This window comes from Corynebacterium sp. HMSC072D12, from assembly GCF_001813925.1.
In the GTDB taxonomy this organism is placed as follows: domain Bacteria; phylum Actinomycetota; class Actinomycetes; order Mycobacteriales; family Mycobacteriaceae; genus Corynebacterium; species Corynebacterium aurimucosum.
The window spans coordinates 1-54,971 of record NZ_KV814400.1 but is presented as its reverse complement, the minus strand read 5'-3'; the positions used below and the strand labels follow the sequence as shown (position 1 = coordinate 54,971).

Below are 54,971 nucleotides of genomic sequence, written 5' to 3'. Positions count from 1 at the left end.
GGTTTATCCACACGAAATGTCCCTTAAGCCTGCGCGTGGAGCGAGTAAAGCAGTTCAAGACCTACGGTGAACAGGTCGAATTGCTTCGTCAGCGTGGGATGCGAGTGAATGATCCCCAGCATGCTGAGACGCTGTTGGCGCGATTGAACTACTACCGCTTGTCCGGATACTGGTACCCGATGCGCCGTTTCTCCCAAGACGACGGCACTGCCCGAGATGAATTCGTGGAGGGAGCATCGTTTGACCTGGTGGTAGCCCTCTATGAGTTTGACGAACAATTGCGCCACAGCGTATTCATCGAGCTTGATCGCGTGGAGTTGGCTATTCGAACCAAGCTCGGCCACGAACTGGGTCGCCTTGACCCGCTGATCTATTTGGATCCCCAGCGTTTGAGCGCTCGGGCACGGCAGCGAAACAAAGACGGGCGTAGCGTGCACGAGGTGTGGATGAGAAAGTACCTGTCGTCATTGAAAGCGTCGAAGGAGGACTTCGTCGCCCACCATAAATCCAAATATGGCGGGACTCTACCCATCTGGGCGGCTGTCGAAATCATGGATTGGGGGATGCTGTCGTACTTGTACGGCATGTCGCCCAATATCGTGCGCAAACAGGTTTCCGAGCCCTGCGGCCTAACTGGTCCTCAGCTTGAATCATGGCTGAAATCCTTGAATATTCTGCGTAATTACGCAGCTCATCATGCAAGGATGTTCAACCGTGTTTACGACATCAAACCGAAACTGAACAATGACGTCAGGCTGGCTCCGGTAGCTGAAGGAATGAATCGCTTGTTCGGCCAGCTCTCCCTTATCCAATACTTGCACCGCCAACTGGGCTTGTCTCCGGCCGACCGGCTACCGAAGCTGTTCCACACCTACCCGCACAATCCCATCGTGCCGTTTTCTCGCACAGGAGCACCTGACAACTGGCGCGAGGTGTCTCTCTGGCGCGTCTAATCCTTGTGGTAGTAGTCGCATTCGTACCCGTCGGCGTTGAGTGGCAGTCCTGCTGCCCAGTCGGGTGGGGTCGTCATGCGCTGGCAGTCATCGGCGATGGTGAAGTCGGAGTCCTCGGGTTCGTCGATGACGATTTCGTCGTGGACGTGCATGACAATCTTGTGCCCAGCCTGAGCGACGAATGTCATGCCGTGGACGAGGAGGTCACGAGCGACTGCTTGGACGATGTTCTCGACGAGTTTCCCGCCGTAGGTCTCTAGCCGCCCCCACTTGCGTCCGGTCGTGACATCACTGTAGGTGATGGAGGCGCCGCCCCACCGGTTATCACCCAGCTGGGGCTTCACGCAGGCTAGCCGCCTACCAGAGGGCGGGGTGATAAACAAGATGCCGGACTCGGCAGTGAAGCGAAGGTTGCACAGCCGAACAGCCTGGCGGGTGGTGATGGCGTCGGGGGTCAGGCCCCTCAACGACGATACGGACTTCGGCCCGACCAACCCCAAAAGCGTGGTGATGTACGCAGTGGAGAACTATTAGACAAATACCAAGTGACCTAAAGACGTCATCCTGAGCACTTCCCTCCCCCTCATTGTGGCGGGAGGCGGGAGGCGTCGCCAAGCGTCGGTGCCTCAGTCATCCCCTTGTGCTTGGCTGCGCTCCCTCTACCCCACCCCAAACGCCAACAACCCCCACCGCCTCACATGGTCTCCCATGTGTGTTTGGAGGTGGGGGTTGTTGTGGTACCAGTACAGAAACTCAGGCGTTCAACGGCCTAGGAGGTGCCTAGTTGATGCGGCCGGTTTCCTTGCGGTACTGGCGGTAGTAGCGGCGGCCATACTTGACGGCGGCGATAGCCATGATGGCTACGACGACGCTGGCGATGGCACCCACGATCAGGTTGATCTGGTAATCAGCACCCGCGGTGCCGTCCGGGTAGAGCCAGGTGCCGAGGCCCCAGATCAGGATGCCCAGCGGCGGCAGGATCGAGAGAGTCAGACCCATGCCCACCCAGGTGGAGGTGCGCAGCAAAGAAGAGTGCGGTGCGCCGTAAGAAACGGGGTCATATCCCTCGATGTAGGAGTCCTGAATCTTACCGGAGAACTCCGGGTAGGTCTCGCTGTGGTGATCAGCAACTGCCGGGTTGAGGTCGCTCATGGCTGAAACTTTCTCTCGTTCCTGTTAATCCTGTGAATGACTATAGCTTAGTCGTCCTTGCCGCGGAAAGCAGCACGTGCGCGTTCGCGGGTAACCGCGGAAACCGCGGTCAGCGGCACACCAGCCGGGCAGACGTCGGCACACTCGCCGTAGAGCGAGCAGTGGCCGAAGTTCTGCTCCAGATCGTCCACCATGTTGCGTGCGCGGCGGCCACGCTCTTCCTTGCCCAGCGGCATGAGGGAGAGGTGAACCAGCTTGGCACCGGTAAACAGGTGAGCAGCACCGTTGGGGCAGGATGCCACGCAGGCACCGCAGCCGATGCAGGCAGCGTGATCCAGAGCGTACTCGGAGGTCTCGTGGTTGACGTGCAGGGTGTCAGCATCCGGAGCGGTACCCGCATCCATGGAGACGTAGCCGCCCTGCTCCATGACGTGGTCCAGCTTGGCGCGGTCCACGATCATATCCTTGATAACCGGGTAGGCAGCGGAGCGGAAAGGCTCCAGCTTGATGGTGTCGCCATCCTTGAACTGGAAGAGGCGCTGCTGGCAGGCCGGGGTGTTCTGGCCCGGGCCGTGCGGGCGGCCGTTGACCAGGAGGCCGCAGGTACCACAGATGCCCTCACGGCAGTCAGAAGCGAATGCGAAAGGCTCGGTGCCTTCCTCAATGAGGCGGTCGTTGACGTGGTCGAGCAACTCCAGGATGGACATCTGCTCGGCGGCGTCGTCAACCTGCACGGTCTCGAACTTGCCTTCTTGCGTCGGTCCGGCTTGACGCCAGATCTCAAGTGTCAGTTTCATTACTTGTAGTTCCTTGTCATCAGCGGGATCGAATCAAAGTACAGCGGCTCAGCGTGGCGGATGAACTCGCCCTCAGCAGCGCCCGGCTCCCAAGCGGAAACAAAGCACCAGTTCTCGTCATCACGCTCGGCCTCGCCGTCCTCGGAGAGGTGGTCCTCGCGGAAGTGAGCACCACAGGACTCGTCGCGGTCAAGGGCGTCAATACACATGAGCTCACCCAGGTCGATGTAGTCAGCAACGCGCAGACCGTACTCGAGGACCTGGTTCATGTCGTTGGCCTCACCAGTGATGCGGACGTTAGCCCAGAAGTCCTTGCGCAGCTCGCGAACCTTCTCGATGGCAACCTTGAGGTCCTCGACGTTACGGGATACGCCGCAACCCCAGTAGAGGATGTCACCCAGCTGGCGGTGGTAGTACGCCGGACCGTGCGGGTCCGCACCCTGGATGGACATGAGGCGGTCGATGCGAGCCTGAGCGCGAGCGACAGTCTCGTTGGCCTCAGCAGAATCCTCAGCCAGCTTGGCCTCACCCAGGTGGTGAGCCAGGTAGTTCGGGATGGTGAACGGCAGGGTGAACCAGCCATCAACGGAAGCGGACAGCAGGGAGTTAGCACCCAGGCGGTTCGCACCGTGGTAGGTCCAAGAGCACTCACCGGCGGCGAAGAGACCGTCGATGGTGGTCATCTCGTTGAAGTCCGTCCACAGACCACCCATGGTGAAGTGGCAGGTCGGAGCGATACGCATTGGGGTCTCATAAGCGGATTCACCAATGGCCTCTTCGTACATTTCGATGAGGTTGGAGTAACGCTCGCGGATCTTGTCCTTGCCCAGACGCTCGATGGCGTCGCGGAAATCCAGGTACACAGAGTTGTGCAGCGGTCCAACACCCAGACCCTTGTTGATCTGCTGGGAGATGGCGCGGGACGCCACGTCACGCGGGACGAGGTTACCGAAGGCCGGGTAGCGGCGCTCCAGGAAGTAGTCGCGCTCCTCTTCCGGAATCTCGTTGGCAGGACGGTCATCCTTCTCCTTAATCGGAGACCAGATGCGGCCGTCATTACGCAGCGACTCGGACATGAGGATGGTCTTGGACTGCCACTCGGAGTTCACCGGCAGGCCAGTCGGGTGGAATTGGATGAATGCCGGGGAAGCCAGGTAAGCACCGTTCTCGTACGCACGCATCATGGCGCCGGCGTTAGAGTTCTTAGCCAGCGTGGACATGTGGTAGACGTTGCCGTAACCACCAGTACCGAGGATGACTGCGTGGCCGGTGAAGGCCTTCAGCTCGCCGGTGATGAGGTTACGGGTCACGATGCCGCCGGCGCGCTTCTTGCCACCGTCGGTGTAGGTGATGATGTCCTGCAGGTCGTGGTGAGCGAAGAGCTCCACGTTGCCCAGACCAATCTGGCGGTAGAGCGCAGACGTGGTGGACAGCTGCAGCTGCTGGCCTGTTTGGCCACGGGTGTAGTAGGTGCGGGAGACCTGCACGCCACCGAAGGAACGGGTAGCCAGGGTGCCGCCGTACTCGCGAGCGAACGGAGCGCCGATGGCGTTCATGTGGTCGATGACGCGGATGGACTCATAAGCCAAGCGCCAGCAGTCGGACTCGCGGCAGCGGTAGTCGCCACCCTTGACGGTGTCCTTGGTGTGGCGGTAAGCGGAGTCGTTATCCACCTTCTTGTGGCGGGAAGAGTTAACACCACCCTGCGCAGCAATGGAGTGCGCACGGCGCGGGGAGTCGTGGTAGGTGAAGACCTTTACCTTGTAGCCCAGCTCGCCGAGGGCAGCCGCAGCGGAACCAGCAGCCAGGCCGGTACCGACGACGATGATTTCAAACTTGCGGCGGTTCAGCGGGGAGACCAGCTCCATGTGGTCCTTCTGGTAGCTCCACATGTCCTTCATCGGGACGCCGTGCGGCTCGTGGGACTCCAGAATGCGGCCCGGCTTAACACCCGGGACGACGGACTGCGGGTGCGAGAAGTTCGGGTGCTCGCGCTTGAGTTCAGTGTTCGCGTTCGACACAGGATTCGCGTTAGTCATGGGTTCAAAACTCCTTTAGCTGACCCAGCCCAGGGCGACGGACAACGGCATGACGATGTTTGCCAGGCACACGACGGCCGGGACAACGTACGCCAAGATGACAAATACCTCGCGCCACTTAGCACCGGTAATACCCAGGTCGGAAGCCGCAAGGCGGATGCCGTGGGTCAGGTGCAGGAAGAGGCAGAGCATGGCGACGATGTAAATGATGGTCACCGGCCAGCGGGAGAAGGTAGCGATCATGTTGGCCTTCACGGCACCATGAGCAAAAGCCTCCGGAGCGATCGGCTGAACACCCATCGTCAGATCCAGAATGTGGAAGACGATGAACAGGAGCAGCACGACGCCGGTCACCAGCATGGTCTTCGTCGCGAAGGAATCCATGCCGCCCATCAGGTTGGTGCGCTTGAACTTACCGCGGGATGCCTTGGAGCGAGCGGTCAGCGCGAAGGCACCGTAAATGTGGGCGATCACGCACGCCAGCAAAACGATGCGGATGATCCACAGAAGGTGACCGCTCGGAATCAGCGGATCACCCATGCTGCGCAGGAATGCGCCGTAGGCATCGAGGGCTTCCTGGCCGTCATGAGCCGGCAGGTAAAGCTTCAAGTTTCCGGCCATGTGTCCCACAACGAAGAGTGCGAAGAACAGACCGGTAATTGCCATCGTCAGTTTCAAAGCCCAGGACGGAATTCCTGGCTTAGGACGAATCGTTTCATTAGTAATACGGCCGTGAGCGAGGGCTTCACGGTCAGGATTTTTTACAGACATGACACCTCCATAGTCGTCCTTACCTTACGCAGAACTTCACGCTGACCACTAGTTATCTCTTTGCTTTGCAGGCCCCTTGCCCCTCCTCCAGCCCACCGAAAGATTTGAGATAAGGCAAGGGTTGCCTTAAGTACCCCACCCCTTTTGCCGCTCTACCTTGATCACTTCCCTTTACGCAATATTGACCTTGCGAAAACATTTCACGGATGAGACTTTTGTCACAGGGTGTGGCGCGAGTGACGACCCTACCCCTTTAGGCGTCAAACTTTCGCTTGGTATCCACCCCCTCATTGCCCGCCCAGCGCCTTGCCAACACCCCCACTTCACAGCGGAGTTAAAATACTTCACACATTCCTTGCAAAAATATTGTTATGAGTGAAAGGCACTAGGTAACCTAGCTCACATGAGCAAGACATACGTGGGTTCGCGCCTGCGCCAGCTGCGCCGCGAACGTGATCTCAGCCAAGCCTCCCTCGCCGCTACGCTGGGGCTTTCAGCGAGCTACGTCAACCAGATTGAGCATGACGTGCGCCCACTTACCGTCCCGGTCTTGCTGAAAATCACTGAAGCATTTGGCGTTGATGCCACGTTCTTCTCCCGCGATGATGACTCACGCCTGCTGGCAGAAATCCAGGATGTCGTACAAGACCAGGAAATCTGCCCCTCCCCCGTGGAGCTTCAGGAATTGTCCGAGTTGGTTTATAACCACCCCACCGTTGCCCGCACGCTCGTGGATATCCACCGTCGCTACCGCAACATTCGCGACAAGCTTTCGCTTGCCACCGATACCCGCCGCTCGGATGGCAGCCAGGCGCTATCCATGCCTCACGACGAGGTGCGGGACTTCTTCTATGCCCGGCAGAATTACCTCGATGAATTGGATATTCATGCGGAGGGAATTGCCGCGGAGCTCGGCGTCACCCCCTTCCACATCCGCGATATCGAGCAGGCTCTAAATGACAGGCTCACATCCCAGCACGGCGTGGAGATTCTCACCACCGATCGCATGGATGGCACACTGCACCGCTTTGACAAGAACACCGGCACCCTTCGCCTAGCCAGCCGCCTGAGCGTGGGCCAGCGCGCCTTCCGCATGGCGGCGGAGCTGGGGTTCCTGGAAGCAGGTGAGCTTATTAGCCACCTCGTGGACGAAGAACCCTTCACCTCGGATGCCTCGATCAACTTGGCCAAGCGGGGAATCGCCAACTACTACGCTGCAGCCATCCTTTTGCCCTATAACCTCATCCATAGTGAGGCCGAGCAATCCGGGTATGACGTGGAGTACCTCTGCAATGTTTTCGGCGTGGGCTATGAAACCGTTGCCTCCCGCCTTTCCACGCTGCAGCGACCCAACAAGCGCGGCATCCCCTTTACCTTTGTACGGGTGGACCGCGCCGGCAACATGTCCAAGCGCCAATCAGCCACGGGCGTGCACTTTTCCAACTCCGGCGGCACCTGCCCGCTGTGGAATGTCTACGAGTCCTTCTCACGCCCCAACACCATTTCCCGGCAGCTGGCGCAGATGCCGGATGGGCGCAATTACCTCTGGGTTTCGCGCACGGTGAGCTACCCGCAAGGCCGTTTCGGGGATACCAACAAGCTCTTCTCCATCGGCTTGGGCTGCGAGGCCCGCCACGCCAACCGCACTGTCTACGCCCAGGGCCTGAACCTCGATGCCCTTTCTTCCGCGACCCCGATTGGCGCTGGCTGCCGCACCTGCCCGCGCCAGAACTGTGCGCAGCGAGCTTTCCCCGCCATCAACGAGCAGTTAGTCATTGATGCCCACCGCTCCGCGGTTGCGCCGTACTAACCAGATCTCGCGACACGTGCAGTAGGGACGAGCCAAACGGAACGCTTTTACATCACAAATAACCTTTTATTGCCTTTTATGGGGAGCGATCTCCAGTGTCGGGATGAATTTTTCCGGGGGCAGATCCCCTCCAGGAGTTCTTTTATACATCTTGAACTGGGCATTTAAGCTTCCGTCAGCCCATATACATTGCCCTTAAAAAGTTTTGGCATGATTTTGTCTATCACAATTCATAGATTTTCCAGGGTCGAATTTCTTATAATGGAACATGACCGATATCCCCTATCGAAAGGATCACTATCATGAGCAGCTTTGCTAACGGTTTCCTTGGCCAGATTCAGGGCCTTCTCGTAACCATCGTTAATGCACCGTTCGTTCTGTCCTCCAAGCTCTTCGGCTAAAGGCAGGCGCGCTACGGCGCTAAAACCAACTCTCCCCCTCAAACCCTTTCTGGGTTTGAGGGGGAGAGTTCTTGTTTTGGCTTCTTGCCGTGACCTTAGAGGTTGATCATGTGGCCGCCGATGCCCTCGGCTGCTTCCTTCATGGCCTCAGACAGGGTCGGGTGCGTGTGAACGTTACGTCCGATCTCCTCAGCGGTGAGATCAAAGCGCTGCGCCAGGGTCAGCTCCGGCAGCAGCTCGGAAACGTTGGAGCCCACCATGTGGCCACCAATGAGCTCACCGAACTCGCCGTCAGCGACGAGCTTGACGAAGCCCGCGGTCTCATTCAGACCAGCTGCCTTACCGTTAGCGGAGAACGGGAAGGTAGCAACCTTGATGTCGCGGTCAGCGAACTTCTCACGAGCCTGCTCCTCGGTGTAACCGAAGGAGGCAACCTGCGGGTTGCAGAAGGTAGCGCGCGGCATATTCATGTAGTCACCCAGCAGCTGGGTCTCAGCGCCGGCGATGACCTCAGCGGCCACGACACCCTGTGCCTCAGCCACGTGTGCGAGCTGCAGCTTCGCGGTGACGTCACCGATGGCGTAAATGCCCTCAACGTTGGTGCGCATGTAGTCATCGATAGCGATGGCGCCGCGCTCGGTGAGCTCGACACCGGTGTTCTCCAGGCCGTAGCCCTCGGTGCGCGGGGCGAAGCCGATGGAGACCATGCAACGATCGACGGTCAGCGTATCGGTCTTGGAGCCGTCCTTGGACTCGACCTCAACGGTGACATTGTCGCCGTTGTCCTTGATAGCGGTGGTCTTGTAACCGGTCAGGAGCTTCACGCCAAGCTTCTTGTATTCCTTGGCAATAGCCTTGGATACGTCCTTGTCCTCGTTTGGCAGGACGCGGTCCATAAACTCCACGATGGTCACGTCCACGCCGTAGTTGGCCAGAACGTAAGCAAACTCCATACCGATGGCGCCTGCGCCAACGATCACCATAGAATCCGGGGCATCATCGTTAAGGATCTGCTCCTCGTAGGACACGATATTGCCGCCGATTTCCACGCCCGGAAGGGAACGGACAACGGAGCCGGTGGCGATAATGCAGTTATCAAAGGTAATGGTCTTACCCTTGTCATCGCCCTCGGTAATCTCGATGGTCTTGGCGTCCTTGAAGGAGCCCAAGCCATTGATCTCCGTAATCTTGTTCTTCTTCATCAGGTAGTGCACGCCCTTGACGATTCCCTCCGAGACCTTACGGGAGCGCTTGTGCGCAACACCGAAGTCGAAAGAAACATCGCCGGAAATACCAAAGGCCTTTGCCTCATGGTTGAAGGTGTGTGCAACCTCAGCGTTCTTAAGAAGAGCCTTGGACGGGATGCAGCCCACGTTGAGGCAGACACCGCCCCAGTACTGCTTCTCAATAACGGCAACCTTCTTGCCCAGCTGGGCAGCGCGAATGGCGGACACGTAGCCGCCAGGGCCCGCGCCGAGTACTACAACGTCAAAATGTTCATTAGTCACGCTCTATAGGATACGTAACTTTAGGCTCGCTGTCCCACCACCCCCGAGCATGTACCCACCAGACGTTCATAGCCGTCCCGATGCAGGCCTAACGCGCGGATTGCAAACTGACACAAATAAACCCCCAACCCCCAATGAAGGGGATTAGGGGAAGGAAAGCGGGGCACTACCCCCTGCAGATTTCTTAGAACAGACCCCAGTCCAGGGCAGCCTTCGAGGACGTGGAGGAGCCGAAGTGAGCGATCTGGCCCAGCACCTGGTTGATGGAAACGAGGATGGTGTCAAAAAAGTTCATTCTTCTTCTTTCTGTTGGTATTTGAGCGGCGTGCGCGACTTTACGCGGCACCCCTCCCGCGAGGTCACAGCGATGCAGGCAGCCGCCGGAGGCGGTCTCGGTACCTAGCTCCACTAACGAACGAGACTGTCGTTGCGTTACATAACCCAGGAATAGGCGCGGAAAGATTATGACACGGTTTCAACTTCAATACCACCATTCACTCTAATAACTTGGTATGTTTAATCACGCTACCCTTATCTTCGGGGGTACTGAATTGCCCGTCTATCAGTACTTTTGCCCATTTCAAGGGTGGTTTGTCCGGAGCATCTTTTAAACTTGCCCCTACACTTCCGCTCATCATCAAGAAAGCGAGATTCCATGAAGATTGCGCGCTCTCTCACGACGCTGGCAGCGGCATCAGCCTTAGCCCTCGGCGCCGTTGTATCCCCTATCGCCAGCGCATCCGACATTGACCCGGATGAAATCCGCGGTAACGCTGAAAAATCCCAGATTTCCGATATCGACCTTTACGACGAGCTCGAGGAGTACCTGCCCAAGGATGAGGCCGGCAACCCGTTGCCATCTCGAGAGGAATATGAAGCTGCTCTTAACGACAGAAACACCAATTTCAGCGAGCCCAAGATCAACAAGCTTCCGGAAAAAAAGAAGTGGATGGGCTACGTCTTCAGGTACGGGGAATACCGTCAATTGGTGAAGCCCCTTAAGGCCACCGCACCCGCAATGGACCGCGACGTCCCCCTCGCAGTGCTCACCCCGGACGGCACCTTTGATGCCTCCCGCCCCACCATTTACTTGCTCAACGGTGCCGGCGGCGCCGAGCAAGGAATGGACTGGATTAGTTCCACCTTTGGCAAGGATCTCGATCCGAAGGCAAAGGGTGTGCAGCACCTGCCGTACTTCTACGCCAACCGCAACGTGAACGTCGTCATCCCGCAGGCGGGCGCTTTCTCCTACTACACCGACTGGCTGAGCACCCCGGACCGCGGCTACCTCAAGGGCCCACAGAAGTGGGAGACCTTCCTGACCAAGGAGCTGCCGGGACCGCTGGAGAAGCGCATTAACGGCAACGGCAAGCGCGGCATCGCCGGCATGTCCATGTCCGCAACCTCCTCGCTCGTGCTGGCCCAGCACAACCCGAACTTCTACGATGCCATCGGCTCCTACTCCGGTTGCGCTGCTACCTCGACCCCGCTGCCGAACTTCTACGCGCAGCTCACCGTGAACCGCGGTGGCGGAAGCACCGAGCAGATGTGGGGCGCGAAGGGCGGAGACTACAACCGCTACAACGATGGCCTCATCAACGCCACCAAGAACAACATGGGCAATTCCAAGGTCTATGTTTCCGCCAACTCCGGTTTGGCTGGGGCAACAGACTTGGGCTCGTCCAAGATTGATGCCTCGGGCTCATCCCAGGCCTTCAAGTCTTCCTCCACCCTCGTGGTTGAGGGCGGCGTCATCGAGGCAGCCATGAACGCCTGCACGCATGACCTGAAGGCAAAGATGGAGCGCGAGGGCGTTAAAGACGCAGTCTTCAACCTGCGCAACACCGGTACCCACTCTTGGCCGGGTTGGTATGACGACATCAACTCCTCGTGGCCGACATTCGCCAGCGCCTTCTTTCCCGAGGATCCTTCCGCGCCGGTAGCGGCAACTTATGCAGCAAATGAGGACGCGAGCGCTAACGAAATGGATGCCGAGGCCGATAGTCAGGATGCGAAACTGGATGAGGCAGAGGCAGACACCGAGGCCCCCGCTGATTCCCTGCCAGTAGATACTGAGGCGACCGAGCACTAAGCTCTATTCGCCGTACCAATTATTGAATAAGGAACGTTATGAAGCGTCTTAGCTCTCTCCTCACCGCCGGCGCGCTGTGTGCCGCCGCGCTGGTCAGCCCCGTTGCGGGTGCTGCCACCCTCACCGCGCAGCAGGTTGCGGGTGACACTGCCCTATCCACCATCTCGGACCTGCAGGTCACCCCGGAGGTGGAGAGCCAGAAGTGGTATGACCACTACAAGGATGACGCCCGCGTTCTCAAGCTGCAGGCTACCTCGCCGGCGATGAACGGCCGCGCCATTCCGCTTGCTGTCATCCCGGCCAAGAACCCGGACCGCCCGACGGTCTACCTGCTCAACGGCGCTGGTTCCGCCGAGCAGGATTCCGACTGGTTGTACATGTCGGATGTCGTGGACTTCTACGCTGAGAAGGACGTCAACGTGGTGGTTCCGCAGGCAGGTGCCTTCTCCTACTACACCGACTGGCTGGAGGAGCCCAACGGCAAGTACCTCAAGGGCCCGCAGAAGTGGGAGACCTTCCTGACCAAGGAGCTGCCTGGCCCGCTGGAGGAGCGTCTGAACGCAAGCAACAAGCGTGCTATCGCCGGCATGTCCATGTCCGCGACGTCCTCGCTGCTGCTTGCCCAACACAACCAGGGCTTCTATGACGCGGCTGGCTCCTTCGCTGGCTGTGCTGCGACCGCCTACCCCACCGAGTACGAGTTCCTGCGCCTCACCGTGAACCGCGGTGGCGGTCAGCCGGAGCAGATGTGGGGACCGATGGGATCTCCTTACAACCGCTACAACGATGCCCTGATGAACTCCGAGAAGCTGCGCGGCACCAAGCTGTACATCTCCTCCGCATCGGGCTTCGCGGGCGAGCAGGATACCCCGTCCTACTACATGAATAAGGGCTACAGCCCGCTGACTGCGTACCTGGGTTCGGCGCAGCTGCAGGTGGAAGGCGGCGTCATCGAGGCTGCCGTTAACCACTGCACCCACATGCTCAAGGCAAAGCTGGATAAGCAGAACATTCCAGCAACCTACAACTTCCGCAACGTGGGCACCCACTCCTGGCCGGGCTGGCGCGAGGACCTGGTGAAGTCCTGGCCTACTTTCGAGGAAGCCTTCAACTCCTAAAAGTGAGCGGAGCACGTCGCGGTGCGGCGTGCCTGCTCCCCTGGCTTCGGATAAGCCAACTAGGGCGGTAGGATAACGGCATTATGAAGCTGCTTTCTACCGCCCTTTCGCATATCTCGTCCGCCCGCGGTCACGCCGCGCTTACCCGGGATAGCTACACCGGGGTGGATTTCAACCTCGGCTTCGAAATCACCCACTATGACTTGGACCTGACCTACCGCGTGGAGCCCAACATGCTCCAAGGCGAAGCTGTGCTCCATATTCGCGCGTTGGAGGACTTGGACAAGCTCACCCTCGACCTCGGCGGCGCCATGGTCGCTCGTCGCATCACGGCGAAGCATGCACCGCGCGTGGCCAAGTTCCGCCTATCCGGTGGGAAGCTGCGCTTGAACTTCGCCGACACAATCGTGGAAGGCCAAGAGTTTGAACTGCTGATTCGCTATGGCGGATCACCCCGCCCGCTGCGCACGCCATGGGGTGAGATCGGCTGGGAGGAGACGGATTCCGGCTCTTTGGTAGCTAGCCAGCCCAACGGCGCGCCCAGCTGGTTCCCGTGTGATGACACCCCGTCCGCAAAGGCCACCTACGATATCCGCATTACCGCCGACGATCCTTTCGTGGTCATCTCCAACGGCAAGTTGGTCTCCCGCCGCAGCGCGGGTGGATCCATGACGCGCTGGCACTACCGCGTCAAGCACCCCATGGCCACCTACCTCGCCACGGTCCAAGTTGGCGAATACATCGAGATCCCGCTCGGGGCCAACGTCCGCGCGTGGGCGCCGGCCCACCTCAAGCAGGTGGTGCTCGAAGAGTTTTCCCAGCAACAGGAAATGGTGGATTTCTACTCCGAGCTCTTTGGCCACTACCCCTTCGCCGACTACCAGGTAGTCATCACCGATGATGAGCTGGAAATCCCGCTCGAAGCCCAGGGCCTGTCCATCTTCGGCTCCAACCACGTCAAAGGTGATCATGTCTTCGAGCGGCTCATCGCGCACGAGCTCTCCCACCAGTGGTTCGGCAACTCCGTGGGCCTTATGGAGTGGAAGGATATCTGGCTCAACGAAGGTTTTGCCTGCTACTGCGAGTGGCTGTGGTTCGAGCACGCGCATGGCCGCCCGGCACATGACTCGGCGCGCTCGCACTACCAGGTGCTGGCCCGCAAGAAGCAGGACATTCTGCTCAGTGATCCTGGTACACGCGATATGTTCGATGACCGCGTCTACAAGCGCGGTGCGCTGACCGTCCACGCGCTGCGCCGCCTCGTGGGTGATGAGGCTTTCTTTGCCACGGTGCGGGAGTACCTCACCGCAGCGCAGCACTCGGTGGTGAGCCCGGAGGATCTCATTAGCCGCATGCGGGCAGCAGCATCCAACCCGCAGGACGTCGACGAGCTCTTAGCCCAATGGCTGGATAAGCCGGAGCTGCCGCGCTTCCCGCTGTAGACAGTGGCCCCTTTAAACCCCGCAATCGCGTGAGCAATACATGCTCTAAACTGGGAAACCATGCGCAAACTGCTTGTTACCGGCGGCGCCGGCTTTATTGGTGCAAACTTCGTGCGGCTCGTGGCCGAGCAGCGCCCGGAGGTGGAAATCACCGTCCTGGACAAACTCACCTACGCGGGCAATCGCGCCAATCTCGACGGCGTAGACGCCGAGCTCGTGGTGGGGGACGTGGCGGATGAGGGGGTCGTCGACAAGCTCGTGGCCCAGGCCGATACCGTGGTGCACTTCGCGGCGGAATCCCACAATGACAACTCTTTGCGGGATCCTGCACCCTTCCTCCACACCAACATCATGGGCACCTTCGTGCTGTTGGAGGCCTGCCGCCGCCACGATGTGCGCCTCCACCATGTCTCCACCGATGAGGTCTTTGGGGACCTGGAGATTGGCGCGGATACCTACTTCACGGAGTCGACTCCTTATAACCCTTCTTCGCCTTATTCGGCCACGAAGGCCGGCTCCGATCATCTGGTACGCGCGTGGGTACGCAGCTTTGGGCTGCGGGCAACCATTTCGAATTGCTCAAATAGTTACGGCCCCTACCAGCACATTGAGAAGTTCATTCCGCGGCAAATCACCAACCTACTTTTAGGTCAGCCAGCCAAGCTCTATGGCACCGGCGAGCAGGTGCGGGATTGGATTCACGTGGATGATCACAATGAGGCCGTACTCGCCATTCTGGACCGTGGGCGCATCGGTGAGACTTATAACATCGGCGCCGACCAGGAGGATACGAACAACCGCCAGGTCATCGAAATAATTTGTGAGCTCATGGGCGCGACAGATGACGGCCAAGCGCGTTTCGAGCACGTGGCGGACCGCCCGGGCCATGACCAGCGCTATGCCATGGATGCCAGCAAGCTGCGCCGCGAGCTGGGCTGGGCCCCGCGCTACACGGATCTGCGCGAAGGCCTGGCCGCCACCATTGAGTGGTACCGCGCCCACGAGGAGTGGTGGCGCGCGGGCAAGGAAGAAGTCGAAGCCAACTACGCAAAGCAAGGACAATAAATAGCCATGAAGGTGCAGTCAACGGCCATTGAGGGCCTGCTCATTGTGGAGCTCGACGTCCACGGCGATAACCGCGGCTGGTTCAAGGAGAACTGGCAGCGCGAGAAGATGGTGGCGGCCGGGCTACCGGACTTCCAGCCGGTGCAGAACAACGTCTCCTTCAATGCGGAGAAGGGGGTTACGCGCGGGTTGCACGCGGAGCCCTGGAACAAGCTCGTCTCCGTAGCCTCCGGCCGGGCCTTCGGCGCGTGGTGCGATCTGCGTGAGGGCTCATCTACCTTTGGCCAACTGGTAACCCACGAGCTGCGCGAGGACGTGGCCGTCTTCGTGCCGCGGGGCGTGGCTAATGGTTTCCAGGCTCTGGAGGCCTGCGCCTACTCCTACCTGGTCAATGACCATTGGTCCCCGGACGCGGAGTACACCTGCGTCAACCTGGACATGGTGGACTGGCCGCTGGAACCAACGGAGATCTCCGACAAGGACAAGGGGCACCCCGCGCTTGCCGACGTCTCCCCCATGCCCCCTCGCCGCATCCTGGTCACCGGGGCCAACGGGCAACTGGGCCGCGCATTAAAGAAGTTCCTGCCCTCCGCTGGCTTGGGCGCGGTGGAGTTCTGTGGACACGAAGAATTCGATATCACTAACCCGCCTGCCCGCCCGTGGAAGCAATACTCAGCCATCATCAACTGCGCGGCTTATAACGATGTCAACGGTGCGGAGGACGATCGCGCCGCAGCTTGGGCGGTCAACGCTTCCGCCCCGGCGAAGCTCGCGCGCATTGCGGCGGAGAATAACCTGACCTTGGTACACGTATCCAGCGATTATATCTTTGATGGCTCTCACGAGGTCCACTCCGAGGAGGAAGTGCCTTCCCCGCTCTCGGCCTATGGGGCGTCGAAAGCCGCGGGCGATACCGCCGCGCAAACCGCACCGCGCCATTACGTCATCCGCACCTCGTGGGTCTTCGGCGATGGCGCCAACTTCATGGCCACCATGCGCTCGTTGGCGAATAAGGGCGTCAAGCCCTCCGTCATTCATGATCAGCGCGGGCGCCCCACCTTCGCCGAGGACCTGGCCAAGGGCATCATCCACCTGCTCAAGACTGAAGCCGAGTACGGCGTGTACAACATCTCCAACTCGGGCGATGTGGTGGGCCGCGATGAGATTGCCATGGCCGTTTTCACCGGCGTGGGCCAGGATCCCGCCAATGTCGCGCCGGTCAGCACCGAGCAGTACCGCGAGATCGCCGGGCCCGAAGCCCCCCGCCCGAAGGAGTCCACCTTCGACCTGTCCAAGATTGAAGCCACCGGCTTTAAACCCATGAACTGGCGGGCCGCTTTGGCGCTCTACCTGGGGCTTTACCCGGCATAACACTCAACATAACACTTAACTTCCCAGGTGTTATGTTATGTGGGAAGTTAAGTGTTATGTTCGCCAGCCCGCGCCGTCGCGCCCCGGCGCGGGACCCCTCCGTTAAGCTTGAAGCCCATGAAGGGCATCATTCTCGCAGGCGGCTCTGGGACCCGCCTCTACCCCATTACCAAGGGCATCTCGAAGCAGCTCATGCCCATCTATGACAAGCCGATGGTCTACTATCCCCTGACCACCCTGATCCAGACCGGCATACGCGAGATCCTCATCATCACCACCCCGGAAGATCAGGCAGCCTTCCAGCGCCTGCTCGGCGATGGCTCGCAGCTCGGCCTCATGCTGCACTATGCGGTCCAACCCCGGCCCGAAGGTTTGGCGCAGGCCTTCCTCATCGCGGAAGACTTCATCGCTGAGGATGATGTGGCCCTCGTCTTGGGCGACAATATTTTTGACGGACACGGCTTCTCCACGGCACTGAATGAGTGCAGCCGCCCAGGCGGCGGCATCATCTTTGCCTACGAGGTTTCCGATCCGCAGCGCTACGGCGTTGTCGACTTTGACTCCTCCGGCCAGGCCCTGTCCATCGAGGAAAAGCCCGATGCACCCAAGTCTAACCACGCCGTGGTGGGCTTGTATTTCTACGACAATTCGGTGGTGGAGATTGCCAAATCCATCCAGCCCAGCGCGCGCGGGGAGTTAGAGATCACCGCCGTCAACGAGGAATACCTGCGCCGCGGGCAGCTGCGCGTCAAGCGCATGCAGCGCGGTGACGTCTGGTTGGATACCGGCACGGTGGACTCCATGAGTGAGGCCTCGTCCTACGTCGAGGTGATGCAAAAACGCACCGGCACCGTCATTGGTTCGCCGGAGGTTGCTGCCTTCGAGGAAGGCTTCATCGATGCCGCCGCACTCACCGAGCTGGCCGAGCCCCTCCTGAAGTCCGGCTATGGCCGTTATCTCCTCGCCGCCGCCCAAGAGAGCTAAGCCCGAGGTACCGATCGATCAAATAAGGGCTCAGATACCGGAGGTTTTCGGACCTTATTTGATCGATCGGTACGCGCCTAAGCGTCCCTCGCCCTGTATCAGGAGCCACCATCACCCAAACGAGCCCAGACGCGTTAAGGTAATCGCATGCCTAGTTCATCCTCTCGTCCCACCAATGATTCGAAGAAATCAGCGCTATCCACCATCAGCCCCGTGGCGTGGGGATTGTTAGTAATCATTGTAATTCTGGCCATCATCATTGGTTTCCTGCTGGCGGAACGTGCTTCTTCCAACGACGAAGGTACTCACGCAGCGCAGGAGACCGCGACGAGCACGGCACCCACCGAAGACCTAACGAAGGACGCTGACAAGGCCACACCCGGCACGAAATTCGCCGACGGCAAGGGTGACCCGATGATTTTCGGCCCCGGCGGCGATATCAAGACCGGGGATATCACAGTCGTGCACCGCAAGAAAGAGGAAGATCCTTTCGCCGTGGGCGCGGTGGATGCGCCCGTGGTGATTTCGGAATTCTCCGATTTCGAGTGCCCGTTCTGCTCCCGCCACGCTAATGTCACCGAGCCGGATATCCTTAAAAAGTACGTGGAAAAGGGCCTGGTGCGCATCGAATGGAATGACTTCCCCGTGAACGGCCCCGCCGCCGTCGAAGCTGCCAAGGCCGGGCGCGCGGCCGCAGCACAGGGCAAGTTCCAGGAGTTCAAGCACGAGCTCTACACCGCCAGCAAGGACATCAGCGGCCACCCAGAATTCGGCATCGAGGACTTCATGAAGTTTGCCAAGAAGGCCGGCGTTGCGGACTTGGAGAAGTTCCGCCAGCAGGCCACGGATGACACCTACACCGAGGTCATCGAGACAGCCACCAGCTATGCGTCCCAGATTGGTATTACGGGTACCCCGGCCTTCGTGGTGGGAGATCAGTTCGTCAGTGGTGCGCAGCCCCTAGAGGTATTTGAGCAGGTCATCCAGGAACAGCTGGGAAAGGCGGCCAATGCCTAAACCACCGCTTATCGTGTGGGTCTTCATCGCACTGGTTATCTTGACCGCATTCTTGGGCGGTTATGCAGTAGGGGTGAGCGTATGAGCATCGGAATTTTTGGCGCCGTCATCGCCGGTGTGCTGACTTTGATCAGCCCCTGTTCAGCGCTGTTGGTGCCAGCCTTCTTTGCCTATGCCTTTGAGTCACAGCGCCAGCTGCTATTCAAGACCATGGTCTTCTTTTTGGGCCTGTGCACCACGCTCGTGCCCATCGGCATGGGCCTGGCCGCCCTGCTTGCGCAATACCGCAGCCAGGTCATCACGGTGGCGGGGTGGATCATCATCGCGCTGGGAATCTTTACCGCCCTAGGTGGCGGCTTCCGCATCCCCGGCATGGATGCCCTGTCCGGTAAGGCGCGGGGCAAGGTATTTCTGCTCGGCGCGGTTTATGGCTTCGCCGGCTTTTGCGCGGGCCCGCTCCTAGGTGCTGTTCTCACCACGGCCGCAGCGTCGGGCAGCGCGCTCTACGGCGGACTCATTATGGTGGCTTATGCTGCGGGCATGGCTGCACCGCTCTTTGTGCTGGCTGCGCTGTGGGAGCGCCTCGATGTGGGCTCGTGGTCCTGGCTGCGCGGGCGCGAGGTGGTCCTCGGCCCCGTGCGCACGAATACCTTGTCCATTGTCTCGGGCGCGTTCTTCGTGCTCATCGGCGTGCTGTTTATTTTGAGCTACGGCAGCGCAACACTACCCGCGGTCTTAAGCACGGATGCACAGTTCGCAGTGCAGGAAAAAGCCCGCGCCTTCAGCGCGGGCGTGGCGGATGCGTGGGTCTGGTTCGGGCTTTCACTCGCTGCCACGGTGGCCGTGGGAGTGAAAGCAGCCCGCACCCAGGCCTAAGGTTTGCTTAAGGTCTAGTAACCGCGCGCGATGTACTCATCGATGCGCGCCGCCTCAGCACCAATGGTGGTCTCATCGCCGTGGCCCGGGAGGACGCGGGTCTCCGGCGGGAGGTTCAGCACGCGGTTGCGCAGGGACTCGATGATGACGTCGAAGTCAGAGTACTTGCGGCCGGTAGCGCCCGGCCCGCCATTGAAGAGGGTATCTCCCGACAGCAGCGTGGCCTCATCCGCGATGTAGAGCACCACGCACCCCGGCGAGTGACCCGGCGTGTGAAAGACCACGAAGTCACTATCGCCCACGGTGAAGAGCTGGTTATCCTCCAGCGGCACGAAGGTGGCGTCCTCGTGCGTCTCCTCCCACAGGGGGCGATCATCCGGGTGCAGGTACACAGACACACCGAAGTGCTCAGCCACCTGGGGCGCGAGTTCGCAGTGGTCGTTATGTGCGTGGGTGAGGATAACGCCCTTGACGGTGCGCTGTCCTACCTCTTCGATGACGCGCTCGGCGTCGTGGGAAGGATCGATGATGTAGCACTCGGCGTCGCTTGACGCGCCACCAGCGGCCAGGATGTAGACGTTATTGTCCACGTCCCACTCACCGCCATCCAGGCGGAACTTTCCTGAGGTTACAAACTGTTCAATGATCATTTACAGCTCCACTACGGATCGAAGTACCTTGCCAGCCTTCATGGTAGCGAAGGCTTCCTCAACGTCGTCCAGACCAATGCGTTCGGTGACGAAGTCCTGCAGCGGGAAGCGGCCCTGCAGGGAGAGGTCGACGTACATGGGGAAGTCACGCTCCGGCAGGCAATCGCCGTACCAGGAGGACTTCAGCGATCCGCCGCGTCCAAAGAAATCGATCGCCGGGACGTCGAAGCGGCTGGTGAGGTTCGGCACGCCCACCATGACCATGCGGCCGGCCAGGTCGCGGGAGTAGAAGGCCTGGCGGGTGGTCACCGGGATGCCCACGGCGTCAATGGCCACGTCGGTGCCGAAACCATCGGTGAGCTCGCGGACTGCCTCGATGACCTCGTCCTCAGACTTATCCTTCGCCGCAACGGTGTGGGTAGCGCCGAACTTCTTGGCCAGTTCCAGCTTGTCCGGGTCCAGGTCCACGGCGATGACCTTGGAGGCACCCGCCAGCACCGCGCCGGCAATGGCCGCCATGCCCACGCCACCGCAGCCGAAGACCGCGACGGACTCGCCGCGCTTGACGTCCGCGGTATTCACCGCAGCGCCCAAGCCGGCCATCACGCCACAGCCCAGCAGGCCCGCGGCCGCCGGGTCTGCCTCCGGGTTGACCTTGGTGCACTGGCCTTCGTGGACCAGGGTCTTCTCCGCGAAGGAGCCGATGCCGAGCGCCGGGGTGAGCTCGGTGCCGGCGTCCTTATCCCCGTCCGCGAGCGTCATCTTCGCGGAGGCGTTGTGGGTGTTGAAGCAGTACTTCGGCTCACCCTTCTTGCAGGCGCGGCACTCGCCGCACACCGCGCGCCAGTTCAGGACCACGAAGTCACCGACCTCGACGTGGGTGACGGCATCGCCCACGCGCTCGACGACGCCCGCCGCCTCATGCCCAAGCAGGAAGGGGAAGGCATCCTCGATATCGCCATCGCGGTAAGCCAGGTCGGTGTGGCAGACGCCGCAGGCCTGGACCTTGACCACGACATCGTGCTCGCCCGGGGCGGGCACGACGATGTTGACGGTCTCGACGGGCTCGCCCTTCGCGCGCGCAATCACGCCGCGGACGACCTCCGCGCCTTGCTGGGAGTTATTTTCATTTACATTTTCATTAACAGCCATGTCCGCGAGGGTACGCGAAAGGCCCGGGCAACGTTGCCCGGGCCTGAAAAGTCAGAAGAGCGCGCTTCTAGAAGCTAGCGAGGTGGTTGGCCACAAACTCGTGACCGCGAGCATTGATGTGCAGCGGCAGGTTACCCGGACCCGCAGAGAAGTCCACCAGACCCGCCCACAGGCGCTTGTCGGCGTCGGCACACATGCCACGATCCCAGGTCATCGGCTTCATGTCCACGAACTCGGTTCCGGTAGCGCGCGCCAGGTCCACCTGCATCCACTGCGCGACGTTTTCATAGCGCTGCACCATCGGCAGAGCCGTGGCATCGGCCGGCTTCGGGCCGAAGTGGAGGAGGCAGTAGCGGTCACCCGAGCCAATGGTCGGGTAACCCACAATCTGGATGCGGGCATTGGGCGCTGCCGCACGGATCTTGTGGATCAGCGGCGCATTGGCGCCGACCCAGCGGGCGCGCAGGTCGCCGTCGGAAAGCCCGGCGTTGTTATACGTATCGTTGAACCCGCTGGAGAAGAGCACGCGCTGGGTGTCCGCACTGAGCGCGCCACGGCGAATGGCATCGTCGATCTGTGCATTCACCTGCGGCCCCTGGGACATGGACACAGCACCGGAGCAGGAGAAATCCGCCACCGGCATGCCCAGCTTGGCGGCAGTGCGCTTGGCGTAGTTATTGCCGGACGGGCAGTTCAAGCTCGGGTTGCGCTGAGAAGAGCCCAATCGCGAGGACAGATACACATCCAGTTGCGGATCCGCGAGCACGGAATCACCGAAGGCAACGAGGTTACGCTCGCCGGCAACTGCCTGGGGAGCTTGAGTCAATCCAACCGCCACGAGGAGGGCGGCGCAGAGGGTGGCAATGCGCTGAGTAGACTTCACGTGACTAATGTCCTTCCAAGAGAGTATGTTCTGGACCGAAACCATAATAGACTACGCTAGCGGTTGCAGCTTATGTAACAATAGCAACACCTGTAACAGGTTGTCGTTTTAATTGTGGCGAGTCTGCCGTCCCCGTAACCTCTTTTCCCCTCTTTTCGATGAGAACCTTATGAAGCTTTCTGATGTAACCTTTCACGCCGCTGCCCTCGGGCGTTTTATCCCCTCGCTGTTCCGCGCAGGCCTCATTAGTCCCGCCGGCGGCCCGCGGGCGGTGGCCTTGACCGCACCGGTTCTCGCGCGCTACCGCTTCACCACCGCCCGCGAAGTGGAGCAGGCATACATGACCTGCCCAGAACGCCTAGCGCTTATCGACGATGACGGGGCACTCACCTACCGCCAACTGCGCGATCATTCCCGTACCTTTGCGCGCTGGTTGCGCTCCCTAGGCCTCGACGAGATCCGCCTCGGTGTTATGGCACGCAACGGCCGCGGCATCATCACCCCGTTGGCCGCCAAGGGCTATGCGGGGGCACACATCTTTTTGCTCAACGTTGGATCTTCCCCCGAACAGCTTGCCGGATGCATCGAGGAAAACCGCATCAACGTGCTGGTCATTGACGATGAATTCGTTGACCGCCTCGCCCCCGCCGACGACTCTAATCCCACCAATAGCGCTAGCCCCATTGATGGCCTGCACGTGGTCATTGGCCACGAGTCCGGTGCGGAAATTCCCGCTGAGCTGGCGCAGGCGGCATCGCTGCGCAAGATCGTGGAGAACCCGCGGGACGTCGAGAAGCACAAGCTTCCCACCTGGCCCAAGCACGGGCATATCGTGCTGATGTCCTCCGGCACCACGGGTATTCCCAAGGGAATCATGCGCCCGGAGCCCACGCTGCCAGTGGTGGTTGCCTCCATCGTGGATGCGGTGCCGTGGCGCGGGGACCAAAAGGTGCAGATGACCGCCTCCATCTTCCACACGTGGGGCTGGGCCTGCCTTAACATCGCTCTGGGCCTGCGCAATACCATTGTCACCCGCCGTGTCTTTGACCCGGCGGCCGCACTCGATGATATCCAGCGCTACCAGCTCGATGGCCTGCTCTCCTCCCCCGTCTTCTTCCGCCAGATGGTTGAGGTTGACCCGGATTCGGCGTATGACACCTCAAGCCTGAAGTTCATTGCCTCCGCCGGGCACGCGCTGACCCCGGAGATTGTCAAGGAAACCCACGAGCGCTTCGGCCCGATTCTCTGCAATGTTTATGGCTCCACGGAGCTAGCACTGGCATCGACGGCCACCATGGAAGAGGTGGCTAAGGACCCGACCATCGGCGGCAAGATTGCCTCCGGCACCAAGCTGCGCATCCTCGATGAGGAAGGCAATGAGGTCCCGCGCGGCGAGGTCGGCGAGATTTACTTGACCAATTCCACCGCGCTCATTGGCTATACGAACCCGAAGATTCCGCTCAACAAGGTTGATGGCCTCATCTCCATCGGGGACTTGGGCTATATCGACCCCGACGGCTACCTGCACGTGGTGGGCCGCGCGGATGACATGATCATCGTCGGTGGTGAAAACGTGCACCCGCAGTCGGTGACGGAGGTTCTTGAGGCCATGCCGGGCATCGCGGAGGTGCACGCCGGCGGCGTGGAGGATGAGACCACCTTCCAGCGCATCGCCGTGTGGGCAGTAACCACGCGGGATGCCCTGGGCAACACCGTGACTGCCGATAGCATCCGCACCTGGGTCCGCGAGAACCTCGCCGACCACTCCGTGCCGCGCGACGTCCACTTCCTAGACAAGCTGCCGCGCAACGCCACGGGCAAAGTGGTGCCGCGCCTGCTAAGCCACACCGACTAGCCCACGCTCATTTTTCTCTGCTTGTTTTCTCAAGGCATAGAACCCACCAAGCCAAAACTGCCCTAGTTGCCAAAACCTTCGCTCCTCACCGCATGAAGCAGCATGGGTTTTGTCAACTAGGGCAGTTTTATGTCTGGGCTGAACCGAATCAGATTAGTTGCTGCGCTTGACGGTTGCGGCGACCTCGCCTGGCAGGGCATGGCCCTCGCGAGCGATATCGACTCCAGCGACCTGCTTGGCCGTCGGGCACACCACCGGTGTGATGAGGTTGACGCCGCGCTCGCGCAGCTTGCTTGCCTCCACCGCGATGATCGGCGTGCCGGCGCTAACGGTATCGCCCTTCTTGGCCAGGGCCGTGAACCCTTCGCCCTTGAGCTCCACGGTGTCGATGCCGATGTGGATGAGCAGGTCCAGCCCGTCTGCCGTCTTCATGCCAAAAGCATGGCGCGTCTTGAAGACCATGGTGATGGTGCCGTCTACTGGGGCGCAGACGTCGAAGGCATCGACGGCATCAGGCATAACGGCGAAGCCTTCGCCCACCATGCCCTGGGCAAAGGAGGCATCCGGAACCTGGGAGAGCTCAACGACGTCACCCGCGAACGGGGCGCGCACGTCGACATCCGCGTCATCGCTGCTGACGCGATTAGCGGAAGCGGCACCGGCGCTGGCTGGCACGCTGGCTGCAGCCCCCGCAGCTCCAGCCGCGCTCGCTGCACCAGTCGTGGCCAGGGCCGGGGAACCGTGGCGCAGCTGGTGGCTGACCTCGTCATACATGAACTGTACGGCCGGGCCCACGATGACCTGAACACTCTTCTCGGAGGGGTGGATGACACCGGAGACGGCGGCGCGTTTGATCACGGAGTCGCGAACAAGCGCGCGGTCCTTCACACCCACGCGCAGGCGCGTGGTGCAGTAGTCCAGTGAGTCGATGTTGTCTTTGCCGCCGAGGCCCTCGATGATGCGGGCGGCATCGGCTGCGGTCTTGTCATCGCCGGTAGCAGAATCCTCCACGTTGTCGGCTTCGTCCTCGCCGCGGCCCGGGGTCTTGAGGTTAAGCCAGCCGATGAGGAAGTAGAAGATGATGAAGTAGAGGAAGAAGAAGCCCACGCCCATCACCAGCAGCATGTACCACTTGTTGGCCAGCGGGTTCTGCGAGGAAAGCAGCATATCCACGAAGCCGGCAGAGAAGCCGAAGCCAGCGGTCCACTCCATGGTGGAAGCGATGAAGACGGACAGGCCCATCAGCAGCGCGTGCACCACATAGAGCAGCGGGGCAACGAACATGAAGGAGAACTCCAGCGGCTCGGTCACACCGGTGAAGAAGGAAGCCAGGGCACCAGCAGCCATCAAGGAGCCGACCACCTTGCGCTTCTTCTTATCCGCACGCAGGTACATCGCGAGTGCCGCGCCCGGCAGACCGAACATCATGACCGGGAAGAAGCCCGCCTGGTAGCGGCCCACAACGCCCTCGACCGTGCACTGTCCATTCGCCCAGATGCCCGGGCAGTCCGCGGCGGAGGTGGCGGCTGCGGCTGCTTCGATGGTCTTTTGGCCCGCCTGGAAGTTGCCAATGTCGTTGATACCGATGACGTCGAACCAGAAGACGGAATTCAACGCGTGGTGCAGGCCAGTCGGGATGAGCAGGCGGTTAGCCACACCATAGATACCGGCACCCGCCGCACCCAGGCCCTGGATGGAGGTACCGAAGTTGAAGAGCGCGTTGTAGATGAACGGCCACACGAAGTAGAGGACGCCGGAAATCACCATGGCGATGATGGCGGTAAGAATCGGCACGAGGCGCCGGCCTGAGAAGAAGGCCAAAAAGTCCGGCAGCTTGGTGCCGTGGAAGCGGTTATACACCCAGGCCGCCATGATGCCAGCGAGGATGCCGAAAAGGACGTTGCCACCGCCCACAGCGTTCCAGCCTTCCGAGGCCCATTGCAGGGCCTCATCGCCGGTCAGCGCGGTGGGGTCTTCGATGCCGCGATAACCGGCCACGGCGTCGGGGCCGAGCAGCTTCATGAAGGTGGCGAAGGCCAAGAAACCAGAGAGTGCCGCAGCACCGTTGGAATCCTTGGCCAGGCCGAAAGCAATGGCGATGGCGAAGATCCAGCCCAGGTTGGCCAGGACCGCGTCACCGGAGCTAATCAGCAGCTGGGCGGCGAGGTTATCCGGGCCGGCGGCGCTGGAAATCCAGTAGCCAAGGCCACTGAGGATCGCCGCGACGGGCAGCACCGCCACGGCGCCCATGAGGGCTTTTCCGAGCCGCTGCAGCGGCCCCATGACATCTATTTTCATGTCTGAAACGTCCTTTCGAGAAGGGAAGTTATCGAATTAGAAAAAGGAGCTTTAACGCAGGCGATTCTGGTCCGCAAAGAGGTAGTACTCGCGGTCCTCCAAGAGGGCGGCAGCGGCTTCATCAACGATCACGGTTGCGTGCGGGTGCAGCTGCAGCACCGAACCAGGGCAGCGCGCTGAGAGCGGGCCCTCGACCATCGCTTGCACCGCGTTGGCTTTGTTGCTGCCGGTGGCGATGAGGAGCAGGTGGCGGGCCTCGCTAATCGTGCCCAAGCCCTGCGTGAGTGCGTGGCGCGGAACGTCCTCGACATTGTCGAAGAAACGGGAGTTATCCTGCACAGTCTGCGGGTGCAGCGCCACCACGCGAGTGCGGGACGTCAGGGAGCTCGACGGCTCGTTGAAGCCAATGTGGCCATTCGCGCCAATGCCTAGCAACTGGACATCGACACCACCAGCATTTCGGATGGCCTGGTCATAGGCAGCGGTGGCTGCCACGGGGTCGGCAGCGCTGCCCTCTGGGCTCTTGACCAAGGCATCATCGAAATCGACGTGGCTGGTGAAGTCACGGCGGATGGTGGCGTAGTAGGACTGCTCGTGTTCGGGGTTAAGGCCAAGGTACTCGTCGAGAAGAAATGCGTGGCTGCCCGCGAAGCTGACCTCGCCGCGCTCGTGGCGGGCGATGAGCTCCTTGTACGTGGCCACCGGGGTGGAACCGGTGGCCAGCCCCAGGGTGGCGGAATTGTTGGCGTAGCGTGCGAGGATATCGGCGGCCGCGGCGGCGACCTCGGCGGGGGTGGAGCGAATGAGGATGTCCATAATCTGCCTTTCTGATGTGAGTGAGAGTCTTGTTTAAAAGTTTATAAATTCAGTGCCACCGACAATGACGCGCACCGGTTCCAGCTGGGCATTGAGGCCCACCAGGTTGGCGCGTGCACCAACCGCGATGCGGCCTAGATCTTTGCGTCCCAGCACATCGGCGGCCGTGGTGGAGGTAAAACGCACCGCTTCGCCCAGACCATGGCGTGCGGCGAAGCTGGCGAATTGCTGGGCCAAGGTGGACGTACCACCCGCGATGGCGCCGCTGGGCACGCGCGCGACTCCCCCGCTCACGGTGACGGGCAGGGAGCCCAATTCATAGTCACCGTCGGCCATGCCAGCCGCCGCCATGGCATCCGTCACCGCGAAGGAGCGGGGGTTGTGAGCCATGTCCACGGTGCCGTCCACAAGATGCACGCCATCGGCGATGAGCTCGACAGCCACGTCCCCCGCCTTCGCCGCGGTGAGCAAAGCCGCGACCGGGCCCGGCGCGCGGTGGTGGATGGGCGGCATGGCGTTGAAGAGGTGCGTGCCGGTCACGGTGACGCCGAGCTCCTTGGCCTGGGCGATAACCTTCAGCGTGGTGTCATAATCGGCCTCGGTATGCCCCAGGCTGGCGATGATGCCGTGCTCCGCGCAGACTTCGAGCAGCTTGTCGACGTTCTCCGTTTCCGGCGCAAAGGTAATCGAACGCAGGTGGCCGCGGGCCGCGGCGATGACCGCGCGGAAGAAGTCCGGGTCACCGGGCACGATGCGCGAAGGGTCCTGCGCGCCGCACTTGGCCGCCGCGATGAAGGGGCCTTCCATGTGGATGCCGGCGATCTCGCCTTCCTCAGCCAGCTGGGCCAAAAGCTCGGCCCGGGCGCACAGCTCTTCTTGCGTGCCGGAAACCAAGCTGGCCAATAACGTTGTGGTGCCGTGTGCGCGGTGGAAGCGGGCTGCGGCCAGGCACTGTTCATAGTCGCCGTTGGGGAATCCCCCGCCGTTGCCGCCGTGGTTGTGCAGGTCCACGAAACCGGGCACCCAGAGCAACGCATCCGGGTCCCCGGCGCGCCAGGCGGCCTCGGCTGCGGGGACGTCGCCAAGCGCTATGCCCTCAATACTTTCCCCAAATGTGACGGCCCCGGCGCGCAGCTCGAAGTTCTCATCGATGTAGAGGCCCTCGACGTGGCCTTTCGCCTCTGTCTGCATGACTCATTCGATTCTGCTTGTACGGGCTGGCGTGGCGCAGCCCGGTTGACAATTCACTTGAAATTTATCAGGGCTGCTGATTTTTGTGAATCACGCCTCCGCCGAAGGGGGTGTGTGAGCGCAGGTGACTTATAGTGTGCTCAAGAACCGAAGTCTGGGACTCTCCTCATCCCACAACGGTAGAGTTGACCACATTTAGCCCACCTGACCGTCCACCCAAATGGAGCTATCCTCATGGCCCACTTTTCTGCACGTCAGCTCAAGCACCTCATGGGTTTCTGGCCGCCCTTTCTGGGCGCTGGCATAAAGATCAAGGAATTCGCTGATGACGGCACGCGTGTCGTGGTCAGCCACAAGCCGAACATGTTGACCAAGAATGCCATGGGCGTTGCCTTCGGCGGCACGCTCTCCGCCATGACGGATCCGTTCTTCATGCTTGCCTCCATGCACCGCCTGGGCAAGGAGTACCGCATCTGGGATGCCGCTGGTGAGATTAAGTACCTCAAGCCCGGCCGTGGCACGGTCACCGCCGACATGCGCATTCCGGAGGAGACCTACGCGCTCATCGAAGAAAAGACGGCCAACGGTCAGAAGTACCTGCATTGGTTCGACGTCAACATCATCGATGAGGAAGGCGATGTCGTCGCTCATGTGCGCCGGCAGGTGTATTACCGACGCAAGCAGAAATAAGCAGCGAGTACGAAAGCCTGCGCGTCGTCGCAGACGCTGGGGTTACCGGAGTATTTCCCAAAAATTCTGGCGCCGAGTTTACCTGGTAGTTTGATTCCATTTTGTCCACACCGGGAAGTTATGTGTTGTGGAAGGCCTCGCGCCCAATTATCCTTGAGTCACAACGTCAACCCGAGAAGGATAAAGCTGGGTTCCCGAATGGGAGTAGGGCTTCGGCCTGAGAATTCCTTTGCTCCGAGGGTTGGCGTTTTTACTTTGTTCTCACCTTGGCGGCCTAAACGACAAAACGTGTTGTTTAGGCCGAACACTGTTCTAGCTGGGGCTTAATGGAGCCGCCTGCGAGAATCGAACTCGCGACCTTCTCATTACGAGTGAGATGCTCTACCGACTGAGCTAAGGCGGCACGATGCAGTGTGTATATGCACCGCGTGAGAGTCTAGCCTAGGCCAGGGCTGAGAAAGAAATCGGGCTGCTTGATGTGGGGCACGCACAGCAAATGCTGCAAGTTAGCGCGCACCGCAGGCTAGGCGCAGGCGGCCCACCATGCCGTCGAAAGCCACCTGCGGGGTGACGTTCTGCGGCAGCTGCTCGCGGCAGGTGCGAATGGCGGACTGGGCGGCCAGCAGGCCGTCTTCACTGACGCGCTGGGCAAGTTCGCCCGCCAGGCCCGCGAAGTCCGGGTGGGTCATCTCCACCTCAGCACCAACCTTGAGCATGAGCGCATCGCGATAAATACCGGCGAGATCCACGAGGGCGATATCGAGGCCGTCGGAGATGCGGCGCTTAGCGCGCTTCTTGTGAAGCTCCTCCATATCCTTCAGGGCACTGCGGGCGTCGCGCTGCGCCTTCGTCGCGCCCTTGCCCTTGGCGCCGACGCCGAAGGATTGTTCAATCTTGGATCGCTCCGCCTCCTCCGCCGCCGCGTGGGAGTCCTTGGCCTCCTTCTCAATGAATTTCAGCAGCGCTGTGACGGATTGAAAGGCCTGGGAGCCGTGAAAGACATCCTCGGCCAGGTTGATGGCCATGGCGCGGCGCTTCTGCGCGGCGGGTTCGTTGACCAGGTGTCGCGCGCGCCCCACGTGGCGCAGGGTGGTCACGGCGGCCAGGCGCGCGTCATCCTCGCTGGCGCCTTCGGCGACGAGCTGCTTGACCACACCCTCCACGCTCGGCGCCGGGATATAAAGGTGGCGGCAGCGGGAACGCAGAGTGACCGAGAAGTCCTCCGGATCCTCCGAGGGCGCGACCATAATGATGACGGTGCGCTCCGGCGGCTCCTCCACGGTCTTGAGCAACGCGTTGGCGGCCTCGTTGCGGAGGCGATCTGCCTTGTTGAAGATGACCACGCGCCAGGGTGCAACACTCGGCAGGCTGGCCGCGCGCCCAATGACCTCGCGGGCCTCGCCGACCGTAATGAACTGCTCCTGCGGGTCCACGTAGACCAAGTCGGTGTGCTCTTGATTGTCCAGGACGCTTTGACAGGAGGGACAGCGCCCGCATCCGGGGTTGCCGTTCTCGTCGGCAGACGTGCACATGAGTGCTGCGGCGAAACACTGCGCCGCCAGCGAGCGGCCGGCACCGGGAGGACCGGTAAAGAGCCAGGAATGGCTCATCGCCCGCGGGTCACCTTCGCCCCGTGCCGCGCGGGCAGCACTGAGGATGGTGTGGGCGACGGAGGGGGCGTCGGCAAGCCTTTCTGCAACGCTTGATGTATTCACTCGCCCTAGCCTACTGGGATAACTAAAGTGAGTAACCATGAATAGACTGATGCGTGGCGCCCGCTGGTTATGGGGTACTCAATGGCCGATGTACGCCGCGCTCGTCCTTGGCTCCAACATCATCGGTGCCATTGCGATCATGACCTTCGTGGTCTTCTTTCTCCCCATGCCGGAGATCTCCGACTTCATCGCCCACACGCCCCACCTGTGGACCTATGGCACGTTGTTCGTGACCTTCGCCGTCATCATCGGCATCGCGGTGACCCTGCGACTATTCCGGCCGGTGCTGGACTGGCAGCGCAGTCCCGATGACCATGATCCCAATATGGTGCGCAACTTGGTCTTGCGCATCCCGCTCTACCAATCTGGCGTGGCCGCAGGTGTCTGGCTGCTGGGCATTCTTTTGGCGGTGATATTAGCGGGCCAGCACTCGGCACGGCTGGCCGTGGTCGTCGGTGTTTCTGCTGCACTGGCCGGCGGCCTCATCGTTCTCCTGACGTACCTGCAGGCGGAGCGCCTCGTGCGCCCCGTGGCGGCGGAGGCCGTGGCCCGGCGCTTTGAGGATTCCACCCTGGAGCCGCCGATTAAGTACCGTCTGCTTTCCACGTGGCTCATGACCTCCGGCATCCCGCTCATCGGCATCATCCTGGTGCACCTGGGCCAGAAAATGGGGATGTTCACCGCCGATACCGCCGATATCATCCCCGCCATCATCGCGCTGAGCATCACGGCGCTGGGCACGGGGCTTATCGGCACCATGTTCGCCATGATGAGCGTGGTGGACCCCATCCTGGAGCTACAGGACGCCATCAACCGCGTGCGCCGCGGCGAGAACGACGTCCAGGTAGACATCTACGACGGCTCTGAGCTCGGTGTTCTTCAAGCTGGTTTCAACGAAATGATGCGCGGCCTGCGTGAGCGCCAGCGCGTGCGCGACATCTTCGGCCGCTATGTCGGCACTGAGGTGGCACAGCGCGCCTTGGAGGAGCGCCCGGAGCTAGGCGGCGAGGACCGCAAGGTGGCGGTGCTGTTTATCGACGTCATCGGCTCCACCACCTTCGCCGTCAACCACACCCCGGAGGAGGTCGTGGAGGAGCTCAACAAGTTCTTCGAGCACGTCGTTGAGGTGGTACACCGCAATAAGGGCATCATCAACAAGTTCCAGGGTGATGCTGCTCTGGCCGTGTTCGGCGCCCCACTGACGGTCTACGATGCCAACTCCATGGCCCTGCAGGCTGCCCGCGAACTGCGCCAGGAACTGCGCGGGCTGCGACTGCAGGCAGGCATCGGCGTGGCCGCGGGCCACGTGGTAGCCGGCCACATTGGTGGTGCGGATCGCTTCGAGTACACCGTTATTGGTGATGCCGTCAATGAGGCCGCACGCCTTACCGAGCTGGCCAAGGACACGCCCGGCCAAGTGCTCACCAACTCCGCCACGCTGCGCGGCGCTAACGAGGCCGAGCAAGCGCGCTGGACACTGATGAAGTCTATCGAGCTGCGCGGGCGTCGCCGCATGACGCAACTGGCGCGCCCTATCCGCCCGACGCTGGCGGAGCGCGCCCTCGGATAAATAAGTCTTTGTGATTCTGGTAGTTTCGGGGCCATGCCCCATCAGCCACACCAGCCCCATCCGCCACGCCAGAATTCGAGTCCTCGCCTTCTCGTCCCCGACGTCGCCCGCGGCATGGCTCTGCTAGGCATTGCGCTGGCAAACGTCTGCACCGCGTGGATTATGAACGACGGCAATGGCCCCGATGCTTATTTCGGCGGCGTCGACTCCCTCGCAGACAAAATCTACGTGGTCTTTGCCGCCATGTTCATTCACGTGCGCGGCCTGCCGATGTTCTCCACGCTCTTAGGTTTCGGCGTGGGGCTTATCGCAATGAGCTTATGGCGGCGCGGCTTCCCGCTTCTCCGCGCACAAGCCGTGCTGGCAAAACGCTATGGCTTTCTCGCCCTGTTCGGCGTCTTGCACTGCCTCTTTCTCTTTTCCGGCGACATCATGATCCTCTATGGCGCGATGGGCATGCTCATCGCACTGCTGCTTTCTTTAACTGACAAGCTCCTCATGCGCGTGGCCTACGGGCTTTGTTCGCTGCTGGTTGTGTCGGGCATCGGAATGGGTATTGGGGCCGCATTCATCGATACTTCAGATTTCGATTTCAGCGGCTTTACTGCCGCCGACTCCTATTGGGAGCTGCTGGGTGAGCAGGCCATCATGGTCGGCGCCCAACTGATGTCCATCCCCCTAACCGGCGCCATGGTCCTGCCGGTTATGCTCGTGGGCTTCGTGTGGGCGCGCCGCGGCACTCTGGCCGGGGGCCATCATCGCGAGCTATGGGCGTGGACACTGGTGGCTGTAGCCATCATTCTCTTCCTCGGCCTGCCTTGGGGCTTGTCGACGATTGGGGTGCTGGATCCAGCGCTGGCAGATCCCCTCAACGCAGCAAATAGCTGCATCGGAATGCTCACCGGGCCGGGCATCGTGGCGGCGGCGACACTTGCCCTGGAACCCCTACAGCGCCGTGGTGCGCGCCCGTGGTTCCTGTGGCCGCTCATCGCACTGGGCAAGCGTTCCATGACCGGCTATGTACTGCAGTCCGTGTTTTTCCTGGCGCTGGTCTACCCCTTCACCCTCAACATTGGACCGGAGTTCAGCGCCGCAGGCCAAGCAACGTTGGCCGCCGGGGTATGGCTAGCAACGCTTATCATCGCCTGCGCGCTCGAGGCCGCAGGCAAGCCTGGGCCCTTCGAGTGGGTGCACCGCCGCTTGTCCTACGGCAAGACAATGCGCCCGGAATTAGGTGCGGCGTCTAATCCCGGCCCTTCCGCGCCAACCCATCCACCAGCAGTACCAGGCCTACCGTCTGCGCCGCCGACTGCGCCGCATCCAGGGCTCGGCCACGCAGGCCCGCATCCTGGCGCTGCTCAACCGGGTTCAGGACCGTCAGCGCCTCAGAGGCCAGAAGCAGGTTAGCGCCATGGCTCAGCCCTTGCGTGGCTTCGTCGGCGCGGAACTTCTCATCACCGGCTAGCGCGGAGAGAGCGGCCGCCGGGATTCCGGCGACGGCCGTGGCGAGGCGCTCACTCCGGGTGCGCGAGAGCGCAATGCCTGCGGCCCACGCTCCGGCGCGCAGACCCCAGCCCACCGCATCATTGCGCGCGCCGCGCAGCGCCCACGCGAAGGATGCGTATTGTGCGCTCACACACGTCACGCCGAACGTCGTTGGTGCACCGCGCTTGGCGGCCTGCCCCAGGGATGCGGCGATGAGCCCCACGCGGGTCTCCGGTGCGCAGTCCGGGCGCAGGGCCAGCAGCACGGGTACAGCGGCCGTCGTGGCCACACCGAGCGTGCGCCACTTAAACAGGCGTGACCAGACAGCAGTCTCCCCCGCAGCAAGCGCGCCGAGGGTGAAGTGATCGCGGCCAGTAAAGGCCGGGCCCGCCGCGCGCAGGAGAGCCTCCGTGCCTTCCTGGGTGCGGGCCACCATATCGCGGGCGAAGCTGGTCTTCATGTCCTGCTACTTCCTACGTGATCCGGCCTTGACCACGTTCTTGGTGCCCGGCGAAGGCTTCTTCGTGGCCTTCTTCGTCGATTTCTTGGTCGACTTCTTGGTGCTCTTCTTCGTCGATTTCTTCGCACCACCGTTCGCGGCATCCTTGGCGCGGCGCTCGGAGAGGAGCTCGTTGGCGCGGGCGTCGGTAAGCTGCTCCGGGTCGTCACCACGGCGCAGCGAGGCATTCGTCGTGCCGTCGGTGACGTACGGGCCAAAGCGACCGTCCTTGACCGTCATCGGCTTACCGGACACGTCGTTATCACCCAGCTGCTTAATCGGCGGCTGCGCGGCCGCACGGCCGCGGCGCTTCGGCTCCGCGTAGATGCGGCGCGCCTCATCCAAGGTGATGGAAAAGATCTGCTCCTCCTTGGCCAAGGAACGGGAGTCCTTGCCCTTCTTTAGGTACGGGCCATAGCGGCCGTTCTGCGCGGTGATGACCTCGCCATCCGAGGGGTCCACGCCCACCTCACGCGGCAGACTCAGCAGCTTCAGTGCTTCCTCGAGGGTGACGCTGGCCGGCTCCATCGAGGCAAAAAGCGAGGCCGTGCCTGGCTTGAGCTTCTCCTCGACGTACTCAGCAATGCGCTTTTCCTTCTGCTTCGCCGCGGTCTTGGTCTCCCAGTTCTTCGCGCGCTTGCCCTCGGCGGCGCGCTGGGCGTCCTCCGCGGCGCGCTCTTCTTTGACGATCTCCTCGGCTTCGGCCTCGGCCTTCTCGCGTTCGTCGTCACGCACCTGCTCGGTCACGTACGGTCCGAAGCGGCCCTCCTTGGCCACGATGGTGCGGCCATTCTCCGGGTTCTGGCCCAGTTCGCGCCCGCCCTGCGGGGTGGCGAAAAGCTTCTCCGCCAAAGCTTCATTGAGCTCATCCGGGGTGACCGTCTCTGAGAGGTTAGCGCGCTGGTACTCCACCGTGCCATCCTCGTTGGTACCCACGGCGCGCTCAATATACGGCCCGTAGCGGCCCACGCGCACGAAGACATCGCGGCCTTCCGCGTCGGTGTAGAGACGCAGCGAGTTGACCTGGCGGGCATCGATAGCCTCCAGGTTGATGTCCACCAGGGACTTCAGGCCGCCGTGGCGGGCAATGGATGCGGCCTTCCGCTCGCCGGCCTCCGTGTTGCCGAAATAGAAGTTATTCAGCCAGTCCGTACCGTTCTCCGAACCGGCAGCAATGGCATCGAGCTCGTCCTCCATGGAGGAGGTGAAGTCATAGTCCACCAGCTCGGTGAAGTTATTCTCCAGCAGGCCCACCACCGCGAAGGCAACCCACGAAGGCACCAGCGCGTTGCCGCGGGAGAGCACGTAGCCGCGGTCCTGGATGGTCTTGATGATGGAGGCGTACGTCGACGGGCGCCCAATGCCCAGGTCTTCCATCTTCTTGACCAAGCTGGCCTCGGTATAGCGCGCCGGCGGGTTGGTGGAGTGGCCGTCGGCAGTAACCGCAGCGGTCTTCAGCGTGTCGCCCTCGTTGAGGTGCGGCAGGCGCGACTCTTCCTTCGAGCCCTTCGCCGCCACGTCCTCGTAGGCCTTGAGGAAGCCCGGGAAGGTAATCGTGCGGCCGGTCGCAGAAAAGTCCGCGTCGTGACCACCAGCGCTCACGGCCGCGGTCACCTTCATCGAGGTTCCCTTGGCATCGGCCATCTGGGAGGCCACGGTGCGCTTCCAGATTAGCTCGTAGAGCTTGTATTCCTCGGCGTCGAGCTGCCCGGCCAGCTGGCCCGGGGTGGCGAAACGTTCGCCGGCGGGGCGGATGGCCTCGTGGGCCTCCTGGGAGTTCTTCACCTTGCGGTCATACGTGCGCGGCCCATCCGAAACAAACTCCGCACCGAAGATGGAGGTGGCGGCCTCACGCGCGGCGCCTAGGCCCTGCTTGGACAGGGAGGTCGAGTCGGTACGCATATAGGTAATGTGACCGTTCTCGTAAAGACGCTGCGCAATGCGCATCGTGCGCTCCGAGGTGTAGTGCAAGCGGCGGCCTGCCTCCTGCTGCAGCGTCGAGGTCATAAACGGTGCGGAAGGTTTGCGCGAATAAGGCTTGTGCTCAACGCTGGCCACGGTCATGGTGGAGCCTTCCAGCGCGCTGGCCAGCTGCTCCGCCTGGGCCTGCTTGACGACGACCACCTCGTCGCTCTTCAGCTCACCCTTATCGTTGAAGTCGCGGCCCGCGGCCACGCGCTTGCCATCAAGGGCGCTCAAGCGTGCGTCAAAGTCCGGTGTGGACTTGAGCGTTGCCGTGAGATCCCAGTACTCGGCGGGGATGAACGCCATGCGCTCGCGCTCGCGCTCGACGATGACGCGGGTAGCCACCGACTGCACGCGGCCAGCCGACAGGCGCGGCATGACCTTCTTCCACAGCACCGGGGAGACCTCGTAGCCGTAGAGGCGGTCGAGGATGCGGCGGGTTTCCTGGGCGTCGATGAGGTTCTCATCGAGCTCACGAGTATTTTCCGCCGCCTCCAGGATGGCGGACTTGGTGATCTCGTTGAAGACCATGCGGCGCACCGGCACCTTGGGCTTGAGCACCTCGAGCAGGTGCCATGCAATGGCCTCGCCCTCGCGGTCGGGGTCTGTTGCGAGATACAGCTGGTCGCATTCCTTCAGCTTGGCTTTAAGGTCGGCGACCTTCTTCTTCTTGTCCTGGCTGATGACGTACAGCGGGGTGAAGTTATCCTCCGGGTTAACACCGAGGCGCGCCCAGGATTCCTTCTTATACTTAGCGGGGACGTCGGCAGCGCCGCGGGGAAGGTCCCGGATGTGGCCGACGGAGGCCTCAACAATGTACTTATCGCCGAGATAAGGCTGAATCTTCTTCGCCTTGGTTGCTGACTCGACGATGACCAGGGTCTTCCCCGGGCCGGTAGCTTCTGCCACTTCGACTTCATCCCTTCCGATGGTTAGTCCTCTGCTGGGCAATTGCCCCTAGAGTACACAGATAGAGGTTCACTCTAGTTATTCAGGCCAGTACGCGTCCACACAACAGGGGGTCTATACTGGCCGTCCGAGGATTCGCCTCACAGTACACAACCGGGAGACAGCGTGATTGCGTCTATTACTGCATGGTTCGAGGTCATCATGGCCACCCAGTGGATTTATCCACTGGTGGGTTCGCTGATTTTCCTCGACTGCTTCTTCCCCGTTTTGCCTTCAGAGGTTCCCCTCAACATGGTGGGCGCCTGGTCTGGCTCCCAAGGTTTTCCCCATCTTCCCACCATGTTTTTCGTCGCTATGGTTGCCGCAATTCTGGGGGATAACCTGTGCTTCCTTCTGGGAACGCGGCTCATTGGCCTTATAAATAGAGCCCAAAAAGGCACGAAGGCCTACGATGCCTTAACGTGGGTTAAACGCAACATTCGGCGCAGCGGCGGCGCGGCGATCATCATTGCGCGTTTCATCCCCTCGGCCCGGCTCTTCATGACGATTCTGCTCGGCTCGATGCGCTACCCGTGGCCGCTGTTTTTCTTCTTCGACACCTTCGGGGTGCTGCTGTGGGTGGCGCAAGCGCTAGCCATTGGTTATCTCGGCGGCGTGGCTTTCTCCGGCTCGCCCGCGATAGCCATGCTCATTTCCATCATCGCCGCGGTCATCATCGGCTTCGGCCTGCAAAAGGGGCAGAATAAGCTGCTGGAATGGTGGGATACCCGGCGCGGCTATGCCGAATCCCCCTAAACCACCTCGACGTTGGTGGCCTGCTGGCCCTTAGCGTCTTCCCCAATCTCAAAGGAGACGCGCTGGTTATCTTCGAGAGTGCGGAAGCCGGTTCCTTGGATCTCGGTGTAGTGCACGAAGATATCGCCGGAGCCGTCCTCCTGCTCAATGAAGCCGTAGCCTTTTTCGGCGTTGAAGAACTTGACGGTACCGTATGCCATGATGAGTTGTCCTTTGCGGAAATAAAGTAGTGCAAACTAGTGCACCAGTGTGCCACGTTTGGACACCTACAGCAGATTAGTGGAGGCAAGCGTGAGTGAGAACCCTCTGGGTGAGGAGCTCGTCGAGCACCTTGTTGAGCGTTTCCCCGAGTCCGAGCTAACGCACTCCACCACCCTGCCCGCCCAGCCAGCGCGCTATGCCGAGTGGCCGGAGTGGGTCCTGCCGGAGCTGCGGGCGACGTTGGAGGAGCAAGGTGTGGCCAAGCTCTATGCCCACCAGGTCGCCGTGGCACAGGCCGCGTGGGAGGGGCGCGACGTGGTGGTGTCCACCGGGACGAGTTCCGGAAAGTCGCTGGGCTACCGTTTGCCCATCCTGTCCCGCCTGGCGCAGGATTCGACCGCGTGCGCGCTCTACATCACGCCGACGAAGGCGCTGGGTTCGGACCAGCTGCGCGCGGTGCTGGAGCTCACGCAGGATATCGCCGTGCTTCGCGACGTCCACCCCGCCCCCTACGACGGCGACACCCCCACCGAAGCGCGCGCCGGCATCCGGGATCAAGCGCGGTTCATCTTTTCCAACCCGGACATGATTCATTCTTCTCTGCTGGGGGCGCATCAGCGGTGGGCGCGGGTGCTGAGGCACTTGAAATTCATCGTCATCGATGAGGCGCATGCCTACCGCGGGGTTTTCGGGGCGAACGTGGCGCTGGTGGTGCGGCGTTTGCTGCGGCTGTGCGAGCACTATGGCTCGCGGCCGGTGGGAATTGCGGCTTCGGCGACCATGCGGGATCCCGCCCGGCATGCCGCGCGGCTAACGGGACGCGAGGTGCTCGCGGTGACTGAGGACGGCGCGCCGACGGGTGCGCGGACCGTAGCGCTGTGGGAGCCGGGCTTCATGGAAGGCATCGAAGGGCAGAACGGTGCCCCGGTGCGTCGCGCCGCTACGACGGAGGCAGCGTGGATGATGGCCGCGCTGGTGGCGCAAGGCGCGCGGACGTTGACCTTTGTGCGCTCGCGGCGCGCGGCAGAGACCACCGCGCTACGGGCAGCGGAGGAGCTCTCCGGGAGGCTGGGCAGGCCGGATTTTGCCCGCCGGATTGCGGCCTACCGTGCGGGGTACTTGGCTGAAGACCGCCGCGCGCTGGAGCAGGCACTGGATGATGGTTCCTTGCTCGGCGTAGCCACTACCTCGGCTTTGGAACTGGGCATTGACGTCGGCGGGCTGGATGCCGTGGTCACCGCTGGGTTCCCGGGTACGGTCGCCAGCTTTTGGCAACAGGCAGGACGCGCGGGCCGCCGCGGGCAGGGCTCTCTGGTGGTGTTGGTAGCCCGCGATGAACCGATGGATACCTACCTGGTTCACCACCCGGAAGCGCTGTTGGGCCGGCCGGTCGAGGCCAGCGTGTTCAACCCCGCTAACCCTTATATCCTGGGCGGACACGTGTACTGCGCGGCGGTAGAAAAGCCGCTGAGCGACGCCGACGTGGCCGCCTTCCACGCCGAAGACGTGGTTCATGACCTAGCCCAGCAGGGCTTGCTGCGCCGGCGCCCGCAGGGCTGGTTCGCCGCTCCCCTGCCCGCTGGCTCCAGCGAGCTCACCCCGGAGACCGCGCACACGGCCGTCTCGCTGCGCGGTGGCTCGGGCGAGGAGGTCATGATTGTCGATTCTTCCGACGGCCGCCTGCTCGGCACCATCGATGCAGCCCGCGCGGTCAGCCAGGTACATCCCGGCGCGGTGTACCTGCACCGCGGTGAAAGTTTCGTGATCGAGGAACTTCACCTCGGCGGAGGCGATGGTGGCGCAGCTCCCGCCGAGCCAGGCGTAGCCCTCGCCGTACCGAAGACGCCGGACTACACCACGCAGCCGAAGTCCACGACGGATATCCGCATCCTGCGCGAGGCCGATGACTTGGTGAACTACGCCCCCGGCCTGTGGGTGGCCAGCCTGGAGGTCGAGGTGACCGACAAGGTCACCGGCTACCAGGTTCGGCTTCCCGATGGCTCCGTGGGCGAGGATATCCCCCTTGACCTGCCGGAGCAGCGCCTGGTGACCCGGGCGGTGGCCTACACCATCGATCCGCTGGCACTCGCAGCGATGGGAGTCACCGCCGGGCGCACGCCAGGCACCCTCCATGCGGCCGAACACGCCGCCATTGGGCTGCTGCCGCTCATTGCCACCTGCGACCGCTGGGACATTGGTGGTGTGTCCACCGCCCAACACGCCGATACGGGCTTGCCCACGGTTTTCGTTTACGACGGCCATCCCGGCGGCGCCGGCTTCGCCGAGGAAGGCTTCCGGCGTTTCCCCGAGTGGATCAAGGCTACCTTTGAGGCCGTGCGCTCCTGCCCCTGCGAGTCCGGGTGTCCGTCGTGCGTGCAATCCCCCAAGTGCGGCAACGGCAATAACCCTCTGGACAAGGCGGGCGCGGTAGCGCTGCTCGGCGCGCTGGTCACCATGACCTCCTAGACCGGACCAGCGCGGGCGATGGCGCTGCGCCCGCGCAGCCGGGCAGTCACCTCCACGTCGCGCCCCTCGATATCGCAGGAGCCGAGCTCCGCGCCATTGAGCACGGCAACCTCCTCAGCCTTCGTGCAGGCGTCCCTGCCCTTGGCCACCTCCCACGCCCCCGATACCGCAGCGAGATCCGCCGCCACCTGCGCTTCGTGCCGCGCCACAACGAGCGACGCAACCGCCGCGACCGCCAACAACAGAGACGCCACTGCGGCGATGATCCCGGCGGCGACGACGGTGGCATAGCCCTCCTCACCCGCCAGGATCCGCACCCAGCTGCGCTGATGACGACTCATGGCTGCGCCCCTGCGGCCCCACCGGCTGCCATCTCCGCGGGAAACACCGCCTGCGCGCGCATGGTTCCCAGGGGTGCGGGCACGGCGGCCTGGGCGGTCATGAGTCCGGAGCTCTCGCTCACGGTGACCGTCACTCCCTCGCGCTGAAAGTCCACGCCGATAGCAGCGGAGCGAGCCGCAGCACCCGCGGCGTCAACGGCAGCGAGGTGGGCCGACAACGTGGCGATGCCGCCCACGATTCCCGCGGCGACGATGACGAGCGCGGACAACGACAGAGCCGCCTCGATGGTGACGGAGCCGGCGTCATCAAGCGCGCGCATTAGCCTGGAGAGTTGGACAGGGCGTCGGTGATGATGGAGGTAATGGCGCTGGTTACTTCACCGCCATTGACCACGGCATAGAGCACCGCGGCAAGCGCTGCAGCCGCGAGCGAACCCATAGCGTACTCAATCGTAGACATACCATCATCATTTCCTAATAGTGACTGGTAGTTTAACTTTTTCTGCATGTTTTACCTAGCTTTCTTTCCTGTGTTTGTGTAGGTTGCGTTTACTGAATTGGTGAGTGGTTAGTTGAGCGATTATTGGTATGAACGGGCCTAGAAAAGTTGCTGCCCCAAGCTGATAAGGACAGGTATCAACCCAAGGACCAGGAAGGCGGGAAGGAAACACACCGCCAGCGGTGCTGCAATGAACACGCCAGCGCGCTCCGCCCGCGCGGTAGCTTGTGCCGAGGCTTCGGCACGCAGCTGCGCCACCAACCGGTGGCACCCAGTTGCCATGGCAGCGCCCGATTCACCAGACAGCTGCGTAAGCCGCACCAGTTCTTCCAAATGCGGCTGGCTGGCCAACGACGACCACGCAGTGTTCATGGGAACCCCTACCCCAATGAGTGCTGCCGCCTCCGACCACTGCGACGAGGCTTCGGCGACGGCCACCACGGCGCTTCGCGTGGAGAGTCCGGCCTCCAAACAAGCAGCGAAGAGCTCGAGGTCGCTGGCTGCTTCGAGCGCACTATAGTCCGCCGCTGGACCATCGCGCGGCGTCTTCGGGCGCGGCGTGCGCGACCCCGACTCGGCAATCCGCCCAGAGGGCGCAACAGCCGTGATAGCGAGTGCCGCGGCCATTAATGCAGTGGAGATATAAGTCAAGACCATCACTGCGCCGCCTTCCGCAGAATGAGGCGCGACCAGGCAAAGCCGGCGCAGACGAGTGCCACGCCGACGTCGAGAAGCACGCCCCCTAAGCCACCACCCAACAAGAACCCCAGAGAATCCGCACCCATCGCCCCACCCATGAGAATGCCCGCCAGCGGCAAGCACGCCAGGATAACCGCGGTGGCCTGCGGCCCCTGCAAAGAGGCAGCGGTCTCACCGGCATGGCGGCGCGCAGTATCCAGCTGGCTTTGGGCCTGCTCAATGAGACTCGCCAACGCCACGCCATGACGCCCCGAGAGCGTGAGCAGCGCTGCATAGCGCGCAACCTCCGGTGCATTGAGAGCAACCGCGGGTGAGCCCCCTTGCGCCGCGAGTCCCGCCGCTGTGCTCAACGCGTCGCGGAGACTCTCCGGAGTGGAGTCAGGAAGGGCATCTGCACCCCGACGCAGCGCGCCCGCCGTTGTCGAGCCCGCCCGCAGCTCAGCGGCAATAGATCCAAAATAGGAGGCGAGTGCCTCAGCACCGCGGCGCTGGCGCCGGGCGGCTGCCAGGTCATTGGCAAACCACAGCGCACAGGCCACAATGCAGCCCACCGCCACCACAACAGTGGGCCTGCCGAAAAAGACACAGCACCCGACCCCGAGGAAGACAGCCGCGGGTGCCAGCGAGCGAGGCTTCGGAGATTCCAGCCGCGTCACCGAGGCAGGCTGCGAGAGCAAACACGCCGCTGCAAGGAACAGCCACATCATGGTTCCACCCCCAACCGCGAACACAGCTGCGCAAACCCGGGAAGCGGGCCCTCTTCGGCCGTCCACACCAGCTGAGGCGTGACCGGGTTTCCCTCCAGCACGCCGAGGTGTGCGAGGCGTCGACCCTGCGGGGTACGCTCCATCCCAAGAACCACGTGCACTGCGGCCGCTAGCTGCGAGTGCAGCGCCACACGGTCGAGTCCTCCCAGCGCGGCGAGGGCCTCCATGCGGGCGGGTACTTCATCAACAGAGTTGGCATGCACGGTGCCAGCCCCACCATCGTGCCCAGTGTTGAGCGCGGCAAGCAGTTCCACTACCTCCGCGCCGCGGATTTCACCGACCACGATGCGGTCTGGGCGCATGCGCAGCGCTTGGCGGAGCAGGAGCGACATAGAAATCTCACCGCGCCCTTCCGCGTTAGCCCGGCGCGATACCAAGGTCACCACGTGCGGGTGATTCGGGGAAAGCTCCGGGGTGTCCTCGATGATGAGCAAGCGCTCGGTGACGGGCACGCACCCCAACAAGGCAGCGAGCAACGTCGTCTTGCCGGAGCCGGTCCCACCAGTGACCAGGAAGGATGCCCGGCACTCAACGACGGCCCGCAAGACATGCTCCAAGCTGGAATCAATGCTGCCATTGGCTATTAACTCCTCCAGGCTGGTTTGCGCCTGGCGCAACACACGAAGGCTGATGCAAGTTCCGCTTGCTGAAGGAGGCGCAAGCAACGCGTGAAGTCGGATCCTCGTGCCATCGGGGCGGGTCAGGCGCCCATCGGCAAAAGGTTGCGCATCATCCAGCCGCACGCCCGCCACCGCAGCCAGCCGGGTAGCAAGCTGGCGTACTTCGGCGTCATCGGCAAAGCCGATATCACGCGGCTGCAGGCCCTGCCCGCAATCGACGAAACAGGAATCGGCCCCATTAACAACAACATCGGTCAGCCCCGGCAGCGATAGGACCGGTTCCAATAATCCTAAGCCCACGGAATCGTGGCGCAAGCGCTGCAGAAGGTCGAGCACATCGACATCGCTGATGACTCCGGCCTCCTGGCGAATGCGCCGCGCCAAGGCCGGTGCATCGTGGGCCAGCTGCGGCTCGGCGGCCACGATAGTGCGCATCGTATCGATCAGGTTCATGCCACGGCCTCCCACATCTGGCGCGCGGCACGCACAAGGGCTCGGGGCAGCTGACGCGGCAGCCCACTGGTTTCCACCGTGCGGGTCAGACCACGGATCGTCGGCAACTCAGCGATGGGTTCTGCATGAGTCACCGTGGCAATATCGCTGGCGTCCAGACCCGCCCACTGGCGGTTGCGCACGACGACGGAGCACTCCTGCGGCCGGGCGCGAAGCTCTGCCACCAGCTGCGCGCAGGCGGCGGCTGCCCGCACCTCAGCGGCGGTCAGCACCACCACGTGATCCGCCGCGTCGGGGATATCCCACGGCGGGCAATCCACCACCACGGTCCCCGGGTATAAACACGCAGCTTGCATAATGGCCGCGCGCCGGGTGGCACTCATCTCAACCACCTCCGCGTTGGCAGACCTCGCCTCTGAGAGAACCGCGATGCCATCCGGAGTGGTGGGCAGAGCACGGACAAGGTCTGCTGCATCAACCGAACCGGTCCCCGCAGCGAGATCCGGCCACCGCGCGCCGGGCTTGTTCTCAATGCCGGTGAGCAAGTCGAGGCCGCCGGAATAAGGGCACGCATCAACCAGGAGATCCGCGCCTGCCTCGCGGGCCAGCGCCACCGCCACGGTCGAGGTACCTAAGCCCCCAGCGGAGCCGGTCACCGCCAGGGTTAAACCTGTGGACACGGTGGTCTCAGGAGTAGCGTCCGCAGCTAATGCGCCCAGGAGTTCTTTCGATTGGGCTGGCACGATGAAGGCGGCAGTCGCACGGCAACAGAGTGCGGCCTCATAATCGATCGGCCCCGGATCCAAGGCCAGGAAATACACCCGCGGATGCCCCGCCACGAGACGGGCCGTCAGCGAATCAGCTAAGACAGCATCCGCCTTCGGCAGGTGGCGGGAAAAGTCCCGCGGATCCTCGACGGTGCTCACTTCCGCAGTACTGGCAGCAGCCGCGGAAGCTGCTTCTGCTCGCAGTGCGGCATCCCCGACTGCGATAACTAGGTGAAACGTGCTCATGCCCGAAGCATGCGCGAGCACACCTACCACGCGCTAGGGCTTCCTAGCCGCCTGTGGATAACTCCGCAGTTTTCATCTATAGACGCCGGTTTTGATGACGTTTAAACAAATTTAACGGGGTTTAAAGCCTACAATTCACAGGGAACCCGCCACGTCGTGTCCTAAGAAAAACTCACAAGCCATACAACGGGCTTAGGCTTAGGGAAAGCCAAAAACATCAATAACCCCGGCGATTTACTCCTACTTTTGTAGTGCAGGGATCGTTCCGAGGCTTTCAACAGAAAAACTAGCATATCCATAATGAATAATCCAGAATCCGCCCTACTACCACTATCTCAGTGGTTTTCATCTGCGCGTATGAGCCGTTATGCTGCCCATCCAACTCCAGAAGCGCTATACCTTTGGAATACTCACCTTACAAAGACCTATCTCGCCGACATTGAGCATCTCGAAGTGCTCCTCCGCAATTGCATCCACACCGCCCTAACGCGCAGATACGACGAACGGTGGTTTGACAACCATCGAATAAATTTCAGCAGTGAAGCAGCCAAGAGCATCCACAAAGCAATGAAGAGAGCCGGAGGGAGGAAAGCACCACCAGGAAAAATCATCGCTGAACTCAGTTTTGATTTCTGGCGCTTCCTCTTAAGTAGCCACTATCAGGCGAGCATCTGGCCGCAGATAGAAAAGGCATTGAAGGTAAAACCCGACGACAGACAGCAATTCGAAGAACTTGTAGTCATTATTTACAAAATGAGAAACAGGTGCTCTCACCACGAATCAATCGTCCAACAACACAATATCCCTGGTGAAATCGCACATCTTGACTCTGTTGATAACGCTATCCACATGGTAGCGAAATTCATTGATCCCGAAGCCGCGACGTGGATCAAGGATAATTCCAGAGTGCCAGCTCTACGAGTGCAACGACCTTAGTCACATATCTGAATGCCACGGCAACACTGGGACTGGGGGCATGTTGGCTTAAAAGAAAAAGGTGATGGCCCGCGCCTCGGGGGGGTGTGCGCGGGCCATCGGTAACCCGGCATCGGGGGGGTGCGCCGGGGCAGGCCGCACTGTATATCGGGGCCTTGCACATGACATTATGGCACGCGAACCAAGAGATGACAACAGCGAAATCCAACATTCCGTGAGTTTTCTGGCAATATGTTTGCGCACTCCCGATTCTGCCTGCTAAGAGGCTACGATGAGCAGGGTAACTCGCACACAGACGGCAGGCCTTCCTCGATGACCGGTACTTCTTTTCCCACTGACGGCGCCACCCGCGCGGCCGCGTTCTTCGACTTGGATAAAACGATCATTGCCACGTCCTCTGCCTATGCCTTCGGCCGCGAATTCATGCACAACGGTCTCATCACCCATGCCGAGGCGCTCCAGCTGTCTTTAGCCAAAGCCAGCTATATGCTCGCCGGGCACAGCAGTGAGCATATGGACACCACCCGGGATCAGCTCGCCGCCATGGCCGCCGGTTGGTCCGTTCAGGAAGTCCACGACATCGCGGTGGAGACCATGCATTCAGTAGTCACCCCCGCCATTTATGCGGAGGCACGCGCGCTTATCGACGCCCACCGCGCCGCCGGCCACGAGGTGGTGATCATCTCGGCGTCGGCAAGCGTGCTGGTCGAGCCCATCGCACAGGAGCTGGGCATCGAGCACGTCGTGGCCACCGAGCTCGCCGAGGAAGACGGCCGGTTCACCGGAGAGATTCTGTTTTATTGCAAAGGCGCCGCAAAAGCTGAGGCCTTAGCCCGCATGGCTAAACAGCTCAACGTCGACCCCGACGTATCTTTTGCTTATTCCGATTCCGCCACGGATATCCCGATGTTAGAGCAGGTTGGCCACCCCGTTGCCGTGAATCCAGACCGCTTGTTAAAGAAGCATGCCCTTGCCCATGACTGGGAAATCCGCACGTTTAAGCACCCCGTTCCGCTCTTCACCGCGCCCAGCGCCCGCGAGTTCGGTATCGGCTCAGCGGTCGTGGCCGGCATAGCGGCCCTCGTGGTCGGCGGTGTTTTCTTTGCGCGGCAGCAGCTGCGTGATTAGGCCGCTTGCGCGATGCCGTCGGCTTCGCGGGCGCCGGCTTCCCAGGCGTCGAAAAGCAGCGTGATAAGTGCCGCCGGATCTTCCTCGTAAGTATCCAGTGCCGCACGGTAGTCCGCGCGATGCCGGTTGAGGTAGGTCTCAGGCACGGCAAAGCCCCGCGGATCGAAACCGGTATGGATGGCTGCGGTGCGCGCGGCAACGAGCGCCACGACTGTGCTGCGCGCACCGAAAAACGAGCGCGCGGCAATCTCCGCGTGCAGCACCACCGGTAACAAGCGGTCAAAATCCACACCGGCCCCGCGCGTGATGAGCTGTGCTAGCGCCTGCGCCACCGCCGGATTCTGATCAGGGTGGCCCGCGCCACCCGCCGCAACATCAATGCTGGCCAGGATCTGCAGCGGAGCCCGCGCGAAGGTGCGCACGGTAGCAGCCTGTTTTTCGGGGGCAAGGAGGGAATAAGCGCTGACCGCGGGCGGGATACCGTCAGCCTCAAGCGGCGCACCGTCGATCGCCGCGGCCGCCCGCGCACCGCGCAAGAGCGACTCTGAAGAAATGACGTCGAACTTGCGCAAGCCCGCGGGCCGGCGGTGCACGCGCGCTAACGCTGAGGCGGCAGAAGCAGCTTTATCCTTCACCCCAGAAAGGGCCATCAGCGGGGTCAGCGGGTCAGAATGCGGCATACCCATTACAATAACGCCGTACCCACTTTGCGGGCCGCACCACATGAACGCTGGAAAGTTCATTACTATGGCCGATATAGATTGCGACAAAACAGTAGGAGTATTTAACCGTGAGCAACGACGGACTATTCACTGACGGGTCCAACAAGTTCGCCCCGAAGGTAGACAGCATTCCCTTGAGCGATGCGGATACCTCCCGCCGTGGCGAAGCATCCATCGGCCAGCTCGTATCCAACGCCACCGAGCAGATGTCCCAGCTGGTTCGCTCCGAGGTCGAGCTGGCCAAGACCGAGCTCGCTGCTTCTGCCAAGAAGGGCGGCATCGGCGCGGGCATGTTCGGCGTGGCCGGCACCGTGGCGCTGTACAGCTCCTTCTTCTTTTTCTTCTTCCTGGCGGAGCTGCTCGCCGTGTGGCTCGACCGCTGGGCTGCCTTCCTGATCGTCTTCCTCATCATGGTCGTCCTGGCCGCCGTCGTGGCCTTCATCGGCTTCAAGCAGGTCAAGCAGGTCAAGGCCCCGGAGAAGACCATCGAGTCCACGAAGGAACTCAAGAAGCTGGTACCGGGTAAGGCTGAGAAGTCCATCGAGCGTGGCCTCTACACCTAAACCTTTAAGGTCCTTTTCAATCTCCCGCCCCGAGCACATGCGTTCAGGGCGGATTTCTTCTGTGCACCCTTCCCACGAAAGGCCCGCCCATGAATCCCCTACCGCCCTCCGTAGTGGAGCTTGACGGCCCCTTTGAGCACGAGTTCCTGCACACGCGCGGCATCCGCCTGCACGCCGCTACCGCTGGCGACCCGGATAACCCGCTGGTGCTGCTGCTCCATAGTTCCTTTGGTGGGTGGTTCGACTTCCGGAATGTCATTGCCCCGCTTGCCGCCGCAGGCTTCCACGTCGCCGCCCTCGATATGCGTGGTTTTGGCATGTCCGATAAACCACCGCTCGAACCCGGCCAGGATATCCGCGTGGCGGTTGGTGATGTCAGCGGTGCCATCCGCGCACTGGGTCACGACGATGCCTACCTAGTCGGCGCGGATACCGGCGGTGCGGTGGCATGGGCGCTGGCCACCGAGCGGCCCGAACGGGTACGCGGGCTGGTCTCCGTATCGGCAGCGCACCCGGCAGATTTACGCCGCGCCGTCGCCGCACGCCCCTGGGACTTCGGGTGGGTCCTCCTGCGCGCAGCGTTGTGCCGCATGGGAAAAATTGGCGCCCCGAGACTCCTACTGCGGGAGTCCACCTACCTTCGGGAGATGGATCTCGACGCCCTCGGATCCTTCAACGGCGCCGAGCGCGAGGAGGCCCTGCGCCTGCGCGTGACGTCGTCACGCATAGGAAACGTCCGCCGGGGAATCATCTGGAACCACCGACTGCGTACCGCTGTGGTTCCGCTGAGTTGGCTCGAGCTCACCGTGCAGTGCCCGACGCTGTTCATTCATGCCGATCAGATGCTGTGGCGGCCAGTTGCGCGGCGGGCGGCGCGGCGCTGCCGTGGGGGTTTCACCGCCACCACTATCCCCGGGTCCAAGAACCTGCCCTATCTTGAGAACCCGCATGGTTTTACTCAGACCATTATCCAATGGTTGCGAGATAGGTAACATTCACCGCCCTCCGTGCCCCACCCCTCTCAGGGGGATGGGGACTTTTTTAATTCGTTGACAAAACCGCAGGTTAAGAAAGAATACCTACCGCCCTATAGCTTTTATCACAGGACATATTTTTCAATTCCTTGTATATGAGACGAGCCACGCGGTAGCTTCATATAAAACCAACATCACAGGTTTTCTACATCTTTCGCACCACGGAGGTCTAAGCCCTACATGACGCTCAAGAAGACACTCGCTGCTCTCTCTGTCGCTACCCTGCCGCTCACCCTCGCGGCCTGTGGTGGCGACAACTCCGGTTCAGACTCTGCTTCCGGCTCCGGTGATGGAATCGTCACCGTCAACGGCTCCGAGCCGCAGAACCCGCTCATCCCGGCCAACACCAATGAGACCGGCGGCGGACGTATCGTCGATTCCATCTACGCCGGCCTGGTCTACTACGACGGTGACGGCGAAGCTCAGAACGAGCTGGCTGAATCCATCGAGCCGAATGACGACAACACCGAGTTCACCGTCAAGCTCAAGGAGTCGAAGTTCTCCGACGGCTCCCCGGTCACCGCGAAGAACTTCGTGGACGCCTGGAACTACGCCGTGGCCAACGACCAGCTCAACGCTTCCTTCTTTGCCAACATCAAGGGCTTCGAGGAAGGCGTCGAAAAGATGGAGGGCCTCAAGGTCGTCGACGACCACACCTTCACCATCGCCCTGAACAGCCCGGAGCAGGACTTCCCGGCACAGTTGGGCTACTCCGCGTTCTACCCGCTGCACGAGTCTGCCCTGGAAGACATGGATGCCTTCGGCCAGAACCCGATTGGCAACGGCCCGTACAAGCTGTCCGAGTGGAACCACAACCAGGACGCCACCGTCGTTCCGAATGAGGAGTACAAGGGTGGCCAGACCCCGCAGAACGACGGCATCAAGTTCGTCTTCTACGCCTCCCAGGACGCCGCTTACGCCGATCTGCTCTCCGGCAACCTCGACGTTCTCGACGCCGTTCCGGACTCCGCTTTCGACGTCTACGAGGCCGACCTCGGCGACCGTGCAGTGAACCAGCCGACTGCTATCTTCCAGTCCTTCACCTTGGGCGAGAACCTCGAGCACTACTCCGGCGAAGAAGGCGTGCTGCGCCGCCAAGCCATCTCCTATGCCATCAACCGCGAGGAGATCACGGACACCATCTTCAAGGGCACCCGCACCCCGGCCAAGGACTTCACCTCCCCGGTTATGCCGGGCTACTCCGAGGACATCAAGGGCAACGAAGTCCTTGAGTACGATCCGGAGAAGGCCAAGGAACTGTGGGCTGAGGCCGACAAGCTCAACAAGTGGGATAACCCGACCCTGGAGATTGCCTACAACTCCGACGGCGGCCACAAGAGCTGGGTGGATGCAACCACCAACTCCATCAAGAACACCCTCGGCATCGAGGCTGTTGGCGCACCGTACCCGGACTTCAAGTCCCTGCGCGATGAGGTGACCAACCGCACCATCAAGACCGCCTTCCGCACCGGCTGGCAGGCGGACTACCCGAGCCAGGCCAACTTCCTGGCCCCGCTGTACAAGACGAACGGTTCCTCCAACGACGGTGACTACACCAACCCGGAGTTTGACAAGCTTCTCGACGAAGCCCTGACCTCCACCTCTGAGGAAGACGCCATCAAGAAGTACACCGAGGCCCAGGAAGTCCTGTTCAAGGACCTGCCGGCTATCCCGCTGTGGTACTCCAACGCCACCGGTGGCTACTCCGAGAACGTCGACAACGTCGTCTTCTCCTGGAAGTCCCAGCCGGTGTACTACAACATCACCAAGAAGTAACGCCACCCCTGGCCACTTCGCACGACCCCCGCAACCTCCATGGAGCGGGGGTCGCCCCGCGTTTTCACCCCCAAAGTGTGATTAGAAACGCGCTATAGATTTCTCGAAGCGTGGGATCACACATTAGAATTCTCGTAAGCTATGCCCCGCGTCCCGACGCTGGCAAGCACCTGCCCCACAACGAGTAAAGGACCACACTATGCTGCGCTATATCGGGCGCCGAGTGCTCCAGATGATTCCGGTGTTCTTCGGAGCTACCTTGCTCATCTATGCGCTCGTCTTCTTGATGCCCGGCGATCCTGTCGAAGCCCTTGGCGGTGACCGCGGCCTTACCGAGGCTGCCCGTGCCCGCATCGAGGCCGAATACAACCTCGACAAGCCGTTCATCATTCAGTATCTGCTCTATATCAAGGGCATCTTCATGCTGGACTTCGGTACGACCTTCTCCGGGGTTCCCGTAACCCAGGTGATGGCTAACGCCTTCCCGGTTACTGTAAAGCTGACCGTCATGGCCATTATCTTTGAGTCCGTCTTCGGCATCCTCTTCGGTGTCTTCGCCGGTATGCGCCGCGGCGGCTTCTTCGATTCCACCGTGCTGGTCATCTCCCTGCTCGTCATCGCGGTGCCTTCCTTCGTCATCGGCTTTGTCTTCCAGTACCTCGTGGGCATTAAGTGGGGCGTCTTGCCGGTTACCGTCGGCGCTAACGCCACAGTGAAGTCTCTCCTCATGCCGGCCATGGTGCTCGGCGCGCTCTCCTTGGCGTACGTCATCCGCCTGACCCGCCAGTCCGTGGCGGAGAACCTGCGCGCCGATTACGTGCGCACCGCCCGCGCCAAGGGGCTGTCCAACGGCGCGGTGACCCGCCGCCACGTGCTGCGCAATTCGCTGATTCCCGTGGCCACCTTCATCGGCGCCGACATCGGTGCGCTCATGACCGGCGCCATCGTGACCGAGGGCATCTTCGGTATCAACGGCGTCGGCGGCACCATGTACCAGGCCATTCTGCGTGGTGAGCCGACCACAATCGTCTCCTTCACCACCGTGCTGGTGATCATCTACATCATCGCCAACCTGCTCGTTGACCTCCTGTACGCCGTACTTGATCCGAGGATCCGCTATGCCTAATTTCGAGAAAACCACTCCCCACCCGGGCCAAGAGCACTTCGTCTCGGAAACCGATGAAACGGGTCTCGGCGCGGTCGATGCCGTCAAGGACGAGTCCGCGCCTTCCTCCCAGTGGGGGGAGGCATGGCGCTACCTGCGCCGTCGCCCACTGTTCTGGATTGCGGCCGTGATGATTCTCGTGGCCATCCTCCTAGCCATCGCACCGGGTCTTTTCACTAGCACCGACCCGCGCCTATGCGAGCTGTCCAAGTCCCTCGCCCCCGCCGAGCCAGGCCACCCCTTCGGCTTCAACCGCCAAGGCTGCGATATCTACGCCCGCGTGATTTACGGTGCGCGCGCGTCGGTAGCCGTCGGCGTCCTCACCACGCTGCTCGTCGTAGTGCTTGGTTCAATGATCGGCGCTATCGCCGGCTTCTTCGGCGGCTGGATCGACTCTGTTCTCTCCCGCATCACCGACATCTTCTTCGCCATCCCGCTGGTGCTCGCCGCCATCGTGGTCATGCAGATGTTCAAGGAGCACCGCACCATCGTCACGGTGGTCTTGGTGCTCGGCCTCTTCGGCTGGGTCTCCATTGCCCGCATCACGCGCGGCGCGGTGGTCTCCATCAAGAACGAGGAATTCGTGCAATCCGCGCGCTCCATCGGTGCGTCGAGCTGGCGCATCTTGTTCAGCCACATCCTGCCGAATGCGGCCGCGCCCATCATCTCCTACGCCACCGTGGCGCTGGGCACCTACATCGTCGCGGAGGCCACCTTGTCCTTCCTGGGCATCGGCCTGCCGCCGACGTTCGTGTCCTGGGGCGGAGACATTTCCGACGCGCAGGCTTCCCTGCGCGTCGCTCCGGCAGTCCTGTTCTACCCGGCGGGCGCTTTGGGCCTAACCGTGTTGAGCTTCATCATGATGGGTGACGTCGTCCGCGATGCACTCGATCCGAAGGCGAGGAAGCGCTAATGACTAACTCTCCACTTCTTGAAATGAAGGATGTCCATATCTCCTTCACCACCTCCACCGGTGTGGTTGAGGCAGTGCGTGGCGTCAACATGTCCATCTACCCTGGCCAGTCCGTGGCCATCGTGGGCGAGTCCGGTTCCGGTAAGTCCACCACCGCGATGTCCATCCTCGGCTTGCTACCGGGCACCGGCAAGGTTACCGGCGGCCAGATCCTTTTTGAGGGCGAGGACATCACTCACTACAACAACAAGCAATTCGAATCGCTGCGCGGTGACAAGATTGGCCTGGTCCCGCAGGATCCGATGTCCAACCTCAACCCAGTGTGGCGCATCGGCACGCAAGTTGAGGAGTCTCTCAAGGCCAACCACGTGGTGGAGGGTTCCAAGCGCCACGAACGCGTGGTGGAGCTTCTGGAGGAAGCCGGGCTTCCCGACGCCGAACGCCGCGCCAAGCAGTACCCCCACGAGTTCTCTGGTGGTATGCGCCAGCGCGCGCTCATCGCGATTGGCCTGGCCGCCCGCCCGAAGTTGCTCATCGCCGACGAGCCCACCTCCGCCCTCGACGTGACGGTGCAGAAAACCATCCTGGACCACCTGGAGCACCTCACCGAGGAGCTGGGTAACGCGGTGCTCTTCATTACCCACGACCTCGGTCTGGCGGCCGAGCGCGCGGAGCACCTCATCGTGATGCACCGCGGCCGCATCGTCGAGTCGGGCCCCTCGCGAGAGATTCTGCGCTCCCCGCAGCACCCCTACACGCGCCGGCTTGTCGACGCCGCCCCCTCCCTCGCCTCCTCCCGCATCCGCGCGGCCAAGGAAGCTGGTGTGGAGGCCAAGGAGCTGAAGTCGGGTGAGGCGATCGGCGCCGCCTCCGAGTCTGGTTCCACCGCTGCAGATTCCGCTGCAGGTTCATCTTCCGCGGCTCAGGCCCCGGTCATCTCGGTTCGTAACCTCACCAAGGAATTCGATATCCGCGGCCAGCGCGGCGGCAAGAAGCTGCTGAAGGCCGTCGATGATGTCTCCTTCGACATCCGCCGCGGCACCACCCTGGCGCTGGTGGGCGAGTCCGGTTCCGGCAAGTCCACGGTGGCCAACATGGTGTTGGGCTTGCTGGAGCCGACCTCCGGCACCATCGAATTCGAGGGCCGCGATACGTCGACGTTATCGAAGCAGGAACTGTTCAAGCTCCGCCGCAAGATGCAGGTGGTCTTCCAGAACCCCTATGGTTCGCTGGATCCGATGTACTCGATTTATAAGTGCATCGAGGAACCTATGGCCCTGCACAAGGTGGGCTCGCGCAAGGAACGCGAGGCCCGCGTGGCCGAGCTTCTCGACATGGTCTCCATGCCTCGCTCCGCCATGCGCCGCTACCCCAACGAGCTTTCCGGCGGCCAGCGCCAGCGCATCGCCATTGCCCGCGCGCTGGCTCTGCGCCCGGAGGTCATCGTCCTCGATGAGGCTGTCTCCGCCCTCGACGTCCTGGTGCAGAACCAGATCATTCAGCTCCTCGCGGAGCTGCAGTCGGAGCTCAGCCTGTCGTATCTCTTCATCACTCACGACCTCGCGGTGGTCCGCCAGACGGCCGACGACGTCGTAGTCATGAAGAAGGGCCAGGCCGTCGAACAGGGCACCGCCGACGATATCTTCGAAAACGCCCAGCAGGAATACACCCGCAACCTCATCAACTCGGTTCCGGGCATGCACCTAGAAATCGGCACCGGCCACTAGCTCACGCACCACCCACGCCGACTGACCCGTCAACCGTCTTCCGGTTGGCGGGTCTCGTTCTTTAAGAGCTAAAGGGCCC

Annotated in this window: 47 protein-coding genes and 1 tRNA gene; 24 read left to right on the top strand and 24 right to left on the bottom strand. The window is 61.8% G+C overall.

Going from position 1 to position 54,971, the window contains the following annotated elements:
- The first annotated feature begins 5 nt into the window (after window positions 1-5).
- Window positions 6-953, top strand: coding sequence for an Abi family protein (locus HMPREF2943_RS06120; RefSeq protein WP_246817279.1), 948 nt, complete (start codon window positions 6-8; stop codon window positions 951-953).
- Here HMPREF2943_RS06120 and HMPREF2943_RS06115 read toward each other — a convergent pair.
- From HMPREF2943_RS06115 to HMPREF2943_RS06095, 5 genes are all read right to left on the bottom strand, one after another.
- Window positions 950-1,447: a DNA polymerase family A protein gene (locus HMPREF2943_RS06115; RefSeq protein WP_246817277.1), complete on the bottom strand. Its 498-nt coding sequence runs from the start codon at window positions 1,445-1,447 to the stop codon at window positions 950-952. The two genes, HMPREF2943_RS06120 and HMPREF2943_RS06115, sit on opposite strands and share 4 nt — an antisense overlap.
- A gap of 286 nt (window positions 1,448-1,733) precedes the next feature.
- The gene (locus HMPREF2943_RS06110) at window positions 1,734-2,105 is read right to left on the bottom strand and encodes a hypothetical protein (RefSeq protein ID WP_070711090.1); all 372 of its coding nucleotides are present in this window, start codon (window positions 2,103-2,105) and stop codon (window positions 1,734-1,736) included.
- A 47-nt stretch (window positions 2,106-2,152) separates the two neighbouring features.
- Window positions 2,153-2,902 carry a succinate dehydrogenase/fumarate reductase iron-sulfur subunit gene (locus HMPREF2943_RS06105; RefSeq protein ID WP_070444027.1) on the bottom strand — a complete coding sequence of 250 codons (750 nt, stop codon included), beginning with the start codon at window positions 2,900-2,902 and terminating at the stop codon, window positions 2,153-2,155.
- The gene (locus HMPREF2943_RS06100; protein ID WP_070711089.1) at window positions 2,902-4,941 is read right to left on the bottom strand and encodes a fumarate reductase/succinate dehydrogenase flavoprotein subunit; all 2,040 of its coding nucleotides are present in this window, start codon (window positions 4,939-4,941) and stop codon (window positions 2,902-2,904) included. Before HMPREF2943_RS06100 ends, HMPREF2943_RS06105 begins: the two co-directional genes overlap by 1 nt.
- 15 nt (window positions 4,942-4,956) lie before the next feature.
- Window positions 4,957-5,712 carry a succinate dehydrogenase cytochrome b subunit gene (locus tag HMPREF2943_RS06095; protein ID WP_070444033.1) on the bottom strand — a complete coding sequence of 252 codons (756 nt, stop codon included), beginning with the start codon at window positions 5,710-5,712 and terminating at the stop codon, window positions 4,957-4,959.
- Between the two features lie 403 nt (window positions 5,713-6,115).
- Between HMPREF2943_RS06095 and ramB the strand changes: the two genes are divergently transcribed.
- Entirely contained in the window at window positions 6,116-7,522 is a 1,407-nt protein-coding gene (gene ramB, locus HMPREF2943_RS06090) for an acetate metabolism transcriptional regulator RamB (RefSeq protein ID WP_070711088.1), read from the top strand.
- Window positions 7,523-8,018: 496 nt separating this feature from the next.
- Here the strand turns inward: ramB and lpdA are convergent, their stop codons facing one another.
- Window positions 8,019-9,431, bottom strand: coding sequence for a dihydrolipoyl dehydrogenase (gene lpdA, locus HMPREF2943_RS06085; RefSeq protein WP_070711087.1), 1,413 nt, complete (start codon window positions 9,429-9,431; stop codon window positions 8,019-8,021).
- A gap of 655 nt (window positions 9,432-10,086) precedes the next feature.
- Between lpdA and HMPREF2943_RS06080 the strand changes: the two genes are divergently transcribed.
- From HMPREF2943_RS06080 to HMPREF2943_RS06045, 8 genes are all read left to right on the top strand, one after another.
- Window positions 10,087-11,523 (top strand): alpha/beta hydrolase, encoded by a 1,437-nt coding sequence (locus HMPREF2943_RS06080; RefSeq protein WP_070711086.1) that lies wholly within the window; start codon window positions 10,087-10,089, stop codon window positions 11,521-11,523.
- Window positions 11,524-11,561: 38 nt separating this feature from the next.
- Entirely contained in the window at window positions 11,562-12,641 is a 1,080-nt protein-coding gene (locus HMPREF2943_RS06075; protein WP_070711085.1) for an alpha/beta hydrolase, read from the top strand.
- 83 nt (window positions 12,642-12,724) lie between these two features.
- Window positions 12,725-14,083, top strand: coding sequence for a M1 family metallopeptidase (locus HMPREF2943_RS06070; protein WP_070711084.1), 1,359 nt, complete (start codon window positions 12,725-12,727; stop codon window positions 14,081-14,083).
- Between the two features lie 60 nt (window positions 14,084-14,143).
- Window positions 14,144-15,148: a dTDP-glucose 4,6-dehydratase gene (gene rfbB / locus HMPREF2943_RS06065; RefSeq protein ID WP_070711083.1), complete on the top strand. Its 1,005-nt coding sequence runs from the start codon at window positions 14,144-14,146 to the stop codon at window positions 15,146-15,148.
- 6 nt (window positions 15,149-15,154) lie between these two features.
- Window positions 15,155-16,519 carry a sugar nucleotide-binding protein gene (locus HMPREF2943_RS06060; RefSeq protein WP_070645725.1) on the top strand — a complete coding sequence of 455 codons (1,365 nt, stop codon included), beginning with the start codon at window positions 15,155-15,157 and terminating at the stop codon, window positions 16,517-16,519.
- A gap of 117 nt (window positions 16,520-16,636) precedes the next feature.
- Complete coding sequence (rfbA, locus tag HMPREF2943_RS06055; RefSeq protein WP_070444055.1) at window positions 16,637-17,503, top strand: glucose-1-phosphate thymidylyltransferase RfbA; 867 nt, start codon at window positions 16,637-16,639, stop codon at window positions 17,501-17,503.
- Window positions 17,504-17,650: 147 nt separating this feature from the next.
- Complete coding sequence (locus HMPREF2943_RS06050; RefSeq protein ID WP_246817276.1) at window positions 17,651-18,520, top strand: thioredoxin domain-containing protein; 870 nt, start codon at window positions 17,651-17,653, stop codon at window positions 18,518-18,520.
- Window positions 18,521-18,601: 81 nt separating this feature from the next.
- Complete coding sequence (locus HMPREF2943_RS06045; RefSeq protein ID WP_070444058.1) at window positions 18,602-19,396, top strand: cytochrome c biogenesis CcdA family protein; 795 nt, start codon at window positions 18,602-18,604, stop codon at window positions 19,394-19,396.
- A gap of 14 nt (window positions 19,397-19,410) precedes the next feature.
- Here the strand turns inward: HMPREF2943_RS06045 and HMPREF2943_RS06040 are convergent, their stop codons facing one another.
- The 3 genes from HMPREF2943_RS06040 to HMPREF2943_RS06030 form a co-directional block, all read right to left on the bottom strand.
- A complete protein-coding gene (locus tag HMPREF2943_RS06040) occupies window positions 19,411-20,046 on the bottom strand; it encodes an MBL fold metallo-hydrolase (RefSeq protein WP_070444061.1) in 636 nt (211 codons plus the stop codon).
- Window positions 20,047-21,198, bottom strand: coding sequence for an S-(hydroxymethyl)mycothiol dehydrogenase (locus HMPREF2943_RS06035; protein WP_070444064.1), 1,152 nt, complete (start codon window positions 21,196-21,198; stop codon window positions 20,047-20,049).
- A gap of 67 nt (window positions 21,199-21,265) precedes the next feature.
- Complete coding sequence (locus tag HMPREF2943_RS06030; RefSeq protein WP_070645723.1) at window positions 21,266-22,081, bottom strand: GDSL-type esterase/lipase family protein; 816 nt, start codon at window positions 22,079-22,081, stop codon at window positions 21,266-21,268.
- 169 nt (window positions 22,082-22,250) lie between these two features.
- On the opposite strand from HMPREF2943_RS06030, the gene HMPREF2943_RS06025 reads away from it, so the two are divergent.
- Window positions 22,251-23,936: an acyl-CoA synthetase gene (locus HMPREF2943_RS06025; protein WP_070711082.1), complete on the top strand. Its 1,686-nt coding sequence runs from the start codon at window positions 22,251-22,253 to the stop codon at window positions 23,934-23,936.
- A 153-nt stretch (window positions 23,937-24,089) separates the two neighbouring features.
- Here HMPREF2943_RS06025 and nagE read toward each other — a convergent pair whose 3' ends face one another.
- Genes nagE through HMPREF2943_RS06010 form a run of 3 tightly spaced genes read right to left on the bottom strand, consistent with a single transcriptional unit; the run spans window position 24,090 to window position 28,241 of the window.
- Entirely contained in the window at window positions 24,090-26,234 is a 2,145-nt protein-coding gene (gene nagE, locus HMPREF2943_RS06020; RefSeq protein WP_070711081.1) for an N-acetylglucosamine-specific PTS transporter subunit IIBC, read from the bottom strand.
- A 51-nt stretch (window positions 26,235-26,285) separates the two neighbouring features.
- Entirely contained in the window at window positions 26,286-27,050 is a 765-nt protein-coding gene (nagB, locus tag HMPREF2943_RS06015; RefSeq protein ID WP_070711080.1) for a glucosamine-6-phosphate deaminase, read from the bottom strand.
- A 33-nt stretch (window positions 27,051-27,083) separates the two neighbouring features.
- The gene (locus HMPREF2943_RS06010) at window positions 27,084-28,241 is read right to left on the bottom strand and encodes an N-acetylglucosamine-6-phosphate deacetylase (protein ID WP_070711079.1); all 1,158 of its coding nucleotides are present in this window, start codon (window positions 28,239-28,241) and stop codon (window positions 27,084-27,086) included.
- Window positions 28,242-28,475: 234 nt separating this feature from the next.
- Here HMPREF2943_RS06010 and HMPREF2943_RS06005 point away from each other — a divergent pair, with 234 nt between their 5' ends.
- Entirely contained in the window at window positions 28,476-28,931 is a 456-nt protein-coding gene (locus tag HMPREF2943_RS06005) for a DUF4442 domain-containing protein (protein ID WP_070645713.1), read from the top strand.
- A 327-nt stretch (window positions 28,932-29,258) separates the two neighbouring features.
- Here the strand turns inward: HMPREF2943_RS06005 and HMPREF2943_RS06000 are convergent.
- Both HMPREF2943_RS06000 and HMPREF2943_RS05995 read right to left on the bottom strand, forming a co-directional pair.
- Window positions 29,259-29,334: transfer RNA gene (locus HMPREF2943_RS06000), tRNA-Thr, on the bottom strand.
- Between the two features lie 103 nt (window positions 29,335-29,437).
- The gene (locus HMPREF2943_RS05995) at window positions 29,438-30,685 is read right to left on the bottom strand and encodes a DNA polymerase III subunit delta' (protein ID WP_083311477.1); all 1,248 of its coding nucleotides are present in this window, start codon (window positions 30,683-30,685) and stop codon (window positions 29,438-29,440) included.
- Here HMPREF2943_RS05995 and HMPREF2943_RS05990 point away from each other — a divergent pair.
- Together HMPREF2943_RS05990 and HMPREF2943_RS05985 are read left to right on the top strand one after the other, a co-directional pair.
- The gene (locus tag HMPREF2943_RS05990; protein WP_070444091.1) at window positions 30,684-32,216 is read left to right on the top strand and encodes an adenylate/guanylate cyclase domain-containing protein; all 1,533 of its coding nucleotides are present in this window, start codon (window positions 30,684-30,686) and stop codon (window positions 32,214-32,216) included. The genes HMPREF2943_RS05995 and HMPREF2943_RS05990 overlap by 2 nt on opposite strands.
- Window positions 32,217-32,249: 33 nt before the next feature.
- Window positions 32,250-33,623: a DUF418 domain-containing protein gene (locus tag HMPREF2943_RS05985; protein ID WP_083315653.1), complete on the top strand. Its 1,374-nt coding sequence runs from the start codon at window positions 32,250-32,252 to the stop codon at window positions 33,621-33,623.
- 544 nt (window positions 33,624-34,167) lie between these two features.
- Here the strand turns inward: HMPREF2943_RS05985 and topA are convergent.
- A complete protein-coding gene (gene topA / locus HMPREF2943_RS05980) occupies window positions 34,168-37,074 on the bottom strand; it encodes a type I DNA topoisomerase (RefSeq protein WP_070711077.1) in 2,907 nt (968 codons plus the stop codon).
- 201 nt (window positions 37,075-37,275) lie between these two features.
- Here topA and HMPREF2943_RS05975 point away from each other — a divergent pair, with 201 nt between their 5' ends.
- The gene (locus HMPREF2943_RS05975; RefSeq protein ID WP_371325760.1) at window positions 37,276-37,869 is read left to right on the top strand and encodes a DedA family protein; all 594 of its coding nucleotides are present in this window, start codon (window positions 37,276-37,278) and stop codon (window positions 37,867-37,869) included.
- Here HMPREF2943_RS05975 and HMPREF2943_RS05970 read toward each other — a convergent pair.
- Window positions 37,866-38,069, bottom strand: coding sequence for a cold-shock protein (locus tag HMPREF2943_RS05970; RefSeq protein WP_010189920.1), 204 nt, complete (start codon window positions 38,067-38,069; stop codon window positions 37,866-37,868). The two genes, HMPREF2943_RS05975 and HMPREF2943_RS05970, sit on opposite strands and share 4 nt — an antisense overlap.
- A 91-nt stretch (window positions 38,070-38,160) precedes the next feature.
- Between HMPREF2943_RS05970 and HMPREF2943_RS05965 the strand changes: the two genes are divergently transcribed.
- Window positions 38,161-40,536 (top strand): Zn-binding domain-containing protein, encoded by a 2,376-nt coding sequence (locus HMPREF2943_RS05965; protein ID WP_070711075.1) that lies wholly within the window; start codon window positions 38,161-38,163, stop codon window positions 40,534-40,536.
- On the opposite strand, the gene HMPREF2943_RS05960 is transcribed toward HMPREF2943_RS05965, so the two are convergent.
- From HMPREF2943_RS05960 to ssd, 7 genes are all read right to left on the bottom strand, one after another.
- On the bottom strand, window positions 40,533-40,877 hold the full coding sequence (locus tag HMPREF2943_RS05960; protein ID WP_070444106.1) for an Rv3654c family TadE-like protein: 345 nt from the start codon (window positions 40,875-40,877) through the stop codon (window positions 40,533-40,535). The genes HMPREF2943_RS05965 and HMPREF2943_RS05960 overlap by 4 nt on opposite strands.
- Complete coding sequence (locus HMPREF2943_RS05955) at window positions 40,874-41,197, bottom strand: hypothetical protein (protein ID WP_070711074.1); 324 nt, start codon at window positions 41,195-41,197, stop codon at window positions 40,874-40,876. The genes HMPREF2943_RS05960 and HMPREF2943_RS05955 overlap by 4 nt, the downstream gene beginning before the upstream one ends.
- Entirely contained in the window at window positions 41,197-41,385 is a 189-nt protein-coding gene (locus HMPREF2943_RS05950; protein WP_070711073.1) for a DUF4244 domain-containing protein, read from the bottom strand. The genes HMPREF2943_RS05955 and HMPREF2943_RS05950 overlap by 1 nt, the downstream gene beginning before the upstream one ends.
- Before the next feature lie 90 nt (window positions 41,386-41,475).
- Window positions 41,476-42,033 carry a type II secretion system F family protein gene (locus HMPREF2943_RS05945; RefSeq protein ID WP_070711072.1) on the bottom strand — a complete coding sequence of 186 codons (558 nt, stop codon included), beginning with the start codon at window positions 42,031-42,033 and terminating at the stop codon, window positions 41,476-41,478.
- Window positions 42,033-42,782: a type II secretion system F family protein gene (locus tag HMPREF2943_RS05940; RefSeq protein ID WP_070444118.1), complete on the bottom strand. Its 750-nt coding sequence runs from the start codon at window positions 42,780-42,782 to the stop codon at window positions 42,033-42,035. The genes HMPREF2943_RS05945 and HMPREF2943_RS05940 overlap by 1 nt, the downstream gene beginning before the upstream one ends.
- Window positions 42,779-43,915: a TadA family conjugal transfer-associated ATPase gene (locus tag HMPREF2943_RS05935; RefSeq protein ID WP_070711071.1), complete on the bottom strand. Its 1,137-nt coding sequence runs from the start codon at window positions 43,913-43,915 to the stop codon at window positions 42,779-42,781. The genes HMPREF2943_RS05940 and HMPREF2943_RS05935 overlap by 4 nt, the downstream gene beginning before the upstream one ends.
- On the bottom strand, window positions 43,912-44,928 hold the full coding sequence (gene ssd, locus HMPREF2943_RS05930) for a septum site-determining protein Ssd (protein ID WP_070711092.1): 1,017 nt from the start codon (window positions 44,926-44,928) through the stop codon (window positions 43,912-43,914). Before ssd ends, HMPREF2943_RS05935 begins: the two co-directional genes overlap by 4 nt.
- Window positions 44,929-45,228: 300 nt before the next feature.
- On the opposite strand from ssd, the gene HMPREF2943_RS05925 reads away from it, so the two are divergent.
- Together HMPREF2943_RS05925 and HMPREF2943_RS05920 are read left to right on the top strand one after the other, a co-directional pair.
- Complete coding sequence (locus HMPREF2943_RS05925; RefSeq protein ID WP_070444124.1) at window positions 45,229-45,864, top strand: Abi family protein; 636 nt, start codon at window positions 45,229-45,231, stop codon at window positions 45,862-45,864.
- A 312-nt stretch (window positions 45,865-46,176) separates the two neighbouring features.
- A complete protein-coding gene (locus tag HMPREF2943_RS05920) occupies window positions 46,177-46,992 on the top strand; it encodes an HAD family hydrolase (protein ID WP_070711070.1) in 816 nt (271 codons plus the stop codon).
- Here HMPREF2943_RS05920 and HMPREF2943_RS05915 read toward each other — a convergent pair.
- A complete protein-coding gene (locus HMPREF2943_RS05915; protein ID WP_070711069.1) occupies window positions 46,989-47,678 on the bottom strand; it encodes an oxidoreductase in 690 nt (229 codons plus the stop codon). The genes HMPREF2943_RS05920 and HMPREF2943_RS05915 overlap by 4 nt on opposite strands.
- A 104-nt stretch (window positions 47,679-47,782) precedes the next feature.
- Between HMPREF2943_RS05915 and HMPREF2943_RS05910 the strand changes: the two genes are divergently transcribed.
- From HMPREF2943_RS05910 to HMPREF2943_RS05885, 6 genes are all read left to right on the top strand, one after another.
- A complete protein-coding gene (locus HMPREF2943_RS05910; RefSeq protein ID WP_070444132.1) occupies window positions 47,783-48,277 on the top strand; it encodes a phage holin family protein in 495 nt (164 codons plus the stop codon).
- Window positions 48,278-48,366: 89 nt separating this feature from the next.
- Window positions 48,367-49,269 (top strand): alpha/beta fold hydrolase, encoded by a 903-nt coding sequence (locus HMPREF2943_RS05905; RefSeq protein WP_070711068.1) that lies wholly within the window; start codon window positions 48,367-48,369, stop codon window positions 49,267-49,269.
- Between the two features lie 222 nt (window positions 49,270-49,491).
- Window positions 49,492-51,087, top strand: coding sequence for a peptide ABC transporter substrate-binding protein (locus tag HMPREF2943_RS05900; protein WP_070711067.1), 1,596 nt, complete (start codon window positions 49,492-49,494; stop codon window positions 51,085-51,087).
- A gap of 199 nt (window positions 51,088-51,286) precedes the next feature.
- The gene (locus HMPREF2943_RS05895) at window positions 51,287-52,213 is read left to right on the top strand and encodes an ABC transporter permease (protein WP_010189948.1); all 927 of its coding nucleotides are present in this window, start codon (window positions 51,287-51,289) and stop codon (window positions 52,211-52,213) included.
- The gene (locus HMPREF2943_RS05890) at window positions 52,206-53,165 is read left to right on the top strand and encodes an ABC transporter permease (RefSeq protein WP_070711066.1); all 960 of its coding nucleotides are present in this window, start codon (window positions 52,206-52,208) and stop codon (window positions 53,163-53,165) included. The genes HMPREF2943_RS05895 and HMPREF2943_RS05890 overlap by 8 nt, the downstream gene beginning before the upstream one ends.
- Window positions 53,165-54,892 (top strand): dipeptide ABC transporter ATP-binding protein, encoded by a 1,728-nt coding sequence (locus HMPREF2943_RS05885; protein WP_070711065.1) that lies wholly within the window; start codon window positions 53,165-53,167, stop codon window positions 54,890-54,892. The genes HMPREF2943_RS05890 and HMPREF2943_RS05885 overlap by 1 nt, the downstream gene beginning before the upstream one ends.
- Window positions 54,893-54,971 lie beyond the last annotated feature (79 nt).

Coding starts and splice junctions, on each gene's coding strand:
- HMPREF2943_RS06110 (WP_070711090.1), bottom strand. CDS start 2,105: ATGAGCGACCTCAACCCGGCAGTTGCTGATCACCACAGCGAGACCTAC.
- HMPREF2943_RS06105 (WP_070444027.1), bottom strand. CDS start 2,902: ATGAAACTGACACTTGAGATCTGGCGTCAAGCCGGACCGACGCAAGAA.
- HMPREF2943_RS06100 (WP_070711089.1), bottom strand. CDS start 4,941: ATGACTAACGCGAATCCTGTGTCGAACGCGAACACTGAACTCAAGCGC.
- HMPREF2943_RS06095 (WP_070444033.1), bottom strand. CDS start 5,712: ATGTCTGTAAAAAATCCTGACCGTGAAGCCCTCGCTCACGGCCGTATT.
- ramB (WP_070711088.1), top strand. CDS start 6,116: ATGAGCAAGACATACGTGGGTTCGCGCCTGCGCCAGCTGCGCCGCGAA.
- HMPREF2943_RS06080 (WP_070711086.1), top strand. CDS start 10,087: ATGAAGATTGCGCGCTCTCTCACGACGCTGGCAGCGGCATCAGCCTTA.
- HMPREF2943_RS06075 (WP_070711085.1), top strand. CDS start 11,562: ATGAAGCGTCTTAGCTCTCTCCTCACCGCCGGCGCGCTGTGTGCCGCC.
- HMPREF2943_RS06070 (WP_070711084.1), top strand. CDS start 12,725: ATGAAGCTGCTTTCTACCGCCCTTTCGCATATCTCGTCCGCCCGCGGT.
- rfbB (WP_070711083.1), top strand. CDS start 14,144: ATGCGCAAACTGCTTGTTACCGGCGGCGCCGGCTTTATTGGTGCAAAC.
- HMPREF2943_RS06060 (WP_070645725.1), top strand. CDS start 15,155: ATGAAGGTGCAGTCAACGGCCATTGAGGGCCTGCTCATTGTGGAGCTC.
- rfbA (WP_070444055.1), top strand. CDS start 16,637: ATGAAGGGCATCATTCTCGCAGGCGGCTCTGGGACCCGCCTCTACCCC.
- HMPREF2943_RS06050 (WP_246817276.1), top strand. CDS start 17,651: ATGCCTAGTTCATCCTCTCGTCCCACCAATGATTCGAAGAAATCAGCG.
- HMPREF2943_RS06045 (WP_070444058.1), top strand. CDS start 18,602: ATGAGCATCGGAATTTTTGGCGCCGTCATCGCCGGTGTGCTGACTTTG.
- HMPREF2943_RS06040 (WP_070444061.1), bottom strand. CDS start 20,046: ATGATCATTGAACAGTTTGTAACCTCAGGAAAGTTCCGCCTGGATGGC.
- HMPREF2943_RS06035 (WP_070444064.1), bottom strand. CDS start 21,198: ATGGCTGTTAATGAAAATGTAAATGAAAATAACTCCCAGCAAGGCGCG.
- HMPREF2943_RS06025 (WP_070711082.1), top strand. CDS start 22,251: ATGAAGCTTTCTGATGTAACCTTTCACGCCGCTGCCCTCGGGCGTTTT.
- nagE (WP_070711081.1), bottom strand. CDS start 26,234: ATGAAAATAGATGTCATGGGGCCGCTGCAGCGGCTCGGAAAAGCCCTC.
- nagB (WP_070711080.1), bottom strand. CDS start 27,050: ATGGACATCCTCATTCGCTCCACCCCCGCCGAGGTCGCCGCCGCGGCC.
- HMPREF2943_RS06010 (WP_070711079.1), bottom strand. CDS start 28,241: ATGCAGACAGAGGCGAAAGGCCACGTCGAGGGCCTCTACATCGATGAG.
- HMPREF2943_RS06005 (WP_070645713.1), top strand. CDS start 28,476: ATGGCCCACTTTTCTGCACGTCAGCTCAAGCACCTCATGGGTTTCTGG.
- HMPREF2943_RS05990 (WP_070444091.1), top strand. CDS start 30,684: ATGAATAGACTGATGCGTGGCGCCCGCTGGTTATGGGGTACTCAATGG.
- HMPREF2943_RS05995 (WP_083311477.1), bottom strand. CDS start 30,685: ATGGTTACTCACTTTAGTTATCCCAGTAGGCTAGGGCGAGTGAATACA.
- HMPREF2943_RS05985 (WP_083315653.1), top strand. CDS start 32,250: ATGCCCCATCAGCCACACCAGCCCCATCCGCCACGCCAGAATTCGAGT.
- HMPREF2943_RS05975 (WP_371325760.1), top strand. CDS start 37,276: ATGGCCACCCAGTGGATTTATCCACTGGTGGGTTCGCTGATTTTCCTC.
- HMPREF2943_RS05970 (WP_010189920.1), bottom strand. CDS start 38,069: ATGGCATACGGTACCGTCAAGTTCTTCAACGCCGAAAAAGGCTACGGC.
- HMPREF2943_RS05960 (WP_070444106.1), bottom strand. CDS start 40,877: ATGAGTCGTCATCAGCGCAGCTGGGTGCGGATCCTGGCGGGTGAGGAG.
- HMPREF2943_RS05955 (WP_070711074.1), bottom strand. CDS start 41,197: ATGCGCGCGCTTGATGACGCCGGCTCCGTCACCATCGAGGCGGCTCTG.
- HMPREF2943_RS05950 (WP_070711073.1), bottom strand. CDS start 41,385: ATGCAGAAAAAGTTAAACTACCAGTCACTATTAGGAAATGATGATGGT.
- HMPREF2943_RS05945 (WP_070711072.1), bottom strand. CDS start 42,033: ATGGTCTTGACTTATATCTCCACTGCATTAATGGCCGCGGCACTCGCT.
- HMPREF2943_RS05940 (WP_070444118.1), bottom strand. CDS start 42,782: ATGATGTGGCTGTTCCTTGCAGCGGCGTGTTTGCTCTCGCAGCCTGCC.
- HMPREF2943_RS05935 (WP_070711071.1), bottom strand. CDS start 43,915: ATGAACCTGATCGATACGATGCGCACTATCGTGGCCGCCGAGCCGCAG.
- ssd (WP_070711092.1), bottom strand. CDS start 44,928: ATGAGCACGTTTCACCTAGTTATCGCAGTCGGGGATGCCGCACTGCGA.
- HMPREF2943_RS05925 (WP_070444124.1), top strand. CDS start 45,229: ATGAATAATCCAGAATCCGCCCTACTACCACTATCTCAGTGGTTTTCA.
- HMPREF2943_RS05920 (WP_070711070.1), top strand. CDS start 46,177: ATGACCGGTACTTCTTTTCCCACTGACGGCGCCACCCGCGCGGCCGCG.
- HMPREF2943_RS05915 (WP_070711069.1), bottom strand. CDS start 47,678: ATGGGTATGCCGCATTCTGACCCGCTGACCCCGCTGATGGCCCTTTCT.
- HMPREF2943_RS05905 (WP_070711068.1), top strand. CDS start 48,367: ATGAATCCCCTACCGCCCTCCGTAGTGGAGCTTGACGGCCCCTTTGAG.
- HMPREF2943_RS05900 (WP_070711067.1), top strand. CDS start 49,492: ATGACGCTCAAGAAGACACTCGCTGCTCTCTCTGTCGCTACCCTGCCG.
- HMPREF2943_RS05895 (WP_010189948.1), top strand. CDS start 51,287: ATGCTGCGCTATATCGGGCGCCGAGTGCTCCAGATGATTCCGGTGTTC.
- HMPREF2943_RS05890 (WP_070711066.1), top strand. CDS start 52,206: ATGCCTAATTTCGAGAAAACCACTCCCCACCCGGGCCAAGAGCACTTC.
- HMPREF2943_RS05885 (WP_070711065.1), top strand. CDS start 53,165: ATGACTAACTCTCCACTTCTTGAAATGAAGGATGTCCATATCTCCTTC.